The organism is Streptomyces sp. UNOC14_S4 (assembly GCF_020740835.1).
In the GTDB taxonomy this organism is placed as follows: domain Bacteria; phylum Actinomycetota; class Actinomycetes; order Streptomycetales; family Streptomycetaceae; genus Streptomyces.
The window spans coordinates 1-44519 of record NZ_JAINFC010000006.1; the positions used below are offsets into that span (position 1 = coordinate 1).

General features: G+C 67.5%; 49 protein-coding genes and 1 tRNA gene. 46 read left to right on the top strand and 4 right to left on the bottom strand.

Annotated features, from left to right (window positions below):
- Positions 1 to 1003 (bottom strand): adenosine deaminase (locus K6I34_RS01225; protein ID WP_229322107.1); only part of this gene is annotated, 1003 nt, incomplete at its 3' end.
- A 236-nt stretch (positions 1004 to 1239) separates the two neighbouring features.
- Complete coding sequence (locus K6I34_RS01230; RefSeq protein ID WP_229322108.1) at positions 1240 to 2487, bottom strand: pyridoxal phosphate-dependent aminotransferase; 1248 nt, start codon at positions 2485 to 2487, stop codon at positions 1240 to 1242.
- A gap of 208 nt (positions 2488 to 2695) precedes the next feature.
- Here K6I34_RS01230 and K6I34_RS01235 point away from each other — a divergent pair.
- The 14 genes from K6I34_RS01235 (at position 2696) to tuf (ending at position 21099) form a co-directional block, all read left to right on the top strand.
- Positions 2696 to 2768, top strand: a tRNA-Trp gene (locus K6I34_RS01235).
- A gap of 111 nt (positions 2769 to 2879) precedes the next feature.
- Positions 2880 to 3170 (top strand): preprotein translocase subunit SecE, encoded by a 291-nt coding sequence (gene secE, locus K6I34_RS01240; protein WP_229322109.1) that lies wholly within the window; start codon positions 2880 to 2882, stop codon positions 3168 to 3170.
- Between the two features lie 80 nt (positions 3171 to 3250).
- Positions 3251 to 4135, top strand: coding sequence for a transcription termination/antitermination protein NusG (gene nusG, locus K6I34_RS01245; protein WP_229322110.1), 885 nt, complete (start codon positions 3251 to 3253; stop codon positions 4133 to 4135).
- 157 nt (positions 4136 to 4292) lie between these two features.
- On the top strand, positions 4293 to 4727 hold the full coding sequence (gene rplK, locus K6I34_RS01250; protein WP_128507227.1) for a 50S ribosomal protein L11: 435 nt from the start codon (positions 4293 to 4295) through the stop codon (positions 4725 to 4727).
- A 75-nt stretch (positions 4728 to 4802) separates the two neighbouring features.
- Entirely contained in the window at positions 4803 to 5519 is a 717-nt protein-coding gene (gene rplA / locus K6I34_RS01255; protein ID WP_229322111.1) for a 50S ribosomal protein L1, read from the top strand.
- 212 nt (positions 5520 to 5731) lie between these two features.
- Positions 5732 to 6646, top strand: coding sequence for a DUF1396 domain-containing protein (locus K6I34_RS01260; protein WP_229322112.1), 915 nt, complete (start codon positions 5732 to 5734; stop codon positions 6644 to 6646).
- A gap of 390 nt (positions 6647 to 7036) precedes the next feature.
- Positions 7037 to 7567 (top strand): 50S ribosomal protein L10, encoded by a 531-nt coding sequence (gene rplJ / locus K6I34_RS01265; RefSeq protein ID WP_121801970.1) that lies wholly within the window; start codon positions 7037 to 7039, stop codon positions 7565 to 7567.
- A 134-nt stretch (positions 7568 to 7701) separates the two neighbouring features.
- Positions 7702 to 8088: a 50S ribosomal protein L7/L12 gene (gene rplL / locus K6I34_RS01270; protein WP_229322113.1), complete on the top strand. Its 387-nt coding sequence runs from the start codon at positions 7702 to 7704 to the stop codon at positions 8086 to 8088.
- A gap of 613 nt (positions 8089 to 8701) precedes the next feature.
- On the top strand, positions 8702 to 12184 hold the full coding sequence (rpoB, locus tag K6I34_RS01275; RefSeq protein ID WP_229322114.1) for a DNA-directed RNA polymerase subunit beta: 3483 nt from the start codon (positions 8702 to 8704) through the stop codon (positions 12182 to 12184).
- Positions 12185 to 12305: 121 nt separating this feature from the next.
- Positions 12306 to 16208: a DNA-directed RNA polymerase subunit beta' gene (locus tag K6I34_RS01280; protein WP_229322115.1), complete on the top strand. Its 3903-nt coding sequence runs from the start codon at positions 12306 to 12308 to the stop codon at positions 16206 to 16208.
- Positions 16209 to 16734: 526 nt separating this feature from the next.
- On the top strand, positions 16735 to 17106 hold the full coding sequence (rpsL, locus tag K6I34_RS01285; protein ID WP_003948652.1) for a 30S ribosomal protein S12: 372 nt from the start codon (positions 16735 to 16737) through the stop codon (positions 17104 to 17106).
- A 2-nt stretch (positions 17107 to 17108) separates the two neighbouring features.
- A complete protein-coding gene (gene rpsG / locus K6I34_RS01290) occupies positions 17109 to 17579 on the top strand; it encodes a 30S ribosomal protein S7 (protein WP_171082751.1) in 471 nt (156 codons plus the stop codon).
- 39 nt (positions 17580 to 17618) lie between these two features.
- Entirely contained in the window at positions 17619 to 19739 is a 2121-nt protein-coding gene (gene fusA / locus K6I34_RS01295; protein ID WP_229322116.1) for an elongation factor G, read from the top strand.
- A 166-nt stretch (positions 19740 to 19905) separates the two neighbouring features.
- On the top strand, positions 19906 to 21099 hold the full coding sequence (gene tuf / locus K6I34_RS01300) for an elongation factor Tu (protein WP_229322117.1): 1194 nt from the start codon (positions 19906 to 19908) through the stop codon (positions 21097 to 21099).
- 212 nt (positions 21100 to 21311) lie between these two features.
- On the opposite strand, the gene K6I34_RS01305 is transcribed toward tuf, so the two are convergent.
- Positions 21312 to 23420 carry a PIG-L family deacetylase gene (locus K6I34_RS01305; RefSeq protein ID WP_308293949.1) on the bottom strand — a complete coding sequence of 703 codons (2109 nt, stop codon included), beginning with the start codon at positions 23418 to 23420 and terminating at the stop codon, positions 21312 to 21314.
- 559 nt (positions 23421 to 23979) lie between these two features.
- Here K6I34_RS01305 and rpsJ point away from each other — a divergent pair.
- The 31 genes from rpsJ to truA all read left to right on the top strand — a co-directional run bounded on the left by rpsJ (position 23980) and on the right by truA (position 41266).
- Entirely contained in the window at positions 23980 to 24288 is a 309-nt protein-coding gene (gene rpsJ / locus K6I34_RS01310) for a 30S ribosomal protein S10 (protein ID WP_003948644.1), read from the top strand.
- Between the two features lie 13 nt (positions 24289 to 24301).
- Positions 24302 to 24946 carry a 50S ribosomal protein L3 gene (gene rplC, locus K6I34_RS01315; protein WP_121802071.1) on the top strand — a complete coding sequence of 215 codons (645 nt, stop codon included), beginning with the start codon at positions 24302 to 24304 and terminating at the stop codon, positions 24944 to 24946.
- Between the two features lie 8 nt (positions 24947 to 24954).
- Positions 24955 to 25605, top strand: coding sequence for a 50S ribosomal protein L4 (rplD, locus tag K6I34_RS01320; protein ID WP_229322118.1), 651 nt, complete (start codon positions 24955 to 24957; stop codon positions 25603 to 25605).
- Entirely contained in the window at positions 25605 to 25922 is a 318-nt protein-coding gene (gene rplW, locus K6I34_RS01325) for a 50S ribosomal protein L23 (RefSeq protein WP_229322119.1), read from the top strand. Before rplD ends, rplW begins: the two co-directional genes overlap by 1 nt.
- A gap of 41 nt (positions 25923 to 25963) precedes the next feature.
- Entirely contained in the window at positions 25964 to 26800 is an 837-nt protein-coding gene (gene rplB / locus K6I34_RS01330) for a 50S ribosomal protein L2 (RefSeq protein ID WP_121801995.1), read from the top strand.
- A gap of 12 nt (positions 26801 to 26812) precedes the next feature.
- Positions 26813 to 27094 carry a 30S ribosomal protein S19 gene (gene rpsS / locus K6I34_RS01335; protein ID WP_004950443.1) on the top strand — a complete coding sequence of 94 codons (282 nt, stop codon included), beginning with the start codon at positions 26813 to 26815 and terminating at the stop codon, positions 27092 to 27094.
- A 42-nt stretch (positions 27095 to 27136) separates the two neighbouring features.
- The gene (gene rplV, locus K6I34_RS01340; protein ID WP_031012097.1) at positions 27137 to 27484 is read left to right on the top strand and encodes a 50S ribosomal protein L22; all 348 of its coding nucleotides are present in this window, start codon (positions 27137 to 27139) and stop codon (positions 27482 to 27484) included.
- Positions 27484 to 28314 (top strand): 30S ribosomal protein S3, encoded by an 831-nt coding sequence (rpsC, locus tag K6I34_RS01345; protein ID WP_095580665.1) that lies wholly within the window; start codon positions 27484 to 27486, stop codon positions 28312 to 28314. Before rplV ends, rpsC begins: the two co-directional genes overlap by 1 nt.
- Before the next feature lie 5 nt (positions 28315 to 28319).
- The gene (gene rplP, locus K6I34_RS01350; protein WP_106677952.1) at positions 28320 to 28739 is read left to right on the top strand and encodes a 50S ribosomal protein L16; all 420 of its coding nucleotides are present in this window, start codon (positions 28320 to 28322) and stop codon (positions 28737 to 28739) included.
- A complete protein-coding gene (gene rpmC / locus K6I34_RS01355; RefSeq protein WP_229322120.1) occupies positions 28739 to 28963 on the top strand; it encodes a 50S ribosomal protein L29 in 225 nt (74 codons plus the stop codon). Before rplP ends, rpmC begins: the two co-directional genes overlap by 1 nt.
- Positions 28963 to 29244 carry a 30S ribosomal protein S17 gene (gene rpsQ / locus K6I34_RS01360; RefSeq protein ID WP_019888756.1) on the top strand — a complete coding sequence of 94 codons (282 nt, stop codon included), beginning with the start codon at positions 28963 to 28965 and terminating at the stop codon, positions 29242 to 29244. Before rpmC ends, rpsQ begins: the two co-directional genes overlap by 1 nt.
- 99 nt (positions 29245 to 29343) lie before the next feature.
- Positions 29344 to 29712: a 50S ribosomal protein L14 gene (gene rplN, locus K6I34_RS01365; protein WP_099199421.1), complete on the top strand. Its 369-nt coding sequence runs from the start codon at positions 29344 to 29346 to the stop codon at positions 29710 to 29712.
- Positions 29713 to 29714: 2 nt separating this feature from the next.
- Positions 29715 to 30038 carry a 50S ribosomal protein L24 gene (rplX, locus tag K6I34_RS01370; protein WP_086567290.1) on the top strand — a complete coding sequence of 108 codons (324 nt, stop codon included), beginning with the start codon at positions 29715 to 29717 and terminating at the stop codon, positions 30036 to 30038.
- Positions 30035 to 30589 carry a 50S ribosomal protein L5 gene (gene rplE, locus K6I34_RS01375; protein WP_373313215.1) on the top strand — a complete coding sequence of 185 codons (555 nt, stop codon included), beginning with the start codon at positions 30035 to 30037 and terminating at the stop codon, positions 30587 to 30589. The genes rplX and rplE overlap by 4 nt, the downstream gene beginning before the upstream one ends.
- A gap of 2 nt (positions 30590 to 30591) precedes the next feature.
- The gene (locus K6I34_RS01380) at positions 30592 to 30777 is read left to right on the top strand and encodes a type Z 30S ribosomal protein S14 (RefSeq protein WP_003956452.1); all 186 of its coding nucleotides are present in this window, start codon (positions 30592 to 30594) and stop codon (positions 30775 to 30777) included.
- Positions 30778 to 30986: 209 nt separating this feature from the next.
- Positions 30987 to 31385 (top strand): 30S ribosomal protein S8, encoded by a 399-nt coding sequence (gene rpsH, locus K6I34_RS01385; protein ID WP_229322121.1) that lies wholly within the window; start codon positions 30987 to 30989, stop codon positions 31383 to 31385.
- A gap of 22 nt (positions 31386 to 31407) precedes the next feature.
- Entirely contained in the window at positions 31408 to 31947 is a 540-nt protein-coding gene (gene rplF / locus K6I34_RS01390; protein WP_229322122.1) for a 50S ribosomal protein L6, read from the top strand.
- Positions 31948 to 31950: 3 nt separating this feature from the next.
- Positions 31951 to 32334 carry a 50S ribosomal protein L18 gene (gene rplR / locus K6I34_RS01395; RefSeq protein ID WP_229322123.1) on the top strand — a complete coding sequence of 128 codons (384 nt, stop codon included), beginning with the start codon at positions 31951 to 31953 and terminating at the stop codon, positions 32332 to 32334.
- 46 nt (positions 32335 to 32380) lie between these two features.
- Complete coding sequence (rpsE, locus tag K6I34_RS01400; protein WP_190066381.1) at positions 32381 to 32983, top strand: 30S ribosomal protein S5; 603 nt, start codon at positions 32381 to 32383, stop codon at positions 32981 to 32983.
- Positions 32983 to 33165 carry a 50S ribosomal protein L30 gene (gene rpmD / locus K6I34_RS01405; RefSeq protein ID WP_087927574.1) on the top strand — a complete coding sequence of 61 codons (183 nt, stop codon included), beginning with the start codon at positions 32983 to 32985 and terminating at the stop codon, positions 33163 to 33165. Before rpsE ends, rpmD begins: the two co-directional genes overlap by 1 nt.
- A gap of 1 nt (position 33166) precedes the next feature.
- Entirely contained in the window at positions 33167 to 33622 is a 456-nt protein-coding gene (gene rplO, locus K6I34_RS01410) for a 50S ribosomal protein L15 (protein ID WP_229322124.1), read from the top strand.
- 212 nt (positions 33623 to 33834) lie between these two features.
- The gene (gene secY, locus K6I34_RS01415; RefSeq protein WP_229322125.1) at positions 33835 to 35148 is read left to right on the top strand and encodes a preprotein translocase subunit SecY; all 1314 of its coding nucleotides are present in this window, start codon (positions 33835 to 33837) and stop codon (positions 35146 to 35148) included.
- Entirely contained in the window at positions 35148 to 35804 is a 657-nt protein-coding gene (locus K6I34_RS01420) for an adenylate kinase (protein WP_229322126.1), read from the top strand. Before secY ends, K6I34_RS01420 begins: the two co-directional genes overlap by 1 nt.
- A 97-nt stretch (positions 35805 to 35901) precedes the next feature.
- A complete protein-coding gene (map, locus tag K6I34_RS01425; protein WP_229322127.1) occupies positions 35902 to 36738 on the top strand; it encodes a type I methionyl aminopeptidase in 837 nt (278 codons plus the stop codon).
- Positions 36739 to 37040: 302 nt separating this feature from the next.
- Positions 37041 to 37262, top strand: a complete 222-nt coding sequence (gene infA / locus K6I34_RS01430) for a translation initiation factor IF-1 (RefSeq protein WP_003956442.1) — start codon at positions 37041 to 37043, stop codon at positions 37260 to 37262.
- 68 nt (positions 37263 to 37330) lie between these two features.
- On the top strand, positions 37331 to 37444 hold the full coding sequence (gene rpmJ / locus K6I34_RS01435; protein ID WP_003956441.1) for a 50S ribosomal protein L36: 114 nt from the start codon (positions 37331 to 37333) through the stop codon (positions 37442 to 37444).
- A 203-nt stretch (positions 37445 to 37647) separates the two neighbouring features.
- A complete protein-coding gene (gene rpsM, locus K6I34_RS01440; protein WP_229322128.1) occupies positions 37648 to 38028 on the top strand; it encodes a 30S ribosomal protein S13 in 381 nt (126 codons plus the stop codon).
- A 102-nt stretch (positions 38029 to 38130) separates the two neighbouring features.
- Positions 38131 to 38535 carry a 30S ribosomal protein S11 gene (gene rpsK, locus K6I34_RS01445; protein WP_003956432.1) on the top strand — a complete coding sequence of 135 codons (405 nt, stop codon included), beginning with the start codon at positions 38131 to 38133 and terminating at the stop codon, positions 38533 to 38535.
- A gap of 145 nt (positions 38536 to 38680) precedes the next feature.
- Positions 38681 to 39703: a DNA-directed RNA polymerase subunit alpha gene (locus K6I34_RS01450; protein ID WP_004946635.1), complete on the top strand. Its 1023-nt coding sequence runs from the start codon at positions 38681 to 38683 to the stop codon at positions 39701 to 39703.
- Between the two features lie 165 nt (positions 39704 to 39868).
- A complete protein-coding gene (gene rplQ / locus K6I34_RS01455) occupies positions 39869 to 40333 on the top strand; it encodes a 50S ribosomal protein L17 (protein WP_229322129.1) in 465 nt (154 codons plus the stop codon).
- 78 nt (positions 40334 to 40411) lie between these two features.
- Positions 40412 to 41266 (top strand): tRNA pseudouridine(38-40) synthase TruA, encoded by an 855-nt coding sequence (truA, locus tag K6I34_RS01460; protein WP_229322130.1) that lies wholly within the window; start codon positions 40412 to 40414, stop codon positions 41264 to 41266.
- A 7-nt stretch (positions 41267 to 41273) separates the two neighbouring features.
- Here truA and K6I34_RS01465 read toward each other — a convergent pair whose 3' ends face one another.
- Positions 41274 to 43409, bottom strand: coding sequence for a glycosyltransferase (locus tag K6I34_RS01465; RefSeq protein ID WP_229322131.1), 2136 nt, complete (start codon positions 43407 to 43409; stop codon positions 41274 to 41276).
- Between the two features lie 277 nt (positions 43410 to 43686).
- Between K6I34_RS01465 and K6I34_RS01470 the strand changes: the two genes are divergently transcribed.
- The gene (locus tag K6I34_RS01470; RefSeq protein ID WP_229322132.1) at positions 43687 to 44517 is read left to right on the top strand and encodes a hypothetical protein; all 831 of its coding nucleotides are present in this window, start codon (positions 43687 to 43689) and stop codon (positions 44515 to 44517) included.
- Positions 44518 to 44519 lie beyond the last annotated feature (2 nt).

Genomic DNA, 44519 nt, shown 5'->3' on the forward strand with positions numbered 1-44519 from the left:
CCTCCACCCCCGCCAGCAAACCCGCCCGCACGGACTCCGGCGCGCGCGACGCCCGGATCGACTGCCGCGCCAGCTCCGCCAGCTCCGCATCCGTGAAGCCGTGATGCTCGCGCGCCAGCGCGTACTGCGCCGCGAGGCGGGAGCCGAAGAGGAGCGGGTCGTCGGCGCCCAGCGCTATGGGGACGCCCGCTTCGAAGAGCGTGCGCAGCGGCACGTCGGACGGCTTCTCGTAGACGCCCAGGGCCACGTTCGAGGACGGGCACACCTCGCAGGTCACCTGCCGTTCCGCGAGCTTGCGCAGCAGCTTCGCGTCCTCCGCCGCGCGGACGCCGTGCCCGACGCGGGCCGCGCGCAGGTCGTCCAGGCAGTCGCGGACGCTGCTGGGGCCGGAGAGCTCGCCGCCGTGCGGTACGGCGGCGAGGCCACCCTCCCGGGCGATGTCGAAGGCGCGGTCGAAGTCCCGGGCGAGCCCGCGCCGCTCGTCGTTGGAGAGGCCGAAGCCGACGACGCCCCGGTCCGCGTAGCGCACGGCGAGCCGGGCCAGGGTGCGGGCGTCCAGGGGGTGCTTCATGCGGTTGGCGGCGACGACGACCCGCATGCCCAGCCCGGTGTCCCGGGAGGCCGTCTCCACGGCGTCCAGGATGATCTCCAGGGCGGGGATGAGACCGCCCAGCCGGGGCGCGTACGACGTCGGGTCGACCTGGATCTCCAGCCAGCCGGAGCCGTCGCGGACGTCCTCCTCGGCGGCCTCGCGCACGAGTCGCCGGATGTCCTCGGGGGAGCGCAGGCAGGAGCGGGCGATGTCGTAGAGCCGCTGGAAGCGGAACCAGCCGCGCTCGTCCGTGGCCCGCAACTGGGGGGGCTCCCCGCCGCTCAGCGCGTCGGGCAGGTGGACCCCGTACTTGTCGGCGAGCTCCAGCAGGGTCGACGGCCGCATGGACCCGGTGAAGTGCAGATGCAGATGGGCCTTCGGCAGCCGCTGGATGTCACGAACCGTCTCCACGAACTCTCCGTTACCGATAGACTTCGCTCCGTGCCGCGAGGTGCCGGGCAGGGCTTGTCCGTCATGAAAGCTGTTGCGACAGCCAAATGAGAAGCCCCCTAGGGGGAGGAGTCACTGGCAGATCCTGCCGCAGGGATCTCCATGCAGGCAGCCGAATTCCCTCGATGGGGGCTCGCCTGAACGCACAAGCGGGCCCCCGGCCGCAGCCGGGAGCCCGCTTGTGGTAGCGCGCCGTCTCAGTCCCGCGCTTCGGCCAGCAGCTTCTGGACGCGCGAGATGCCCTCGACCAGGTCCTCGTCGCCCAGCGCGTACGACAGGCGCAGGTAGCCCGGCGTGCCGAAGGCCTCGCCCGGGACGACCGCGACCTCGACCTCGTCGAGGATCAGGGCGGCCAGCTCGACGGAGGTCGCCGGCCGCCGGCCGCGGATCTCCTTGCCGAGCAGCTCCTTGACCGACGGGTAGGCGTAGAACGCGCCCTCCGGCTCCGGGCAGAACACGCCGTCGATCTCGTTGAGCATGCGCACGATCGTGCGACGGCGGCGGTCGAAGGCGACCTTCATCTCCTCGACGGCCTCCAGGCTGCCGGAGACGGCGGCCAGCGCGGCGGCCTGCGCGACGTTGGAGACGTTGGACGTGGCGTGCGACTGGAGGTTGGTCGCGGCCTTCACGACGTCCTTCGGGCCGATGATCCAGCCCACGCGCCAGCCCGTCATGGCGTACGTCTTGGCGACGCCGTTGACGACGATGCACTTGTCGCGCAGCTCCGGCACGACGACCGGCAGCGAGGAGAACTCCGCGTCGCCGTAGACCAGGTGCTCGTAGATCTCGTCGGTCAGCACCCACAGGCCGTGCTCGGCGGCCCAGCGGCCGATCTCCTCGACCTGCTCACGGCTGTAGACCGCGCCGGTGGGGTTCGAGGGGGAGACGAAGAGCAGGACCTTGGTCCGCTCGGTGCGGGCCGCCTCCAGCTGCTCGACGGAGACGCGGTAGTTCGTCGTCTCGTCCGCGACGACCTCCACCGGCACGCCGCCCGCGAGGCGGATCGACTCCGGGTAGGTGGTCCAGTACGGGGCGGGCACGATGACCTCGTCGCCCGGGTCGAGGATCGCGGCGAACGCCTCGTAGATCGCCTGCTTGCCGCCGTTGGTCACCAGCACCTGGGAGGCGTCGACCTCGTAGCCGGAGTCGCGCAGCGTCTTGGCGGCGATCGCGGTCTTCAGCTCGGGGAGGCCGCCGGCGGGCGTGTAGCGGTGGAAGCGCGGGTTGCGGCACGCCTCGACCGCGGCCTCGACGATGTAGCCGGGCGTGGGGAAGTCCGGCTCGCCCGCGCCGAAGCCGATCACCGGGCGCCCGGCGGCCTTGAGGGCCTTGGCCTTGGCGTCCACGGCGAGCGTGGCGGACTCGGAGATCGAACCGATCCGGGCGGACACCCGGCGCTCGGTGGGGGACTGGACGGGGGGCTCGGAAGGAGTCGCAGCGGTCATGCAGGCATCGTCCCAGACACGGGACGAACGGGGCACATGAGTTGCGTACGGCGGCTGTTCCGGGCGGGGTGCGGACGGGGCGCGGGTGGCGCTGTTCGACGTCGGCCCGCGGAGCACGTACACTCAACCGTCGTTGGCCCTCGACGGCGCAACCGGCACACGCACTCCGTGCGTACGGCCGGATGCGGTAGGTTGGGGGGAACCACAAAGGGTCGTAGCTCAATTGGTAGAGCACTGGTCTCCAAAACCAGCGGTTGGGGGTTCAAGTCCCTTCGGCCCTGCTACACGCATCGTTTCCAGGGTGCGTGCATATGCGTACGTACTGAAATGCACAGCCGTGCGGCTCACCCGGGCGCGGCACGGCTCACGACCCGGATTCAGGTGAGGACGTAGTGACGGAAGCCCTTGGCTCCACCGCGACGCCTGAGAGCGGTCGTCCCGAGGACGAGGTGGCGCGTCAGAAGGGCCGCCGCGGCGGGAAGCGCGGGAAGAAGGGCCCTCTGGGCCGCCTCGCGCTCTTCTACCGTCAGATCGTCGCCGAGCTCCGCAAGGTCGTCTGGCCCACTCGTGGCCAGCTCTCCACGTACACCACCGTGGTGATCGCCTTTGTCGTCGTCGTCATCGGCCTGGTCACCGTGATTGACTATGGGTTCTCCCAAGCCGTCAAGTACGTCTTCGGCTGAACCCGCGCGTAAGGCGGCTCCCCTGGGGAGTCCGCCTCTATCGCACGTTCCACCCCTTGAAGCCAGGAAGAAGCAGCCACGTGTCTGACCCGAACCTGAACGACGCCGCCGACTCCGTCGAGGCGACTGAGGCCGACGTGGACGCGGCTGTTTCCGCCGAGGTCGAGGGCGACGACACCGCGCAGGAGATCGTCGAGAACGCCGACGGCATCGACGAGCTCGACGCCGAGGACGCCACCGCTGGCGAGCCCGCCGAGCAGGCCGCGCTCCACGTCGAGGGCGACGCCGAGTCCGAGGCCGCCGCCGCGGTCGAGGCCGACGAGGTGCCCGCCGAGGAGCCGGCCGCGATCGACCCGGTCGCCGCGCTCCGCGAGGAGCTCCGTGGTCTGCCGGGCGAGTGGTACGTCATCCACACCTACGCGGGTTACGAGAACCGCGTGAAGACCAACCTCGAGCAGCGCGCCGTCTCGCTCAACGTCGAGGACTACATCTTCCAGGCCGAGGTGCCGCAGGAAGAGGTCGTCCAGATCAAGAACGGCGACCGCAAGACCATCAAGCAGAACAAGCTCCCCGGCTACGTGCTGGTGCGCATGGACCTGACGAACGAGTCCTGGGGCGTCGTCCGCAACACCCCGGGTGTCACCGGCTTCGTCGGCAACGCCTACGACCCGTACCCGCTGACCCTGGACGAGATCGTCAAGATGCTCGCCCCGGAGGCCGAGGAGAAGGCCGCCCGCGAGGCCGCCGAGGCCGAGGGCAAGCCCGCCCCGCAGCGCAAGGTCGAGGTCCAGGTGCTGGACTTCGAGGTGGGCGACTCGGTCACCGTCACCGACGGCCCGTTCGCGACGCTCCAGGCGACGATCAACGAGATCAACGCCGACTCGAAGAAGGTCAAGGGCCTCGTCGAGATCTTCGGTCGCGAGACCCCGGTCGAGCTGAGCTTCGACCAGATCCAGAAGAACTAGTCCCGCACTGGTTCCAGAACCACCCGAGAGGCCAGACCGGAACCCGGTCTGGCCTCTCGGTTTTTGGCTGCGGCACGTTACCCGTTATCGTGGTGCGGTATGCCTGCGCGCACTGTGCGCTTGGCAAAAACACTCTCACTAGGACCCGGAGAGAGCAATGCCTCCCAAGAAGAAGAAGGTCACGGGGCTTATCAAGCTCCAGATCAGCGCCGGTGCCGCGAACCCGGCTCCGCCGGTCGGCCCCGCGCTGGGTCAGCACGGCGTCAACATCATGGAGTTCTGCAAGGCCTACAACGCCGCGACCGAGTCGCAGCGTGGCATGGTCGTGCCGGTGGAGATCACGGTCTACGAGGACCGTTCCTTCACCTTCGTGACCAAGACTCCGCCGGCCGCGAAGCTGATCCTCAAGGCTGCGGGCGTGGAGAAGGGCTCCGGCGAGCCGCACAAGACCAAGGTCGCCAAGATCACCGAGGCGCAGGTCCGCGAGATCGCCACCACCAAGATGCCCGACCTGAACGCCAACGACCTGGACGCCGCGTCGAAGATCATCGCCGGCACCGCCCGTTCCATGGGCATCACGGTCGAGGGCTGACACTCCCCTCGCAGTACCCGTGGGAGGGCCGGCGCTGGCCCGCACCACGAACTCCATAACCACTGAGGAGCACCAGTGAAGCGCAGCAAGACTCTCCGCGCTGCGGACGCCAAGCTCGAGGCGGAGCGCCTGTACGCCCCGCTCGAGGCCGTCCGTCTCGCCAAGGAGACCTCCAGCACCAAGTTCGACGGCACCGTCGAGGTCGCCATGCGTCTGGGCGTCGACCCGCGCAAGGCCGACCAGATGGTCCGTGGCACCGTGAACCTTCCGCACGGCACCGGTAAGACCGCCCGGGTCCTGGTCTTCGCGACCGGCGACCGTGCCGAGGCCGCGCGTGCCGCGGGCGCCGACATCGTCGGTGCCGACGAGCTGATCGACGAGGTCGCGAAGGGCCGTCTGGACTTCGACTCCGTCGTCGCCACCCCGGACCTCATGGGCAAGGTCGGCCGCCTCGGCCGCGTCCTCGGCCCCCGTGGTCTGATGCCGAACCCGAAGACCGGCACGGTCACCCCGGACGTGGCGAAGGCTGTCACGGAGATCAAGGGCGGCAAGATCGAGTTCCGCGTCGACAAGCACTCGAACCTGCACTTCATCATCGGCAAGGTCTCCTTCGACGAGACCAAGCTGGTGGAGAACTACGCCGCGGCGCTCGAGGAGATCACGCGTCTCAAGCCGTCGGCCGCCAAGGGCCGCTACATCAAGAAGACCACCGTCACCACGACGATGGGCCCCGGCATCCCGGTCGACCCGAACCGCACCCGCAACCTCCTCGTCGAGGACGAGACGGTCTGAATCTGACCGCTCGGAGCGCGTAGCGCGTCGATCCAAGGGCCGGGCCCCGCACCTCTCAGGAGGCGCGGGGCCCGGCCTTTTCGTGTGCTCCCGCAATTGATGTGCTTATTCGATGGGGGAGCGTCAGTGCGAAGGTCTACGATCCTGATGATCGCCATGTCATGACCACATATGGCGGCTGATGTCGTATTTCCAGGATCTTGGGGGAGACCATGCGTTCGACCTACCGCTCCACGGCGGGTGCCCTGCTCTCCGTGGCGCTGCTGTGCGGCACCGCGGCCTGCTCCGGCGGCGGTGAGAGCAAGGCGGGCCCGGCGGCGAAGGGCAGTGCCTCCCAGGCGCCCCAGAAGGCCGCCGACGCGACGGCCGCGGCCGCGGTCAAGCGCGCCGCGCGCAAGAGCGAGGAGATCACCTCGCTGTCGTACAGCATGAGCGGCAAGATGCCCGGGACCGGGGACGTCGACGGAACGGCCGCCATCCGCATGAACCCGCAGGCCATGCAGATGAAGATGAAGATCAAGGGCGCCACGGCCGAGGGCAGCGGCCAGATGGAGATGCGCGTCGTCGACGGCGCCCTCTACATGCGGGGGTCCGACGAGACCATGGGCGGCGACGCCAAGTGGATCAAGTTCGACATGGGCGCCATGCAGGCCGCGGGCGGGGCGGACGGCAAGGGGAAGGTCGGCAGCCAGCCGAGCAATCCGGCGGACGAGGCCAGCGGCATGGGCTCCGCCAAGGACGTCACCAAGGTGGGCGAGGAGACGATCGACGGGGTGAAGACCACCCACTACACCGGCACCGTCACCCTCGGCCAGCTGCGCCAGGAACTCCAGAGCAAGCCCGCCGACGTGCGGGAACGCCAGGAGAAGAACCTCGCGGAGTACGAGAAGATGGGCGCCGACAAGATCCAGATCGACATGTGGGTCGACGGCGAGGACCACGGCAAGCAGGTCCGCACCCGCTCCGCCACGCGCAAGGGCCAGCTCGACATGACCATGAAGTTCCTCGACGTGAACAAGCCGGTCACCGTCGAGACCCCGCCCGCCTCCGAGGTCACGGACCTGGCCGAACTGGCCAAGAAGATGAAGGACCTCCAGGACGCAAAGGGCCCGGGCAGCGCCGCCTAGCCCCGTAAGGGCCGTGCCCCGAAGGGGCGCGGGGAACTGCGCGACCGGCCCAGTACGGCCCGCAGACGCCTGCCGGGCTTAAGAGGCACCCCGGTAGGCGCACCCCAACCACGCACGGAACCCCGATTTGCTTTCCGCCGGACGCGTCCCGTACCTTGTTCCGGAAGCCAAAGACCGCTGGTCGTTGCTGTGCCTTCATCCTGAAGGCGTGGTGGCCGAAGGATCCGCTAGCTGCGGGCGACCTGCGCAGGTGATTCAGGAGTCGACTCCCGTGAGGGCCTTGAGGTCCGAGCGGTCGAGGTACGCCCCGAGCGCCTGCGCCGGGGCGTTTCGTTTTGCCCAGGTCCCTTCGCGTAGCGGTCCGAATCACCCGGAAGGAGGCCGAGGCTCATGGCGACGTCCGCCAAGGCCGCCGCGGTTGCCGAGCTCACGGACAAGTTCCGCAGCTCCAACGCCGCTGTGCTGACCGAGTACCGCGGTCTCACCGTGGCGCAGCTCAAGACGCTGCGCCGTTCGCTCGGTGAGAACGCGCAGTACGCCGTGGTGAAGAACACGCTGACCCAGATCGCCGCCCGTGAGGCCGGGATCACGCTGGAGGACGGGCTTTTCGCCGGTCCGACGGCCGTTGCCTTCGTCACCGGTGACCCGGTGGAGTCGGCGAAGGGTCTTCGTGACTTCGCCAAGGAGAACCCGAATCTCATCATCAAGGGCGGTGTCCTTGATGGCAAGGCGCTGTCCGCCGATGAGATCAAGAAGCTTGCGGACCTCGAGTCCCGCGAGGTTCTGCTCAGCAAGCTGGCCGGTGCCATGAAGGGCAAGCAGTCCCAGGCTGCCTCGCTCTTCCAGGCGCTGCCGACGAAGCTCGTCCGCACCGCGGACGCGCTGCGCGCCAAGCTCGCCGAGCAGGGCGGTGCCGAGTAATTCGGCTCGCGCATTGACCGGAGCCATCCGGCACCGGTCGTAGCGGGCCGTATTCGAAAGAACTGCCGTTGAGGCAGACGCCCGCCGACATGTACATCCCGGCACCTGCCGATTTAGTGGAAGGACCCGCCATCATGGCGAAGCTGACCCAGGACGAGCTGCTCGCGCAGTTCGAGGAGATGACCCTCATCGAGCTCGCGGGCTTCGTGGCCGCGTTCGAGGAGAAGTTCGACGTCACCGCCGCCGCCGCCGCGCCGGTCATGGTCGCCGGTGCCGCTGGTGGCGCCGCCGCCGCCGAGGTCGAGGAGAAGGACGAGTTCGACGTCATCCTCACCGCCGCCGGTGACAAGAAGATCCAGGTCATCAAGGTCGTCCGTGAGCTGACCTCCCTCGGCCTGAAGGAGGCCAAGGACCTGGTCGACGGCACCCCGAAGCCGGTCCTGGAGAAGGTTGCCAAGGACGCCGCGGAGAAGGCCGCCGAGGCCCTCAAGGGCGCCGGCGCCTCCGTCGAGGTCAAGTGACCCACGGAGTCGTACGACTCCTCCCCACGTGACCGGGCACTCCCCGGGAACGTGTAAGTTTCAAGGGCGATCACCCATGCGGGTGGTCGCCCTTGGGCGTTCCCGCGACGGTTGCCTTGCCCTGGCGGCGGGGACGAGTATGGTGATCTTCGTTGTCCGTCGGGAGGTTCCCGGTGGGCGCCCCGGGGCAGCGCGCCGCAAGGGGTGCCGACGGCCCGTACCGGCGCCACGGGAGGCGTCCGGGGGCCGAGGGGCCTTGACGAACGGCACGTCGCGCGCAATTCTCAGGACGCGTCGCCACATCGATCCGCAGTACGAGGCATGGATCGCAGGCGAAGAGGGAAGCCTTGCTCCAGGCATGAGGAACAACAGGATCCCGGAGGGAGAGATTGGTATCGCACCGGTCTCCGGAAATCCGCTCTGGACATCAGTGGGCCAAGTGGCTACACTGACCCTTTGCGCTGCCTGTTAGCTGCTCCCTGCCCGTCACCAGGGGCATGCCCACTGTCGAGCACCCTCGATGGAAACCCGCTGAGCTGGGATTTCTCTCGTATGCACGCCAAGTGGGGCCGGTACGCGCGTAGTGAGTCCGAGCCCTCGGAAGGACCCCCTCTTGGCCGCCTCGCGCAACGCCTCGACTGCCAATACGAACACCGGCGCCAGCACCGCCCCGCTGCGCATCTCTTTTGCGAAGATCAAGGAGCCCCTCGAGGTTCCGAACCTCCTTGCGCTGCAGACCGAGAGCTTCGATTGGCTGCTCGGCAATGCCGCCTGGAAGGCTCGCGTCGAGGCTGCGCTGGAAAGCGGTCAGGACGTCCCCACCAAGTCCGGTCTGGAGGAGATCTTCGAAGAGATCTCCCCGATCGAGGACTTCTCCGGGTCGATGTCCCTGACCTTCCGCGATCACCGCTTCGAGCCGCCGAAGAACTCGATCGACGAGTGCAAGGAGCGCGACTTCACGTACGCGGCCCCGCTCTTCGTCACGGCCGAGTTCACCAACAACGAGACCGGTGAGATCAAGTCCCAGACGGTCTTCATGGGCGACTTCCCGCTCATGACGCCCAAGGGCACCTTCTGCATCAACGGCACCGAGCGTGTCGTCGTCTCGCAGCTGGTCCGCTCGCCCGGTGTCTACTTCGACTCCTCCATCGACAAGACGTCCGACAAGGACATCTTCACGGCCAAGATCATCCCGTCCCGGGGTGCCTGGCTGGAGATGGAGATCGACAAGCGCGACATGGTCGGTGTGCGCATCGACCGCAAGCGCAAGCAGTCCGTGACCGTCCTGCTCAAGGCTCTCGGTTGGACGACCGAGCAGATCCTCGAGGAGTTCGGCGAGTACGAGTCGATGCGCGCCACCCTGGAGAAGGACCACACCCAGGGCCAGGACGACGCGCTGCTGGACATCTACCGCAAGCTGCGTCCGGGCGAGCCGCCGACCCGTGAGGCCGCGCAGACGCTGCTCGAGAACCTCTACTTCAACCCGAAGCGCTACGACCTCGCCAAGGTCGGCCGCTACAAGGTCAACAAGAAGCTGGGCGCCGACGCCCCGCTCGACGCCGGTGTGCTGACCGTCGACGATGTCATCGCGACGATCAAGTACCTGGTGAAGCTGCACGCCGGTGAGCAGGACACGCTCGGCGAGAACGGCACCTCGATCGTCGTCGAGACCGACGACATCGACCACTTCGGCAACCGTCGTCTGCGCAACGTCGGCGAGCTCATCCAGAACCAGGTCCGCACGGGTCTGGCTCGTATGGAGCGCGTCGTGCGCGAGCGCATGACCACCCAGGACGTCGAGGCGATCACGCCGCAGACCCTGATCAACATCCGGCCGGTCGTCGCCTCCATCAAGGAGTTCTTCGGCACCAGCCAGCTGTCCCAGTTCATGGACCAGACGAACCCGCTGTCGGGCCTGACCCACAAGCGCCGTCTGTCCGCGCTGGGCCCCGGTGGTCTCTCCCGTGAGCGGGCCGGCTTCGAGGTCCGAGACGTCCACCCGTCGCACTACGGCCGCATGTGCCCGATCGAGACGCCCGAAGGCCCGAACATCGGTCTGATCGGTTCGCTCGCCTCGTACGGCCGCGTCAACGCGTTCGGTTTCGTCGAGACCCCGTACCGCAAGGTCGTCGACGGCCAGGTCACCGACGAGGTGAACTACCTGACTGCCGACGAGGAAGACCGCTTCGTCATCGCGCAGGCGAACGCCCCCCTCACCGAGGACCTGCGCTACGCCGAGTCCCGCGTCCTGGTCCGTCGCCGCGGCGGCGAGGTCGACTACGTCGACCCGTCCGAGGTCGACTACATGGACGTCTCGCCGCGCCAGATGGTGTCGGTCGCGACCGCCATGATCCCGTTCCTCGAGCACGACGACGCCAACCGCGCGCTCATGGGATCGAACATGATGCGCCAGGCCGTTCCGCTGATCAAGGCGGAGGCCCCGCTGGTCGGCACCGGCATGGAGTACCGCTGCGCGGTCGACGCCGGTGACGTCATCAAGGCGGAGAAGGACGGTGTCGTCCAGGAGGTCTCCGCCGACTACGTGACGGTGGCCAACGACGACGGCACGTACAACACGTACCGCGTCGCCAAGTTCTCCCGCTCCAACCAGGGCACGTCCTTCAACCAGAAGGTCGTCGTCGACGAGGGCGCCCGCGTCATCGCCGGCCAGGTGCTCGCCGACGGTCCGTCCACGGACGAGGGCGAGATGGCCCTGGGCAAGAACCTGCTCGTGGCGTTCATGCCGTGGGAGGGTCACAACTACGAGGACGCGATCATCCTGTCGCAGCGCCTCGTCCAGGACGACGTCCTCTCCTCGATCCACATCGAGGAGCACGAGGTCGACGCCCGTGACACCAAGCTGGGCCCCGAGGAGATCACCCGGGACATCCCGAACGTCTCCGAGGAGGTCCTCGCCGACCTCGACGAGCGCGGCATCATCCGCATCGGTGCCGAGGTCGTCGCCGGCGACATCCTGGTCGGCAAGGTCACCCCGAAGGGTGAGACCGAGCTGACCCCGGAGGAGCGCCTGCTCCGCGCGATCTTCGGTGAGAAGGCCCGTGAGGTCCGTGACACCTCGCTGAAGGTCCCGCACGGCGAGATCGGCAAGGTCATCGGCGTCCGCGTCTTCGACCGCGAGGAGGGCGACGAGCTGCCCCCGGGCGTGAACCAGCTGGTCCGCGTCTACGTCGCGCAGAAGCGCAAGATCACCGACGGTGACAAGCTCGCCGGCCGCCACGGCAACAAGGGTGTCATCTCCAAGATCCTTCCGGTCGAGGACATGCCGTTCCTCGAGGACGGCACCCCGGTCGACATCATCCTCAACCCGCTCGGTGTCCCGTCCCGAATGAACCCGGGACAGGTCCTCGAGATCCACCTCGGCTGGCTCGCCAGCCGCGGCTGGAAGGTCGAGGGCGACGAGGAGTGGATGAAGCGACTCCAGGCCATCGGCGCCGACGACGTCGCGCCGGGCACCAACGTCGCGACCCCGGTCTTCGACGGCGCCCGCGAGGACGAGATCGCCGGTCTCTTCGAGTCCACGATCCCGAACCGCGACGGCGAGCGCATGGTGCTCCCCTCCGGCAAGGCCCGGATGTTCGACGGCCGCTCCGGCGAGCCGTTCCCGGACCCGATCTCGGTCGGGTACATGTACATCCTCAAGCTCCACCACCTGGTCGACGACAAGCTGCACGCCCGGTCGACCGGTCCGTACTCGATGATCACCCAGCAGCCGCTGGGTGGTAAGGCTCAGTTCGGTGGCCAGCGCTTCGGTGAGATGGAGGTGTGGGCCCTCGAGGCCTACGGCGCCGCGTACGCCCTCCAGGAGCTGCTGACCATCAAGTCCGACGACGTCACCGGCCGCGTGAAGGTCTACGAGGCCATCGTCAAGGGCGAGAACATCCCCGAGCCCGGCATTCCCGAGTCCTTCAAGGTGCTCATCAAGGAAATGCAGTCCCTGTGCCTCAACGTGGAGGTGCTGTCCTCGGACGGCATGTCCATCGAGATGCGCGACACCGACGAGGACGTCTTCCGCGCTGCGGAAGAGCTCGGTATCGACCTGTCCCGGCGCGAGCCGAGCAGCGTCGAAGAGGTCTGACGGGTCTGACGGGGGGCTCACCACGAGCCCCCCGTCGTCCCCGGACCCCTCAGACCACTGATGTAGAGCCCATAAATCGCTAACGCGAGGGGCACGACCCTGAAAGAGGGATTGACGAACAGTGCTCGACGTCAACTTCTTCGACGAGCTGCGGATCGGCCTGGCGACCGCGGACGACATCCGGACCTGGTCCCACGGCGAGGTCAAGAAGCCGGAGACCATCAACTACCGCACCCTGAAGCCGGAAAAGGACGGACTCTTCTGCGAGAAGATCTTCGGCCCCACCCGGGACTGGGAGTGCTACTGCGGCAAGTACAAGCGTGTCCGCTTCAAGGGCATCATCTGTGAGCGCTGTGGCGTCGAGGTCACGCGCGCCAAGGTGCGCCGCGAGCGGATGGGCCACATCGAGCTCGCCGCCCCCGTCACCCACATCTGGTACTTCAAGGGCGTTCCGTCGCGGCTGGGCTACCTGCTCGACCTCGCCCCGAAGGACCTCGAGAAGGTCATCTACTTCGCCGCCTACATGATCACGTGGGTGGACGAGGAGCGCCGCACGCGCGACCTGCCCTCGCTGGAGGCCCACGTCTCCGTCGAGCGCCAGCAGATCGAGCAGCGCCGTGACTCCGACCTGGAGGCCCGCGCCAAGAAGCTCGAGGCCGACCTGGCCGAGCTGGAGGCCGAGGGCGCCAAGGCCGACGTGCGCCGCAAGGTGCGCGAGGGCGCCGAGCGCGAGATGAAGCAGCTGCGCGACCGCGCCCAGCGCGAGATCGACCGCCTCGACGAGGTCTGGAGCCGCTTCAAGAACCTCAAGGTCCAGGACCTCGAGGGCGACGAGCTGCTCTACCGCGAGCTGCGCGACCGCTTCGGCACCTACTTCATGGGTGCGATGGGCGCCGCGGCGCTGCAGAAGCGCCTGGAGTCCTTCGACCTGGAGGAGGAGGCCGAGCGCCTCCGCGAGATCATCCGCACCGGCAAGGGCCAGAAGAAGACCCGTGCGCTCAAGCGCCTCAAGGTCGTCTCCGCCTTCCTGCAGACCCGCAACAGCCCCAGCGGCATGGTGCTGGACTGCATCCCGGTGATCCCGCCGGACCTGCGTCCGATGGTGCAGCTGGACGGTGGCCGCTTCGCGACCTCCGACCTGAACGACCTGTACCGCCGCGTCATCAACCGCAACAACCGCCTCAAGCGACTCCTTGACCTCGGTGCCCCCGAGATCATCGTGAACAACGAGAAGCGCATGCTTCAGGAGGCCGTCGACGCGCTCTTCGACAACGGCCGTCGTGGTCGCCCGGTCACGGGCCCCGGCAACCGTCCGCTGAAGTCGCTGTCCGACATGCTCAAGGGCAAGCAGGGTCGCTTCCGTCAGAACCTGCTCGGCAAGCGAGTCGACTACTCGGCGCGTTCCGTCATCGTCGTCGGTCCGCAGCTGAAGCTGCACCAGTGCGGTCTGCCCAAGGCCATGGCGCTGGAGCTCTTCAAGCCGTTCGTGATGAAGCGCCTGGTCGACCTGAACCACGCGCAGAACATCAAGTCGGCCAAGCGCATGGTCGAGCGCGGCCGCACCGTGGTGTACGACGTCCTCGAAGAGGTCATCGCCGAGCACCCGGTGCTGCTGAACCGTGCGCCCACGCTGCACCGCCTCGGCATCCAGGCCTTCGAGCCGCAGCTGGTCGAGGGCAAGGCCATCCAGATCCACCCGCTCGTCTGCACCGCGTTCAACGCGGACTTCGACGGTGACCAGATGGCCGTCCACCTGCCGCTCTCCGCGGAGGCGCAGGCCGAGGCCCGCATCCTGATGCTGTCCTCGAACAACATCCTCAAGCCGGCCGACGGCCGTCCGGTCACCATGCCGACCCAGGACATGGTGCTCGGTCTGTTCTTCCTCACCACCGACGAGGAGGAGCGCAAGGTCATCGGTGAGGGCCGGGCCTTCGGTTCGGTCGCCGAGGCGATCATGGCGTTCGACGCCCGTGAGCTCTCGCTCCAGGCGAAGGTCGACATCCGCTTCCCGATCGGCACCGTCCCGCCGCGCGGCTGGACGCCGCCGGTCGACGAGGAGGACGCCGAGACGACCTGGCAGCAGGGCGACTCGTTCCGTCTGCGCACCACCCTGGGCCGCGCGCTCTTCAACGAGCTGCTGCCCGAGGACTACCCGTTCGTCGACTACTCGGTGGGCAAGAAGCAGCTCGGCGAGATCGTCAACGACCTCGCGGAGCGCTACCCCAAGGTCATCGTGGCGGCGACGCTCGACAACCTGAAGGCGGCCGGCTTCCACTGGGGTACCCGTTCCGGTGTCACCGTCGCCGTCTCCGACATCGTCGTGCCGGAGGCGAAGAAGGCCATCGTCGCGGGCTACGAGGCCCAGGACGAGAAGGTCCAGAAGCAGTACGAGCGCGGTCTGATCACCAAGGACGAGCGCACGCAGGAGCTCATCGCGATCTGGACCAAGGCGACCAACGAGGTCGCCGAGGCGATGAACGAGAACTTCCCCAAGACGAACCCCATCTTCATGATGGTTGACTCGGGTGCCCGAGGAAACATGATGCAGATGAGGCAGATCGCCGGTATGCGTGGTCTGGTGTCGAACGCGAAGAACGAGACCATCCCGCGACCCATTAAGGCGTCGTTCCGTGAGGGTCTCACCGTGCTGGAGTACTTCATCTCCACCCACGGTGCCCGTAAGGGTCTCGCGGACACCGCCCTCCGTACCGCCGACTCGGGTTACCTGACCCGTCGTCTCGTGGACGTCTCGCAGGACGTGATCATCCGCGAGGAGGACTGCGGCACCGAGCGCGGCCTCAAGCTGGCGATCGCGACCAGGGGCGCCGACGGTGTCCTGCGCAAGACCGACGACGTCGAGACGAGCGTCTACGCCCGCATGCTGGCCGAGGACGTCGTCATCGACGGCAAGGTCATCGCGCCGGCCAACGTCGACCTCGGTGACGTGCTCATCGGGCAGCTCGTCGCGCACGGTGTGGAGACGGTCAAGACCCGCTCGGTCCTGACCTGTGAGTCCGCGGTGGGCACCTGTGCCTTCTGCTACGGCCGCTCCCTGGCCACCGGCAAGCTGGTCGACATCGGTGAGGCCGTCGGCATCATCGCGGCCCAGTCCATCGGTGAGCCCGGTACCCAGCTGACGATGCGTACCTTCCACACCGGTGGTGTGGCCGGTGACGACATCACCCAGGGTCTGCCCCGTGTCGTCGAGCTCTTCGAGGCCCGTACGCCCAAGGGTGTCGCCCCGATCTCGGAGGCGGCCGGCCGCGTCCGTATCGAGGAGACCGAGAAGACCAAGAAGATCGTCGTCACCCCGGACGACGGCGCCGAGGAGACGGCGTTCCCGATCTCCAAGCGTGCCCGTCTGCTGGTGTCCGAGGGCGAGCACGTCGAGGTGGGCCAGAAGCTCACCGTGGGTGCCACTAACCCGCACGACGTGCTGCGCATCCTGGGTCAGCGTGCCGTCCAGGTCCACCTGGTCGGCGAGGTCCAGAAGGTCTACAACTCGCAGGGTGTGTCGATCCACGACAAGCACATCGAGATCATCATCCGGCAGATGCTCCGCCGCGTGACGATCATCGAGTCCGGCGACGCCGAGCTGCTGCCGGGCGAGCTCGTGGAGCGCTCGCGCTTCGAGTCCGAGAACCGTCGTGTGGTCACTGAGGGCGGTCACCCCGCCTCCGGCCGTCCGCAGCTGATGGGTATCACCAAGGCCTCGCTGGCGACGGAGTCCTGGCTGTCGGCCGCCTCCTTCCAGGAGACGACCCGAGTCCTGACGGATGCGGCGATCAACGCCAAGTCCGACAGCCTCATCGGCCTCAAGGAGAACGTCATCATCGGTAAGCTCATCCCGGCCGGTACGGGTCTGTCCCGCTACCGCAACATCCGGGTCGAGCCCACCGAGGAGGCCAAGGCCGCGATGTACTCGGCCGTCGGTTACGACGACATCGACTACTCGCCCTTCGGCACCGGCTCCGGCCAGGCGGTCCCGCTGGAGGACTACGACTACGGTCCGTACAACCAGTAAGCCGTACAGCCGTACAGCTCAGCAGGGCGGTCACCCTTCACGGGGTGGCCGCCCTGCGGCGTTTCCGGGCCTCGTGCGCGCGGGCGTGGGGGAGCCGCGTATGTCACAGCTCGGTGTCTCTTACAGGCTGCCCTGCGGCCCTGTCCGGCCCTCCCGTGCAGGGGGTTTCCGGGGCGAAGACCTGGGAGAACGCCCCGCGGTCGGCCGTTGGCGGGCCCGGATGCCGTGCTTGTGCGACCCTGTTATGGGACATATGCCACAGATCAGGGCGTGTCCCGCGTGTGCATTTGTTTTGACCGCAGCCCATGCGCTAGGTAGGCTCTGACCTTGTGCCTGGGGTGTCCCCGGGCTCTCGTGCGTGCCGTCAGACCGTTCGAGAGGCCCGGACCGGCGCAATCCGTGACACCGAAACCCGTGGATCTCCGCCTCCGGCGAGAGCTGCGGGTTCGACACTCCCGACCGCGTGGGTCGGTGATGAGTTCCAGGTTAGTTTTATCGTGATCGGCACACAGAAACCGGAGAAACGGTGCCTACGATCCAGCAGCTGGTCCGAAAGGGCCGGCAGGACAAGGTCGAGAAGAACAAGACGCCCGCACTCGAGGGTTCGCCCCAGCGCCGTGGCGTCTGCACGCGTGTTTTCACGACCACCCCGAAGAAGCCGAACTCGGCGCTCCGTAAGGTCGCGCGTGTGCGTCTGACCTCCGGCATCGAGGTCACCGCTTACATTCCGGGTGAGGGCCACAACCTGCAGGAGCACTCCATCGTGCTCGTCCGCGGTGGCCGTGTGAAGGACCTGCCGGGTGTTCGCTACAAGATCATCCGTGGTTCCCTCGACACGCAGGGCGTCAAGAACCGTAAGCAGGCTCGCAGCCGCTACGGCGCCAAGAAGGAGAAGTAAGAATGCCTCGTAAGGGCCCCGCCCCGAAGCGCCCGGTCATCATCGACCCGGTTTACGGCTCCCCTCTGGTGACGTCGCTGATCAACAAGATCCTCCTGCACGGCAAGCGCTCCACCGCCGAGCGCATCGTGTACGGCGCCATGGAGGGTCTGCGCGAGAAGACCGGCAACGACCCGGTCATCACCCTCAAGCGCGCTCTCGAGAACGTCAAGCCCGCTCTCGAGGTCAAGTCCCGCCGTGTCGGTGGCGCGACCTACCAGGTCCCGGTCGAGGTCAAGCCCGGCCGCGCCTCCACCCTGGCGCTGCGCTGGCTGGTCGGCTACTCCCGCGCCCGTCGCGAGAAGACCATGACCGAGCGCCTCATGAACGAGCTGCTGGACGCCTCGAACGGTCTCGGCGCCTCGGTCAAGAAGCGCGAGGACACGCACAAGATGGCCGAGTCCAACAAGGCCTTCGCGCACTACCGCTGGTAGTCGCAAACCCCATCGAGAACCGAGAGAAGACTGAGCCATATGGCCACCACTTCGCTTGACCTGGCCAAGGTCCGCAACATCGGGATCATGGCCCACATCGACGCGGGCAAGACGACCACCACCGAGCGCATCCTCTTCTACACCGGTGTTTCGTACAAGATCGGTGAGGTCCACGACGGCGCTGCCACGATGGACTGGATGGAGCAGGAGCAGGAGCGCGGCATCACGATCACGTCTGCCGCGACGACCTGCCACTGGCCGCTCGAGGACGTCGATCACACGATCAACATCATCGACACCCCGGGTCACGTCGACTTCACCGTCGAGGTGGAGCGCTCCCTGCGCGTGCTCGACGGTGCCGTGACGGTGTTCGACGGTGTCGCCGGTGTCGAGCCGCAGTCCGAGACGGTGTGGCGTCAGGCCGACCGTTACGGCGTGCCGCGCATCTGCTTCGTCAACAAGCTGGACCGTACCGGTGCCGAGTTCCACCGCTGCGTCGACATGATCGTCGACCGCCTGGGCGCGGTTCCGCTGGTCATGCAGCTGCCGATCGGTGCCGAGGCCAACTTCCAGGGCGTCATCGACCTCGTTCGTATGAAGGCTCTGGTGTGGTCCGCCGAGGCCGCCAAGGGCGAGATGTACGACGTCGTCGACATCCCGGACACCCACGCCGAGGCCGCCGAGGAATGGCGGAACAAGCTCGTCGAGGCCGTGGCCGAGAACGACGACCAGGTCATGGAGCTTTTCCTGGAGGGCACCGAGCCCACCGAGGAGCAGCTCTACGCCGCGATCCGTCGCATCACGCTGAAGTCGGGCAACCCCGACGAGGTCACCGTCACCCCGGTGTTCTGTGGCACCGCGTTCAAGAACAAGGGCGTCCAGCCCCTGCTCGACGCGGTCGTCCGCTACCTGCCGTCGCCGGTCGACATCGAGGCCGTCGAGGGCCACGCGGTCAACAACCCGGACGAGGTCGTGAAGCGCAAGCCGTCGGACGAGGAGCCCCTCGCCGCGCTGGCCTTCAAGATCATGAGCGACCCGCACCTCGGCAAGCTCACCTTCGTGCGCGTCTACTCGGGCCGCCTGGAGTCCGGCACTCAGGTGCAGAACTCCGTCAAGGGCAAGAAGGAGCGCATCGGCAAGATCTACCGCATGCACGCCAACAAGCGTGAGGAGATCGAGTCGGTGGGCGCCGGTGACATCGTCGCCGTCATGGGCCTGAAGCAGACCACCACCGGTGAGACGCTGTGCGACGCGGGCAACCCGGTCATCCTGGAGTCCATGGAGTTCCCCGCTCCGGTCATCCAGGTCGCCATCGAGCCCAAGTCCAAGGGCGACCAGGAGAAGCTGGGTGTCGCCATCCAGCGCCTGGCCGAGGAGGACCCCTCCTTCCAGGTCCACACGGACGAGGAGACGGGCCAGACCATCATCGCGGGTATGGGCGAGCTGCACCTCGAGGTGCTGGTCGACCGTATGAAGCGTGAGTTCAAGGTCGAGGCCAACGTCGGCAAGCCGCAGGTCGCGTACCGCGAGACGATCCGCAAGGCCGTCGAGCGTATCGACTACACGCACAAGAAGCAGACTGGTGGTTCCGGCCAGTTCGCCAAGGTGCAGATCGCGATCGAGCCCCTCGAGGGCGACGGCTACGAGTTCGTCAACTCGGTCACCGGTGGCCGCATCCCGCGGGAGTACATCCCGTCCGTGGACGCGGGTTGCCAGGAGGCCATGGAGTTCGGCGTGCTGGCGGGCTACCCGCTGACCGGCGTCAAGGTGACGCTGCTCGACGGTGCCTTCCACGACGTCGACTCCTCCGAGCTCGCGTTCAAGATCGCCGGTTCCATGGCGTTCAAGGAGGGTGCTCGCAAGGCGTCGCCGGCTCTGCTCGAGCCGATGATGGCCGTCGAGGTCACCACCCCCGAGGACTACATGGGTGACGTGATCGGCGACATCAACTCCCGCCGTGGCCAGATCCAGGCCATGGAGGACCGGTCCGGCGCCAAGGTCGTCAAGGGCCTGGTGCCGCTGTCGGAGATGTTCGGCTACGTCGGCGACCTCCGCAGCAAGACCTCGGGTCGCGCAAGCTACTCGATGCAGTTCGACTCCTACGCCGAGGTTCCGCGGAACGTCGCCGAGGAGATCATCGCGAAGGCCAAGGGCGAGTAACCCACTCCCGTCTCGACGGGCGTGACACACGCCGTAGGCTTGACACCGACTGTCGGGGCATTCCGCTACAAACCGTGACGGAACGCCCCGGCGGGCGGCTTCCCAGCAAAGATCCCTGGCGCCGACCGAATCTAGGCGTACAGAACCACTCCACAGGAGGACCCCAGTGGCGAAGGCGAAGTTCGAGCGGACTAAGCCGCACGTCAACATCGGCACCATCGGTCACGTCGACCACGGTAAGACCACTCTTACCGCGGCGATCACCAAGGTGCTGCACGACGCGTACCCGGACCTGAACCCCTTCACGCCGTTCGACGAGATCGACAAGGCGCCCGAGGAGCGTCAGCGCGGTATCACGATCTCGATCGCTCACGTCGAGTACCAGACCGAGTCGCGTCACTACGCCCACGTTGACTGCCCGGGTCACGCGGACTACATCAAGAACATGATCACCGGTGCCGCCCAGATGGACGGCGCGATCCTCGTGGTCGCCGCGACCGACGGTCCGATGCCGCAGACCAAGGAGCACGTGCTCCTGGCCCGCCAGTCCGGCGTTCCGTACATCGTTGTCGCCCTGAACAAGGCCGACATGGTGGACGACGAGGAGATCCTGGAGCTCGTCGAGCTCGAGGTCCGTGAGCTCCTCAACGAGTACGAGTTCGACGGCGACAACGCTCCGGTTGTCCAGGTCTCGGCGCTCAAGGCGCTCGAGGGCGACAAGGAGTGGGGCGAGAAGCTCCTCGGCCTCATGAAGGCCGTGGACGAGAACATCCCGCAGCCCGAGCGTGACGTCGACAAGCCGTTCCTGATGCCGATCGAGGACGTCTTCACGATCACCGGTCGTGGCACCGTCGTCACCGGTCGTATCGAGCGCGGTGTCCTCAAGGTCAACGAGACCGTCGACATCATCGGCATCAAGACCGAGAAGACCTCCACCACGGTCACCGGTATCGAGATGTTCCGCAAGCTGCTCGACGAGGGCCAGGCCGGTGAGAACGTCGGTCTGCTGCTCCGCGGCATCAAGCGCGAGGACGTCGAGCGCGGCCAGTGCATCATCAAGCCGGGTTCGGTCACCCCGCACACCGAGTTCGAGGCCACGGCCTACATCCTCTCCAAGGACGAGGGTGGCCGTCACACCCCGTTCTTCAACAACTACCGTCCGCAGTTCTACTTCCGTACGACTGACGTGACCGGTGTTGTGACCCTCAAGGAGGGCACGGAGATGGTCATGCCCGGCGACAACGCCGAGATGACCGTTTCCCTGATCCAGCCCGTCGCCATGGAGGAGGGCCTGCGCTTCACCATCCGTGAGGGCGGCCGCACCGTCGGCGCCGGCCAGGTCACCAAGATCAACAAGTAAGTTCTCTTGCTTGCAGGTCTGACCTAGACGGTCGGAAAAGGCCCGCACTTCCGAAAGGAAGTGCGGGCCTTTTCATGTTCACTCGTAAAGGTGAAAGCGGAGGGGCTGGCCGCGCCCCGTAAGGGGCGCGGGGAACTGCGCGACCAGCCAAAGACAACCCGCAGTCGCCGACGAACAATCCGTGGCACCCCGGAAGGCGCCCGGAAGAAAAATCAGGGCCGCCAGACCCAAGGCGCCGCATCGGGCGCAACCCCGACGACACACAGCTGATGACCGGCATCCGTCAGCACGGCCGCCGTCCCCACGGCGCGATACGAGTCGGGGGACACCTGCGGCGATGCGTCGCCGGATGACGCATCCACGACCTGCACCTTCCCGTCGATGGCCCGCCCCAGCACCATGACCGTGTCATTGCCACCCCGCACCGCCAAGGTGTGCGCGTCCAGCGGCCCGTACCCGTCGAAACTCTTCAGCTCGGACGTGTCCACATCGTCCGAGCCCGGCTTGAAGCGGTACACGGACGGCGCCGCGGCCTCCGGGGTGCGGTAGACGACCGCCAGCCTGCCGTCCGGCCCCAGCGTCGCGCCGGGGAGCCCGCCGGGCTGCGGCAGGCCCTTCAGCGGCATGGCGCGGACCGGGTCGCCCGGCTTCTCCTGGCTCCAGTGGTGCACCGTGTCACGGCCGGTGCCGAAGACGTGCACACGCTTGTCCCCGTCCAGGGTCACGGTCAGGCCGTCCTGGATCTCCTGGCCGTGGAGGCTCTGCCACTTGCCCCACTTGCCGTCGGGCTCGCGGACGCGGCTGGAGACGCCCTTGCCCGCGTTGCGGACGAAGAGGTGCACCCGGCCGTCCGGGGTGGCGATCGCCGCGGGCATGCCGACGCGGCGGCCGCGGTCCGGCTTGTGCTCGGGGTTGCCGAGCTTCTGCCAGTCCTTGAAGGCGCCGTCCGGCGTCTTCTGCTCCAGCACCACGATCTCGCGGGTGTCCGGCTCCCCCTGGCCCGCCAGCGCGGAGAACCGCAGGCCGAAGAGGAGGCCGCGCCCGGCCGCGTCCCTGACCGAGGCCAGCGCGGGGGCCAGCGGGCCGCCGCCGAGGTTCTGCGGCTCGCCCCAGCGGCCGCTCCCGGCGGAGGTCTCCTGCCAGCGCACCGCCTGCAGGCCGAGCACGCCGTACGCCTCCAGGCGCCCGCCCTTGTCGGTGCCGGGGGCCGCGGTGGCGCCCTCGTAGCGGTAGTGGGTGGAGCGGATCCAGCCCTTGCGGTTCTTCATCGGGCGGTCGCCGCCCTGGCCGTAGTCACCGCAGCCCGCGGCGTTGTCGCAGCTCCACTTGGGGTCGCCGCCGTACGCCTCGACCAGGCGGTGCTTGGCCTCGACGACCTCCGGCGGCAGGTTGTGCGGCCAGCGCTGGTTGTAGTAGCCGCGGAAGGACGTGGTCACGAAGCGTGGCGGGTGCCCGTCCCGCTGGGTGGCGTCGGCCACCCACTGCGACATCGCCTTCCAGGTGAAGAGCGCGGTCGGCGTGTGGTCGCGGTGGTCGGAGCAGGCCCCGTAGTCGTTGTCCTTGGGGTGCGTCGCGTCGTGCACCTGGTAGTCGGGGTCCGGGTCCATGGTGTGGACCACGGTGGGCCGGAACCGGTCCATGATCCCGGCCAGGGTGTCCACCAGGGTGCCGTGCGTGTACGCGCACACGGTGGTGCAGGGGGAGTCCTTGGCGACCATGCTCTGCATCTCGGCGTCCGGGCGCTCCCACAGCAGGGGCAGGCGCATGTCGTGCTTCGAGAGCATGGCGATGTTGAGGAAGACCAGCTGGGCGCGGCGGTCGCCGTTGGCCAGCTCGTTGGTCTCGGCCTTGATGCCGCCGCCAAGGTCCAGGACGGACTTCTTCCAGCCCGTGAACTTGTCCAGGCCGAGCATCTGCGCGTACGCCTGGCGGAGCCCCTGGTGCCGGGCCGAGGAGTAGGCCGCCTTGTCGGGCTTGGCCTTGGGCATGCCGTCGATCCAGTTCTGGCCGACGGCCTCGCCCGCCGTGACATAGACCGAGACGACCGGCACCCCGGCGTCCACCAGGTGCTGGGCGTCGGGGTTCATGAAGAACAGGTCGTCGTCGGGGTGCGCCATGACCTGGAGCAGCAGCGGGTTCTTCACACCGGCGAAGGACTGCGTGGCGTGCGGGTCCACGGCCCGGATCGGCCTGGGGGAGGCCTTGGCCGCCTTGCCCCCGCCCCCGCTGTCACTGCAGCCCGCGGCGAGCGCCACCGTGCCGGCGGCGAGGCCGGCGAGCGCGGTCCGGCGGGATATCACCATGCGATGTGAGATGTCCAACTGGCTGACTCCGTCCGTTGTGCGGCAGTCCCGGTGGCGTCCTCGCGCACCTCGCGGTGTCCTGCGCCACCGGCTGCCCCGGCGTGCAGAAGGACGGCAGGTGGACGGCACGGGTTGCCCACGGTCACGGCAAACCCCGGCAAAGGTCATAGTGTCCCGTATGTCGGCGGGGTGGTTTGACAACTGAGCCGCTGGGAGTACGGTTCTTGGCTTCGATTGGCGCCCCTTAGGGCCCGTATGGCACACTGTTCAGGTTGCTCGGTATGAGTGTCGATGCTGTGCGCCTCCCGCCGGGAGGACTGGAAGCGAGTCCCGCAGTACTCGTCACCTCTTTTCAGGGGTGGAAGTACGGGAATCTTCCGGGAAGTGTCAGCGGGGCCCCTACCAGGCACTCGATGGGTGTCCTTCTCCCACGAACCCCTTCGCCAGGGAATTCCTCCGGGGAATTTTCTTAGAAGGGGCGCGACACGCCCGACCGCGTGGGTCGGAGAAGGACGGCGCTCAGGCGCGAGCCCACCGAGTTCCAGAGCGTTACGAGAGACAGGACTACGAAGTAGCCATGGCGGGACAGAAGATCCGCATCCGGCTCAAGGCCTACGACCACGAGGTCATCGACTCCTCGGCGAAGAAGATCGTCGAGACGGTGACCCGTACTGGTGCGTCGGTCGCGGGCCCGGTGCCGCTGCCCACTGAGAAGAACGTGTACTGCGTCATCAAGTCGCCGCACAAGTACAAGGACTCGCGCGAGCACTTCGAGATGCGCACGCACAAGCGCCTCATCGACATCCTCGACCCCACGCCGAAGACGGTCGACTCGCTCATGCGTCTCGACCTGCCGGCTGGCGTCGACATCGAGATCAAGCTCTGAGGTGACGCGCGAGATGGCTAAGAACATCAAGGGCATCCTGGGCGAGAAGCTCGGCATGACGCAGGTCTGGGACGAGAACAACCGGGTTGTCCCGGTGACCGTCGTCAAGGCCACCCCGAACGTCGTGACCCAGGTCCGTACGAACGACAGCGACGGCTACGAGTCGGTCCAGATCGCCTTCGGCGAGATCGACCCGCGCAAGGTGAACAAGCCCCTCAAGGGCCACTTCGCCAAGGCCGACGTGACCCCCCGCCGTCACCTCGTCGAGATCCGTACCGCTGACGCCAGCGAGTACACGCTCGGCCAGGAGATCACCGCTGCCGTGTTCGAGTCCGGCGTCAAGGTTGACGTCACGGGCAAGAGCAAGGGCAAGGGCTTCGCCGGTGTCATGAAGCGCCACAACTTCCGTGGCCTCGGCGCCGGGCACGGCACCCAGCGCAAGCACCGCTCCCCCGGTTCCATCGGTGGCTGCGCCACCCCGGGCCGTGTGTTCAAGGGCCTCCGCATGGCGGGCCGTATGGGCAACGAGCGGGTCACCACCCAGAACCTGACCGTCCACGCCGTTGACGCGGAGAAGGGCCTGCTCCTGATCAAGGGCGCGGTTCCTGGTCCGAACGGCGGCCTCGTCCTGGTCCGTACCGCGGCCAAGGGGGCCTGAGGTAACCGATGAGCACCATTGACATCCTTTCGCCGGCAGGCGACAAGGCCGGGACCGTCGAGCTCCCCGCGGAGATCTTCGACGCGAAGGTCAGCGTTCCGCTGATCCACCAGGTCGTCGTCGCGCAGCTGGCCGCTGCCCGTCAGGGCACGCACAAGACCAAGACCCGTGGCGAGGTCCGCGGCGGTGGCAAGAAGCCGTACCGCCAGAAGGGCACCGGCCGCGCCCGTCAGGGTTCGACCCGCGCGCCGCAGTTCGCCGGTGGTGGCGTCGTGCACGGTCCCGTGCCGCGCGACTACTCGCAGCGCACGCCCAAGAAGATGAAGGCCGCCGCCCTGCGCGGTGCCCTCACCGACCGGGCGCGTCACTCCCGCATCCACGTCGTCTCCGGCGTGGTCGAGGGCACGGCGTCCACCAAGGCCGCCAAGGTCCTGTTCGGCAAGATCTCGGAGCGCAAGAACCTGCTCCTGGTCGCCGACCGGTCCGACGAGGCCGCGTGGCTGTCCGCCCGCAACCTGCCCCAGGTTCACATCCTGGAGCCGGGCCAGCTGAACACGTACGACGTGCTCGTCTCCGACGACGTGGTCTTCACCCAGGCCGCTTTCGAGTCCTTCGTGTCTGGCCCCAAGGCCGTTGAGACCGAAGGGAGCGCCGCCTGATGAGCGACGTCACCAGCAAGACCTTCACGGACCACCGTGACCTGCTGATCAAGCCGGTCGTGTCCGAGAAGAGCTACGCGCTGCTGGACGAGAACAAGTACACGTTCATCGTCGACCCGCGCGCCAACAAGACCCAGATCAAGCAGGCCGTCGAGGCGGTCTTCTCGGTCAAGGTCACCGGGGTCAACACGATCAACCGTCAGGGTAAGCGCAAGCGGACCAAGACCGGTTTCGGCAAGCGTGCCAACACCAAGCGCGCCATCGTGACCCTCTCCGAGGGCGACCGTATCGACATCTTCGGCGGTCCGACCGCCTAAGGGCGGTCTGGATCGTCCGAATATCGGACGAGGACTGAGAAATGGGTATCCGCAAGTACAAGCCGACGACTCCGGGCCGTCGTGGCTCCAGCGTCGCCGACTTTGTCGAGATCACGCGGTCCACGCCGGAGAAGTCGCTGGTCCGCCCTCTGCACAGCAAGGGCGGCCGTAACAACGCCGGTCGTGTGACCGTCCGCCACCAGGGCGGTGGCCACAAGCGCGCCTACCGTGTGATCGACTTCCGTCGTCACGACAAGGACGGCGTGCCGGCCAAGGTCGCTCACATCGAGTACGACCCGAACCGCACCGCGCGCATCGCGCTCCTGCACTACGCAGACGGCGAGAAGCGCTACATCATCGCTCCCCGTGGCCTGAACCAGGGCGACCGGATCGAGAACGGCCCCACGGCCGACATCAAGCCGGGCAACAACCTGGCGCTGCGCAACATCCCGGTCGGTACCACGATCCACGCGATCGAGCTCCGTCCGGGCGGCGGCGCCAAGTTCGCCCGCTCCGCCGGTGCCTCTGTGCAGCTGCTCGCGAAGGAGGGCCAGATGGCCCACCTGCGCATGCCGTCCGGTGAGATCCGCCTGGTCGACGTCCGCTGCCGCGCCACTGTGGGCGAGGTCGGCAACGCCGAGCAGTCGAACATCAACTGGGGCAAGGCCGGCCGCATGCGCTGGAAGGGCGTCCGCCCGACCGTCCGCGGTGTCGCGATGAACCCGGTTGACCACCCGCACGGTGGTGGTGAGGGCAAGACCTCCGGTGGTCGCCACCCGGTCTCCCCCTGGGGTCAGAAGGAGGGTCGTACTCGTTCTCCCAAGAAGGCGAGCAACAAGTACATCGTCCGCCGCCGCAAGACGAACAAGAAGCGCTAGGAGCGGGTTTAGATGCCGCGTAGTCTCAAGAAGGGACCCTTCGTCGACGGCCACCTCATCAAGAAGGTGGACGCTCAGAACGAGGCTGGTACCAAGAACGTCATCAAGACCTGGTCCCGTCGCTCCATGATCGTGCCGGCCATGCTCGGCCACACGCTCGCGGTGCACAACGGCAAGACGCACGTCCCGGTGTTCGTCACCGAGTCGATGGTCGGCCACAAGCTCGGCGAGTTCTCGCCGACCCGCACCTTCCGCGGCCACGTCAAGGACGACCGCAAGTCGAAGCGCCGCTAAGGCGGGGTGTGAACGACTATGACTGACACCGAAGGGACAACCATGGAAGCCAGGGCCCAGGCGCGGTACATCCGCGTCACGCCCATGAAGGCCCGCCGCGTGGTGGACCTCATCCGTGGCATGGACGCCACGGAGGCTCAGGCGGTCCTGCGTTTCGCCCCGCAGGCCGCGAGCGTGCCGGTGGGCAAGGTGCTGGACAGCGCCATTGCCAACGCCGCGCACAACTACGACCACACGGACGCTTCGTCGCTGTACATCAGCGAGGCGTTCGTGGACGAGGGCCCGACCCTGAAGCGGTTCCGTCCGCGCGCCCAGGGCCGTGCCTACCGGATCCGCAAGCGGACCAGCCACATCACCGTGGTCGTCAGCAGCAAGGAAGGAACCCGGTAATGGGCCAGAAGGTTAACCCGCACGGGTTCCGACTCGGCATCACCACGGACTTCAAGTCCCGCTGGTACGCCGACAAGCTGTACAAGGACTACGTCAAGGAAGACGTTGCCATTCGTCGCATGATGACGAAGGGCATGGAGCGCGCCGGCATCTCCAAGGTCGAGATCGAGCGCACCCGCGACCGCGTCCGCGTTGACATCCACACCGCCCGCCCGGGCATCGTCATCGGCCGCCGTGGCGCCGAGGCCGACCGCATCCGTGGCGAGCTGGAGAAGCTGACCGGCAAGCAGGTCCAGCTGAACATCCTCGAGGTCAAGAACCCCGAGGTCGACGCTCAGCTGGTGGCCCAGGCCGTCGCCGAGCAGCTGTCCTCCCGCGTCTCCTTCCGTCGCGCCATGCGCAAGAGCATGCAGTCGACGATGAAGGCCGGCGCCAAGGGCATCAAGATCCAGTGCGGTGGCCGTCTCGGCGGCGCCGAGATGTCCCGCTCGGAGTTCTACCGCGAGGGCCGTGTGCCCCTGCACACGCTCCGCGCGAACGTCGACTACGGCTTCTTCGAGGCCAAGACCACCTTCGGCCGCATCGGCGTGAAGGTCTGGATCTACAAGGGCGACGTCAAGAACATCGCCGAGGTCCGCGCCGAGAACGCCGCCGCGCGTGCGGGCAACCGCCCGTCCCGCGGTGGCGCTCAGGACCGCCCGGCCCGTGGTGGCCGTGGTGGCGAGCGCGGTGGCCGCGGCCGCAAGCCGCAGCAGAACGCCGCTGCCGAGGCCCCCAAGGCCGAGGCCGCTGCCGCTGCTCCGGCCGAGTCCACCGGAACGGAGGCCTGACCGACATGCTGATCCCTCGCAGGGTCAAGCACCGCAAGCAGCACCACCCCAAGCGGAACGGCATGGCCAAGGGTGGCACCGAGCTCGCGTTCGGTGAGTACGGCATCCAGGCCCTGACCCCGGCCTATGTGACGAACCGTCAGATCGAGTCCGCTCGTATCGCCATGACGCGTCACATCAAGCGTGGCGGCAAGGTGTGGATCAACATCTACCCGGACCGCCCGCTCACGAAGAAGCCCGCCGAGACCCGCATGGGTTCCGGTAAGGGTTCCCCGGAGTGGTGGATCGCGAACGTCAAGCCCGGTCGGGTGATGTTCGAGCTGTCTTTCCCGAACGAGAAGGTTGCTCGTGAGGCGCTGACCCGCGCCGCTCACAAGCTCCCGATGAAGTGCCGCATTGTTCGGCGCGAGGCAGGTGAGTCGTGATGGCCGCTGGTACCAAGGCGACCGAGCTGCGTGAGCTGAACAACGAGGACCTCGTTGCCAAGCTGCGTGAGGCCAAGGAAGAGCTGTTCAACCTCCGCTTCCAGGCGGCGACCGGGCAGCTCGAGAACCACGGTCGGCTCAAGTCCGTCCGTAAGGACATCGCCCGGATCTACACCCTGATGCGGGAGCGCGAGCTCGGCATCGAGACGGTGGAGAACGCCTGATGAGCGAGAAGAATGTGACTGAGACGAACGAGCGCGGTTTCCGCAAGACCCGTGAGGGTCTCGTCGTCAGCGACAAGATGGACAAGACCGTCGTCGTCGCCGTCGAGGACCGCGTCAAGCACGCGCTGTACGGCAAGGTCATCCGCCGTACGAACAAGCTCAAGGCGCACGACGAGCAGAACGCCGCCGGTGTCGGCGACCGCGTCCTCCTGATGGAGACCCGGCCGCTGTCCGCCACGAAGCGCTGGCGCGTCGTCGAGATCCTCGAGAAGGCCAAGTAATTACCTGAGGGGTAACCCTCAGGTCAGTTCCGCCAGGCTCGGTGGGGGCCTCAGCGATGAGGCCCCCACCGGGAACCGGCAGACGATCAGGAGATAGACGTGATCCAGCAGGAGTCGCGACTTCGCGTCGCCGACAACACTGGTGCCAAGGAGATCCTTTGCATCCGTGTTCTCGGTGGCTCGGGTCGCCGCTACGCGGGCATCGGTGACGTCATCGTCGCCACCGTCAAGGACGCGATCCCCGGTGGCAACGTGAAGAAGGGTGACGTCGTCAAGGCGGTCATCGTTCGCACCGTCAAGGAGCGCCGCCGTCCGGACGGCTCGTACATCCGCTTCGACGAGAACGCCGCTGTCGTTCTGAAGAACGACGGCGACCCCCGTGGCACCCGTATCTTCGGCCCCGTGGGCCGAGAGCTGCGCGAGAAGAAGTTCATGAAGATCGTCTCGCTCGCGCCGGAGGTGCTGTAAGCATGAAGATCAAGAAGGGCGACCTGGTCCAGGTCATCACCGGTAAGGACAAGGGCAAGCAGGGCAAGGTCATCGTGGCCATGCCCAGCGAGAACCGCGTCCTCGTCGAGGGTGTCAACCGGGTCAAGAAGCACACGAAGGCCGGCCAGACCGCTCGCGGTTCCCAGACCGGCGGCATCGTGACCACCGAGGCCCCGATCCACGTGAGCAACGTTCAGCTCATCGTGGAGAAGGACGGCAAGAAGGTCGTCACGCGCGTCGGTTACCGCTTCGACGAGAACGGCAACAAGATCCGCGTTGCCAAGCGGACGGGTGAGGACATCTGATGGCTACCACTCCGCGTCTCAAGACGAAGTACCGCGAGGAGATCTCGGGCAAGCTGCGTGAGGAGTTCTCCTACGAGAACGTCATGCAGGTCCCGGGCCTGACCAAGATCGTGGTCAACATGGGTGTGGGCGACGCCGCCCGCGACTCCAAGCTGATCGAGGGCGCCATCCGCGACCTCACCACGATCACCGGTCAGAAGCCGGCCGTCACCAAGGCCCGCAAGTCCATCGCGCAGTTCAAGCTGCGTGAGGGCCAGCCGATCGGCGCCCACGTCACCCTGCGTGGCGACCGCATGTGGGAGTTCCTGGACCGCACCCTGTCGCTCGCGCTGCCGCGCATCCGCGACTTCCGTGGTCTGTCCCCGAAGCAGTTCGACGGTCGGGGCAACTACACCTTCGGTCTCACGGAGCAGGTCATGTTCCACGAGATCGACCAGGACAAGATCGACCGCGTCCGGGGCATGGACATCACCGTGGTGACCACGGCGAAGAACGACGATGAGGGCCGCGCCCTGCTTCGTCACCTCGGCTTCCCCTTCAAGGAGAACTGACCGTGGCGAAGAAGGCTCTGATCGCTAAGGCCGCCCGCAAGCCCAAGTTCGGTGTGCGTGCGTACACCCGCTGCCAGCGCTGCGGCCGCCCGCACTCCGTCTACCGCAAGTTCGGCCTGTGCCGCGTGTGCCTTCGTGAGATGGCTCACCGTGGCGAGCTGCCGGGCGTGACCAAGAGCTCCTGGTAATCCCTTAATTGGGATTTCAGGGCTCTCGGTAAGCAGCTGACCGGCGGGCGCCCGTCCCACCCCTCCCGTAGAGTGGAAGGGTTGGGCGCCCGCCGCTCATGACCGTCTTACTACGCCGAAGGTCCCCGCGCCGCACCCGTCCCGACTCATGTTCGGGGAGAGGGATGGCGCAGATAGGAAACCCCGGCGAGAGAGGCCGAAGGCCAAACATGACCATGACCGATCCGATCGCAGACATGCTGACCCGTCTGCGGAACGCGAACTCGGCGTACCACGACTCCGTGGCCATGCCTGCCAGCAAGATCAAGGCGCACATCGCCGAGATCCTGCAGCAGGAGGGCTACATCGCCGGCTGGAAGGTCGAGGACGCCGAGGTCGGCAAGTCCCTCGTCATCGACCTGAAGTTCGGTCCGAACCGTGAGCGCTCCATCGCGGGCATCAAGCGGATTTCGAAGCCGGGCCTGCGGGTCTACGCAAAGTCCACCAACCTGCCGAAGGTCCTCGGCGGCCTGGGCGTGGCGATCATCTCCACGTCCCACGGTCTCCTGACCGGCCAGCAGGCGCAGAAGAAGGGCGTGGGTGGGGAAGTCCTCGCCTACGTCTGGTAATCGGGAACAGGAGGAATAGCCAATGTCGCGTATCGGCAAGCTGCCCATCCAGGTTCCCGCTGGTGTGGACGTCACCATCGATGGCCGTACGGTGCACGTGAAGGGCCCCAAGGGTTCCCTCACCCACGCCGTCGCCGCGCCCATCGAGATCGTCAAGGGCGAGGACGGCACCCTTCAGGTGACCCGTCCCAACGACGAGCGTCAGAACAAGGCCCTGCACGGCCTGTCCCGCACGCTGGTGGCGAACATGATCACCGGCGTGACCCAGGGTTACGAGAAGAAGCTCGAGATCAGCGGTGTCGGTTACCGCGTCCAGGCGAAGGGCTCCAACCTGGAGTTCGCCCTGGGCTACAGCCACCCCATCCTGATCGAGGCGCCCGAGGGCATCACCTTCAAGGTGGAGGCTCCGACCAAGTTCTCGGTCGAGGGCATCGACAAGCAGAAGGTCGGCGAGGTCGCCGCGAAGATCCGCAAGCTGCGGAAGCCCGACCCGTACAAGGCCAAGGGTGTCAAGTACGCGGGTGAGGTCATCCGCCGCAAGGTCGGAAAGGCGGGTAAGTAAGCCATGGCATACGGTGTGAAGATTGCCAAGGGCGACGCGTACAAGCGCGCCGCCAAGGCCCGCCGTCACATCCGCATCCGGAAGAACCTTTCGGGTACGGCGGAGCGCCCGCGTCTCGTCGTGACGCGTTCCAACCGCGGTATCACCGCCCAGGTCATCGACGACCTCAAGGGTCACACCCTGGCGTCGGCGTCCCACCTGGACGCGTCGGTCCGTGGTGGCGAGGGCGACAAGAGCGCCCAGGCCAAGAAGGTCGGTGCCCTGGTCGCCGAGCGCGCCAAGGCCGCCGGTGTCGAGGCCGTCGTGTTCGACCGCGGTGGCAACCAGTACGCCGGGCGCATTGCCGCTCTGGCGGACGCCGCCCGCGAAGCCGGGCTGAAGTTCTAAGCCCCGGTTCCGGAGCTAGCGGACGTAACAGAGAGAGGTAATTCCAATGGCTGGACCCCAGCGCCGCGGAAGCGGTGCCGGTGGCGGCGAGCGGCGGGACCGGAAGGGTCGCGACGGTGGCGCTGCCGCCGAGAAGACCGCGTACGTTGAGCGCGTAGTCGCGATCAACCGCGTCGCCAAGGTTGTCAAGGGTGGTCGCCGCTTCAGCTTCACCGCGCTGGTCGTGGTGGGCGACGGTGACGGCACGGTCGGTGTCGGTTACGGCAAGGCCAAGGAAGTTCCGGCTGCCATCGCCAAGGGCGTGGAAGAGGCCAAGAAGAACTTCTTCAAGGTCCCCCGTATCCAGGGCACCGTCCCGCACCCGATCACGGGTGAGAAGGCGGCTGGCGTCGTCCTGCTCAAGCCCGCGTCCCCCGGTACCGGTGTTATCGCCGGTGGCCCGGTGCGCGCGGTGCTCGAGTGCGCCGGCATCCACGACATCCTGTCGAAGTCGCTCGGTTCTTCGAACCCGATCAACATCGTGCACGCCACGGTGGAGGCCCTCAAGGGACTGCAGCGTCCCGAGGAGATCGCCGCCCGTCGTGGCCTGCCGCTGGAGGACGTGGCCCCCGCCGCTCTGCTGCGGGCGCGTGCAGGGGCGGGTGCGTAATGGCTCGTCTCAAGGTCACGCAGGTCAAGTCCTACATCGGCAGCAAGCAGAACCACCGCGACACCCTGCGTTCGCTCGGGCTCAAGCGCCTGAACGACGTGGTTGTCAAGGAGGACCGCCCCGAGATCCGCGGCATGGTGCAGACCGTCCGCCACCTCGTGACGGTCGAGGAGGTCGACTGACATGGCGGAGCAGAACCCGCTGAAGGTCCACAACCTCCGTCCCGCCCCGGGCGCCAAGACCGCCAAGACCCGTGTCGGTCGTGGTGAGGCGTCGAAGGGTAAGACGGCCGGTCGTGGTACCAAGGGCACGAAGGCCCGTTACCAGGTTCCGGAGCGCTTCGAGGGTGGGCAGATGCCCCTCCACATGCGCCTCCCGAAGCTGAAGGGCTTCAAGAACCCCTTCCGCACCGAGTTCCAGGTCGTGAACCTGGACAAGCTGGCCGCGCTCTACCCGCAGGGTGGCGAGGTCACGGTGGCCGACCTGGTCGCCAAGGGCGCGGTGCGCAAGAACCAGCTCGTCAAGGTCCTGGGCCAGGGCGAGGTCTCCGTGGCGCTGCAGGTGACGGTCGACGCCGTCTCCGCCTCCGCCAAGGAGAAGATCGCCGCTGCCGGCGGCACCGTCACCGAGCTCGTCTGAGCTCGTTGAACTGACAACCGGGGATGTCCCATAAGGGGCATCCCCGGTTGGTCGTTCCAAGGGAGGCACGGTCGCCGGTAAGGTGGCGTGCACTGTTAACCTCCGCGCGGGCCGTCATGAACCACGGGCGTGCGGATTTTGACTGATACGAATTCGTCGATCCTCAAGACCGTCTCCTCTCACGTGGCTGCGTGGGAGGCGCAGGAGGCACCGTGCTCACCGCGTTCGCCCGAGCGTTCAAGACGCCCGACCTGCGCAAGAAGCTGCTGTTCACGCTGGGCATCATGGTGCTCTTCAGGCTCGGTGCGCACGTGCCGGTGCCGGGCGTCAGTTATGCCAACGTCCAGACGTGTATGGACCAGGCCAAGAGCGGCCAGGGCCTGTTCGGCCTCGTGAACATGTTCAGCGGTGGCGCGCTGCTGCAGATCACGATCTTCGCGCTCGGGATCATGCCCTACATCACGGCGAGCATCATCCTGCAGTTGCTCACTGTCGTCATCCCACGGCTGGAAGCCCTCAAGAAGGAGGGCCAGAGCGGCCAGGCGAAGATCACGCAGTACACGCGTTATCTGACCGTCGCCCTGGCCATCCTGCAGGGCACCGGCCTCGTCGCCACCGCGAGCAACGGCGCGCTCTTCAGCGGCTGTGCGGTCGGCAACCAGATCGTTCCGGACAAGGCCATCTTCACGACGGCCACCATGGTCATCACCATGACCGCGGGCACCTGCCTGATCATGTGGCTCGGTGAGCTGATCACCGACCGCGGCATCGGTAACGGCATGTCGATCCTGATGTTCACCTCCATCGCCGCGGGCTTCCCCAGCGGCCTGTGGGGCATCAAGCTCGCGGGCAAGCTGATGGGCGGCTGGCTGGAGTTCGCCCTCGTCATCATCTGCGGCCTGGCGATGGTCGCGCTGGTCGTCTTCGTCGAGCAGGCGCAGCGCCGCATCCCGGTGCAGTACGCGAAGCGCATGATCGGCCGCCGGTCCTACGGCGGGACGTCCACGTACATCCCGCTCAAGGTGAACCAGGCCGGTGTGATTCCGGTCATTTTCGCCTCGTCGCTGCTGTACATCCCGGCGCTGCTGGTGCAGTTCACCGGTTCCAAGGCGGACTGGGCGACCTGGATCAACTCCAACCTGGTCAAGGGTGACCACCCGATTTACATGGTCACCTACTTCCTGCTGATCGTTTTCTTCGCCTTCTTCTATGTGGCCATCTCCTTCAACCCCGAAGAAGTTGCCGACAACATGAAGAAGTATGGTGGGTTCATCCCGGGCATTCGGGCCGGTCGTCCCACCGCGGAGTATCTGAGCTACGTGCTGAACCGCATCACGTGGCCCGGCTCTCTCTACCTGGGCCTGATCGCCCTGGTGCCCACGGTGGCACTGGTCACACTCAACGCGAACCAGAACTTCCCGTTCGGGGGAACCAGCATCCTGATCATCGTGGGTGTCGGTCTGGAGACTGTGAAGCAGATCGAGAGCCAGCTTCAGCAGCGCAACTACGAAGGGTTCCTCCGCTGATGCGAATCGTCCTCGTCGGTCCTCCCGGCGCCGGCAAGGGTACGCAGGCCGCGTACCTCGCCAAGAACCTTGCGATCCCGCACATCTCGACGGGTGACCTCTTCCGGGCGAACATCAGCCAGGGCACGGCCCTGGGCCAGAAGGCCCAGGAGTACATGCGTGCCGGTCAGCTGGTGCCGGACTCGGTGACCATCAGCATGGCCGAGGACCGGATGGACCAGGAGGACGCCGCGGGCGGCTTCCTGCTGGACGGCTTCCCGCGCAACGTCGGCCAGGCGGAGGCGCTGGACGCGTACCTCAAGGGCAAGGAGCTCGCGCTCGACGCGGTCCTGGACCTGGAGGTCCCGGAGGACGAGGTCGTGAAGCGGATCGCCGGCCGGCGCATCTGCCGCAACGACAGCAGCCACGTCTTCCACGCGGTCTACAACGCGCCGAAGACCGAGGGTGTCTGCGACGCCTGCGGCGGCGAGCTGTACCAGCGTGACGACGACCGCGAGGACACCGTCCGCAAGCGCCTCGAGGTCTACCACACCGAGACCGAGCCGATCATCGACTACTACAAGGCCCAGGGCCTCGTGGTGACGATCCCCGCGCTCGGCAAGGTCGACGAGGTCACGGAGCGCGCGATGGCCGCTCTGACCCGCGACGCCGCCTGATCCTCAAGGTCTGCCACGGCCGCGATGCCCTCCGGGGTATCGCGGCCGTAGTGTTTGTCCGAGTACTTTTCGTTTGCGGCACCGAGAGAGGCACCCCATGGTGGAGATCAAGACTCCCGAGCAGATCGCGAAGATGCGAGAGGCGGGTCTGGTCGTCGCCGCCATTCACGCGGCCACCCGGGAGGCGGCCGTGCCGGGTGCGACGACGAAGGACCTGGACGAGGTGGCCCGCAAGGTGCTCAAGGAGCACGGCGCGAAGTCGAACTTCCTGGGGTATGGCGGTTTCCCCGCGACGATCTGCACCTCGGCGAACGAGGTCGTCGTGCACGGCATCCCGGACACGAAGACGGTGCTCAAGGACGGCGACATCATCTCCATCGACGCGGGCGCGATCGTGGACGGCTGGCACGGTGACGCGGCCTTCACGGCCTTTGTGGGCACCGGTCACGCTCCGGAGCTGGTCGAGCTCTCCCGGGTGACCGAGGAGTCGCTGTGGGCCGGTATCGCGGCGATGAAGAAGGGCGGCCGCCTGGTGGACATCTCCAAGGCCATCGAGGGCTACATCCGCCGCCAGCCGCGTCCGGCCTCGGGGAAGTACGGGATCATCGAGGACTACGGCGGCCACGGCATCGGCTCCGAGATGCACATGGACCCGCACCTGCTGAACTACGTCTCCCGCAAGCGCGGCAAGGGCATCAAGATCGTTCCGGGTGTCTGCCTGGCGATCGAGCCGATGGTGAGCCTCGGTACGGCCCGTACGCACGTCCTGGAGGACGACTGGACGGTCCTGACGGACGACATGTCCTGGTCCTCCCACTGGGAGCACTCCGTGGCGATGACGGAGGAGGGGCCGCTGGTGCTCACCGCCGTGGACGGCGGCAAGGCGAAGCTGGCGGAGCTGGGCGTGGTGGCCGCCCCGGACCCGCTGGGCTGACGTCGCGGGGTGGCCGTGCCCCGTCAGGGGCGCGGGGAACTGCGCGATCGGCCCCCACCGGTCTGGGGCCGCGCGTGGAGCGCAAGTGGCACCCCGGTGGGCGCACCCGCCCGGACGGGCTAAAGGTCGTACGCCAGTACGCCGAATAAGGATCACCGCAGCCGGGCAGTCACCCCTGGATTAGTCTTTCGGGTTGCCCTGACGTAGACTGACGCGTCGGCTCTCGTGTATCCGCATGCCCGCTTTCGCGCGGCACGCTCCGCACGGGAGTTGATCAAGGTAGCCGATTCGAAAGGCGAAGCGTGGCCAAGAAGCAAGGTGCCATCGAGATCGAGGGCACCGTGATCGAGTCTCTGCCGAACGCCATGTTCAAGGTGGAGCTCCAGAACGGTCACAAGGTCCTCGCGCACATCAGCGGCAAGATGCGGATGCACTACATCCGTATCCTCCCGGATGACCGGGTCGTCGTGGAGCTCTCTCCCTACGACCTGACGCGTGGCCGGATCGTCTACCGCTACAAGTAGATCTTGTCGACGCCCCGGGCCGAGAGGCGCAGGGGCGACGGCACCTGACCCGGAGAACCTACAGTCCCATGAAGGTCAAGCCGAGCGTCAAGAAGATCTGCGACAAGTGCAAGGTGATCCGCCGCCACGGCCGGGTCATGGTCATCTGCGACAACCTGCGCCACAAGCAGCGCCAGGGCTGACGCAGAACCTGCACTCACGCAGTTTCTTCGCGCGACGCGAGCAATAACGTACATACGCAGGACCCGTCCCTCTCTGTGATGGAGGGCGACACCCCCGGCTCGGAGGCCGGGGACCCAGTCCGTACCAACCCTTCCCATGCGAAGGGGACGGCGGGTGGGAGTGGTCCTGTGGAAGACCTCCGACGATCAACTGGAGCCATTTCATGGCACGCGTTTCCGGTGTCGACATCCCGCGTGAAAAGCGCGTGGAGGTCGCCCTCACCTACGTCTTCGGCATTGGCCGTACCCAGTCGAAGACCATCCTCGCCTCGACCGGCGTGAACCCGGACACCCGCGTTCGCGACCTGCCCGAGGAGGACCTGGTCAAGATCCGCGAGTACGTGGACGCCAACCTGCGCACCGAGGGTGACCTCCGTCGCGAGATCCAGGCCGACATCCGCCGCAAGGTCGAGATCGGCTGCTACCAGGGTCTGCGTCACCGCCGCGGCCTGCCGGTCCACGGTCAGCGCACCAGCACGAACGCTCGTACCCGCAAGGGCCCGCGTCGCGCCATCGCCGGCAAGAAGAAGCCGGGCAAGAAGTAGTCCTCAGCGGACGCTGCGGTCTCCCGGGGACACGCCCCCGGGTCCGCATTCCAGCGGTCTTCGCTGTAGGACCGACCACCTCCCTCCATTCAGGAGTAAGACATGCCCCCCAAGGGTCGTCAGGGCGCAGCCAAGAAGGTGCGCCGCAAGGAAAAGAAGAACGTCGCTCACGGCCACGCGCACATCAAGAGCACGTTCAACAACACCATCGTCTCGATCACGGACCCGTCCGGCAACGTGATCTCCTGGGCCTCCGCCGGCCACGTCGGCTTCAAGGGCTCCCGCAAGTCGACTCCGTTCGCCGCGCAGATGGCCGCCGAGTCGGCTGCCCGTCGCGCCCAGGAGCACGGCATGCGCAAGGTCGACGTGTTCGTCAAGGGCCCGGGTTCCGGTCGTGAGACCGCCATCCGTTCGCTCCAGGCGACCGGTCTCGAGGTCGGCTCCATCCAGGACGTCACCCCGACCCCGCACAACGGCTGCCGTCCGCCGAAGCGCCGCCGCGTCTGATCCAACGGGTCTCCGACCCGCTTGGCATCATCGCGCCGCTTCGCACGGCACACGGGCGATACAGCTCCTCGGGGCCGTATCGCCCGTACCCTTGTAGTACTCAGGACATCAAATAGTGGGTGTCCATGACTGAAGGATTCCTCGCATGCTGATCGCTCAGCGCCCCTCGCTGACCGAAGAGGTTGTCGACGAGTTCCGCTCCCGGTTCGTCATCGAGCCGCTGGAGCCGGGCTTCGGCTACACCCTCGGCAACTCCCTGCGTCGTACGCTCCTCTCCTCGATCCCGGGTGCGGCTGTCACGTCCATCCGCATCGACGGTGTCCTGCACGAGTTCACCACCGTGCCGGGCGTCAAGGAGGACGTCACCGACCTCATCCTGAACATCAAGCAGCTGGTCGTCTCCTCGGAGCACGACGAGCCGGTCGTGATGTACCTGCGCAAGCAGGGCCCGGGTCTGGTCACCGCCGCGGACATCGCCCCGCCGGCCGGTGTCGAGGTGCACAACCCCGACCTGGTCCTGGCGACGCTGAACGCCAAGGGCAAGCTGGAGATGGAGCTGACCGTCGAGCGCGGTCGCGGCTACGTCTCCGCCGTCCAGAACAAGCAGGTGGGCCAGGAGATCGGCCGTATCCCGGTCGACTCCATCTACTCGCCGGTCCTCAAGGTGACCTACAAGGTCGAGGCCACCCGAGTCGAGCAGCGCACCGACTTCGACAAGCTGATCGTCGACGTCGAGACCAAGCAGGCCATGCGCCCGCGCGACGCCATGGCGTCCGCCGGCAAGACCCTGGTCGAGCTGTTCGGTCTGGCCCGCGAGCTCAACATCGACGCCGAGGGCATCGACATGGGCCCGTCCCCGACGGACGCCGCCCTGGCCGCCGACCTCGCGCTGCCGATCGAGGAGCTGGAGCTCACCGTCCGCTCCTACAACTGCCTCAAGCGCGAGGGCATCCACTCCGTGGGTGAGCTCGTCGCCCGCTCCGAGGCCGACCTGCTCGACATCCGCAACTTCGGTGCGAAGTCGATCGACGAGGTCAAGGCGAAGCTGGCCGGCATGGGCCTGGCCCTCAAGGACAGCCCGCCCGGATTCGACCCGACCGCTGCCGCGGACGCCTTTGGCGCCGACGACGACGCGGATGCGGGTTTCGTGGAGACCGAGCAGTACTGATCGGTCTTCGGCTGCGGGCCGGCTTCGGCTGGTCGCGCAGTTCCCCGCGCCCCTTCGGGGGCGCGGGTTTCCGGGGCTAGCCCCGGATCTCCGACAGGCGACCGTCTGCTCGGATACTGACTCCGGTACCTGATACGGCCGGGGCAGACACCTAGGAGAAATACCATGCCGCGTCCCACCAAGGGTGCCCGTCTCGGCGGCTCTGCCGCGCACGAGAAGCTGCTCCTGGCGAACCTCGCCAAGTCGCTCTTCGAGCACGGCCGCATCACGACGACCGAGGCCAAGGCCCGCCGCCTGCGTCCGGTCGCCGAGCGCCTGATCACCAAGGCGAAGAAGGGCGACATCCACAACCGTCGCCAGGTGCTGCAGACGATCACGGACAAGGGCGTCGTGCACGTCCTCTTTACCGAGATCGCTCCGCGCTTCGCCGAGCGTCCGGGTGGTTACACCCGTATCACCAAGATCGGCAACCGTCGTGGCGACAACGCCCCGATGGCCGTGATCGAGCTCGTCGAGGGCGAGATCGCCAAGAAGGCGACCGTCGCCGAGGCCGAGGCCGCCGCCAAGCGCGCGGTCAAGGAGGCCGAGGCCGCTGCCGAGGCTCCGGCCGAGGAGTCGAAGGACGCCTGACGCGTCTGACGTGTCAGTGACGGGCCCGCCCCTTTGAAGGGGGCGGGCCCGTCCCGCATTTCTGAGAGGAAACACTCGGTGAGTGACGAAGTGGAGCCCGGCTTCGTCCGGGTGCGGCTGGATCTGTCGTACGACGGCAAGGAGTTCTCCGGCTGGGCCAAGCAGCGCTCGGGCCTGCGCACCGTGCAGGGCGAGATCGAGTCCGCGCTGCGCACGGTGACCCGGTCGTCCGAGACCTATGAGCTGACGGTCGCGGGCCGTACGGACTCCGGGGTGCACGCCCGGGGCCAGGTCGCGCACGTCGACCTGCCCGCCGAACTGTGGGCCGAGCACGAGGAGAAGCTGCTCCGGCGGCTGGCCGGCCGGCTGTCGCACGACGTGCGGGTGTGGAAGGTCGCCGAGGCGCCGTCCGGTTTCAACGCGCGCTTCTCCGCGATCTGGCGGCGGTACGCCTATCGGGTGACCGACCACGTGGGCGGGGTGGACCCGCTGCTGCGCGGTCATGTCCTGTGGCACGACTGGCCGTTGGACGTCGACGCGATGAACTCCGCGTCCCAGGAGCTGATCGGCGAGCACGACTTCGCCGCGTACTGCAAGAAGCGCGAGGGCGCGACGACCATCCGTACGCTCCAGCGGCTGAGTTGGGAGCGGGACGCGTCGGGCGTCATCACGGCGACGGTGAAGGCGGACGCCTTCTGCCACAACATGGTGCGTTCGCTGGTGGGCGCGCTGCTGTTCGTCGGTGACGGGCACCGGCCGGTGGACTGGCCGGGCAAGGTGCTGCGCGCGGGCGTCCGCGACTCCGCGGTGCACGTCGTGCGCCCGCACGGGCTGACGCTCGAAGAGGTCGGCTACCCCGCCGACTCCGAGCTCGCCGCCCGCAACCGGGAGGCGCGCAACAAGCGCACGCTCCCCGGCTGCGGCGGGTGCTGACTGACTGTCAGGCCCCTTCGGGGGCCGGGCAGCTGACGGCCAGGTCGCTGTTGACCGTGAAGTAGGGGCGGATGCCCCCGACCACCGGGTAGATGTCGGTCTTGTTGCGGTCGACGATGTCACCGACGAGGCGGGCGACCTTCACCGGCTTCGCGTCGGGGGCGAGGCGCAGGGCCAGGTCCCAGATGGTGTTCTCGTCGCCGCCGCGGGCCGCGATCAGGTCCTCGTACGACAGGGAGATCCGGAAGGTGTCCTTGTCGATGACGGTGACCTCGGCCGTGACCGGCTTCGCCGCCTCGATGCGCGGGGTCGCGACGAGGGTGGGCGTGCCGCCGGGGGTGAACTCCGTGCCGTGCAGGGTGCCTTCGACCGTCAGCGCGTTGTTGCCCTGGCGCACCGCGCGGGCCTCGGCGTGCGCGTCGCGGTACCAGGCGCGCAGCGCGAGGAAGCCGTCGACGGTGGGGTAGGGCACCCACCAGGTGAACGGGGCGCCGTCCAGCGGCTCCAGCTCGACCAGGCCGCGGCCCTCGGCGAGGTGCGAGACCACGCGGCGGCGGGCGCCGTCGTCGCCGCGGACGACGTGCAGGTCCCAACGGCCTTCGCCCAGACGGAGTTCGCGCCGGTCGAGCACCGCGGTGTACGGGCCCTTGCCGTCGGCCGCCGCCTTGAGGGGCACGCTGATCGGCTTGCCCTCCTTGCGGCGGGTGACGGTCAGGGAGAGCCGCTCGCCGGAGAGGCCCTTGCGGTCGACGGAGACGACGATGTTGCCGTCGGCGTCGACGCGGCAGGAGGCCGTGCAGCGCAGCGGCTTGCGGACGATCTCCTTGATCGCGGCCTTGACCGCCGGGGTGGCGGGCTTGGCCACCGAGCGGCGCAGCGGGCGGATGAGCCTGCCCGCGGTGCGGCGCAGCTTCCGCACCAGCGGTACGGGCGCGGGCTTGCGGGGCGCGGGGGCCGGGGCGGTACCGGTGGCGGCCTTGGCCGTGGCCGGGGCGCGGCCGATGTCGCCGCCGAGGCTCTCGATGAGGTCCTCGTAGCGGCGGGCGATGGCGTCCGGCTGGTAGCGCTCGGCGGAGACCAGGGCGTTCTTGCCCATGGTGCGCCGCAGTTCGTCGTCCTCGATCAGCTTGAGGAGGCCCTTGGCGATGGCGTCGCTGTCGAGGTTGGTGACGAGGAGGCCGTCGTGGCCGTCGGTGATGATCTCGCCGGGGCCGTGCGGGCAGTCGGTGGCGACGACGGGGACGCCGCAGTTCATGGCCTCGACGATCGTCATGCCGAACGACTCCTCGCGGGAGGTGACGGCGGCGATGGAGCCCTTGGCCCACTCGGTCTCGATGGGGGAGTGGGGGCCCATGAGGCGGATGTGCTCGCCCAGGCCGAGCTTGTCGATCTGCTCGCGGAGCTTGGCCTGCTGGGGGCCGCGGCCGTAGATCCGCAGCTTCCAGTCGGGGCGGGCGGCCGCGACGGTGGCCCAGGCCTTGACCAGCAGGTCGTAGCGCTTGACGGGGATGAGGCGGCCGGCGGCGACGACGAGCTTGGCGCTGCCGTCGGAGGGCTCGACCTCGGACGGCGGGACGCCGTTGGGCAGCGCGATCAGCTTGGTCTTCACACCGGGGAACTGCTCCCGGTGGGTGGCGGCGTCGGCCTCGGAGACGGCGGTGTGCGCGTCGAGCTTCGGGATCGCGAGGTCCTGGGCGGCGCGGATGTTCGGCTCGTGCGTGCCGTAGATCCGGTGCTCCTGGCCGATCTTGAGGTACGCGTCGGTGCCGAACTCCGCCAGATACATCACCAGGCCGGGGCGGGTGGCGATGACGACGTCGGCGTCGGTGCGGGCGAGGTGCTCGGCCACGCGCTTGTCGGTGAGCGCGCTGAAGTGCGCGCCCTTGGCCTCGACGGGCGGGATCAGCGCGCTGTCCTGCTGGAGCAGGGCGTTGTCCCGGTCGGCGCCGGTCTCGGCGCGCGTGTCGATCAGGTGGACCAGCTTGACCTTGCGGTTCAGAGGGAGCTTCGGCGTGCCGCCGGTCCGGTGGATCGACACGATCTCCACGTCATGACGTGTGGCGAGCGCGCTCGCGACGTTGAACGTGGAGCGGATCGTGCCGCCGATGCCATAGGCGTTCTGCAAAAGGAAAGAGATCTTCATGGCGGTGTCTGCGGCGCGGCACGTTGCGGGTGCCGCGTTCCGTCCTTCCCCCTGGCCTGGGTTGTCCGGGTCGTCCCCTGCGTGCGGACCGCGTGGCCGTGAGGTGGTCACGTGCGGTCCGGTCCGTCGGTAAAGACCGTTGGGCGGGGTTTCGGTTGTCTGCGAAGCCTACATTGTGGCTTCAGTCACAGGCTGTGCGTCAAGCGTCACTTGATCCTTTCGCGGGGCCGGGCGTGGCGCGCGGACGGCGGCGCGCGGGCGCTGGGACGCTGGGGCGGTGAAGGCGATGGCGGCGTTCTCCACGTTCGTATCCACGGTGACGGCATTGACGACGGTCGCGGTTCTGGGGCTCACGGCGGGCTGCGGCGAGGTCGGCGCGGGCGGGGCGTCCCGTCCCGCCAGGGGCGAGGGCAAGAACGAGCTCGACGCCGTGCGGGTGCTGGGCTCGGCCCGGCTGGTCCACGCGGAGCTGGGCGCGCACGAGGTGCCGGGCTTCCGTGTCGAACGGGCCGCCGCGGGCGCGGCGGGCAACGGCAGACCGCGTACGGAACGGGTGGCCTGCCGCGCGCTGGCCGAGGCCCTGGGCTCCGAGCCCAGGCCCGCGCCGTACGCGACGGTGGTCACCACCTTCGCCCGGCTCGGGAAGGGCGGTGAGCGGGCGGGCTTCGAGGGCCTGATGGGCATGATCCGCCTCTCTTCGTACGAGGGCGACGGCGCCGGGGCGACGGTGCGGGGGCTGCGGGACGCGGCGTCGTCCTGCGCGGATGGCTTCCGCATGCGGACGGGGGAGGGCGTGCCGCAGGAGTTCTCGGCGGTCCGTGTCCTGCCCGCCGGCGTCCCGTCGGGCCTCGGCGACGAGGCGGTCGCGCTCCGCCTGGAGAACGCGGCGGAGCGGGCGCCGAGCCTGATCACTGCCGTGCGGTCGGGGCGGACCCTGGCGATGTTCTTCGCGACGAGCCTGTCCGATCCGGAGGGGGTGGAGGTGCCGGCGGCGGTTCTGCGGGCGCAGATGGCGAAGCTTTCCGCTCCGCGGGTTGCTTCGCCTGTGCCTCCGTCTGCGTCTGTGCCTGCGGAGAGTGGTGAGGCGGAGGATGCGGCGGGGGCTTGACC

Excerpts from the sequence above, each read along its gene's own strand:
- K6I34_RS01230 (WP_229322108.1), bottom strand. The coding sequence starts at position 2,487 with ATGACCGCTGCGACTCCTTCCGAGCCCCCCGTCCAGTCCCCCACCGAG.
- rplK (WP_128507227.1), top strand. The coding sequence starts at position 4,293 with ATGCCTCCCAAGAAGAAGAAGGTCACGGGGCTTATCAAGCTCCAGATC.
- K6I34_RS01260 (WP_229322112.1), top strand. The coding sequence starts at position 5,732 with ATGCGTTCGACCTACCGCTCCACGGCGGGTGCCCTGCTCTCCGTGGCG.
- rplJ (WP_121801970.1), top strand. The coding sequence starts at position 7,037 with ATGGCGACGTCCGCCAAGGCCGCCGCGGTTGCCGAGCTCACGGACAAG.
- rplL (WP_229322113.1), top strand. The coding sequence starts at position 7,702 with ATGGCGAAGCTGACCCAGGACGAGCTGCTCGCGCAGTTCGAGGAGATG.
- rpsG (WP_171082751.1), top strand. The coding sequence starts at position 17,109 with ATGCCTCGTAAGGGCCCCGCCCCGAAGCGCCCGGTCATCATCGACCCG.
- fusA (WP_229322116.1), top strand. The coding sequence starts at position 17,619 with ATGGCCACCACTTCGCTTGACCTGGCCAAGGTCCGCAACATCGGGATC.
- rpsJ (WP_003948644.1), top strand. The coding sequence starts at position 23,980 with ATGGCGGGACAGAAGATCCGCATCCGGCTCAAGGCCTACGACCACGAG.
- rplC (WP_121802071.1), top strand. The coding sequence starts at position 24,302 with ATGGCTAAGAACATCAAGGGCATCCTGGGCGAGAAGCTCGGCATGACG.
- rplD (WP_229322118.1), top strand. The coding sequence starts at position 24,955 with ATGAGCACCATTGACATCCTTTCGCCGGCAGGCGACAAGGCCGGGACC.
- rplW (WP_229322119.1), top strand. The coding sequence starts at position 25,605 with ATGAGCGACGTCACCAGCAAGACCTTCACGGACCACCGTGACCTGCTG.
- rplB (WP_121801995.1), top strand. The coding sequence starts at position 25,964 with ATGGGTATCCGCAAGTACAAGCCGACGACTCCGGGCCGTCGTGGCTCC.
- rpsS (WP_004950443.1), top strand. The coding sequence starts at position 26,813 with ATGCCGCGTAGTCTCAAGAAGGGACCCTTCGTCGACGGCCACCTCATC.
- rplV (WP_031012097.1), top strand. The coding sequence starts at position 27,137 with ATGGAAGCCAGGGCCCAGGCGCGGTACATCCGCGTCACGCCCATGAAG.
- rpsC (WP_095580665.1), top strand. The coding sequence starts at position 27,484 with ATGGGCCAGAAGGTTAACCCGCACGGGTTCCGACTCGGCATCACCACG.
- rplP (WP_106677952.1), top strand. The coding sequence starts at position 28,320 with ATGCTGATCCCTCGCAGGGTCAAGCACCGCAAGCAGCACCACCCCAAG.
- rpmC (WP_229322120.1), top strand. The coding sequence starts at position 28,739 with ATGGCCGCTGGTACCAAGGCGACCGAGCTGCGTGAGCTGAACAACGAG.
- rpsQ (WP_019888756.1), top strand. The coding sequence starts at position 28,963 with ATGAGCGAGAAGAATGTGACTGAGACGAACGAGCGCGGTTTCCGCAAG.
- rplX (WP_086567290.1), top strand. The coding sequence starts at position 29,715 with ATGAAGATCAAGAAGGGCGACCTGGTCCAGGTCATCACCGGTAAGGAC.
- rpsH (WP_229322121.1), top strand. The coding sequence starts at position 30,987 with ATGACCATGACCGATCCGATCGCAGACATGCTGACCCGTCTGCGGAAC.
- rplF (WP_229322122.1), top strand. The coding sequence starts at position 31,408 with ATGTCGCGTATCGGCAAGCTGCCCATCCAGGTTCCCGCTGGTGTGGAC.
- rplR (WP_229322123.1), top strand. The coding sequence starts at position 31,951 with ATGGCATACGGTGTGAAGATTGCCAAGGGCGACGCGTACAAGCGCGCC.
- rpsE (WP_190066381.1), top strand. The coding sequence starts at position 32,381 with ATGGCTGGACCCCAGCGCCGCGGAAGCGGTGCCGGTGGCGGCGAGCGG.
- rpmD (WP_087927574.1), top strand. The coding sequence starts at position 32,983 with ATGGCTCGTCTCAAGGTCACGCAGGTCAAGTCCTACATCGGCAGCAAG.
- rplO (WP_229322124.1), top strand. The coding sequence starts at position 33,167 with ATGGCGGAGCAGAACCCGCTGAAGGTCCACAACCTCCGTCCCGCCCCG.
- K6I34_RS01420 (WP_229322126.1), top strand. The coding sequence starts at position 35,148 with ATGCGAATCGTCCTCGTCGGTCCTCCCGGCGCCGGCAAGGGTACGCAG.
- map (WP_229322127.1), top strand. The coding sequence starts at position 35,902 with ATGGTGGAGATCAAGACTCCCGAGCAGATCGCGAAGATGCGAGAGGCG.
- rpmJ (WP_003956441.1), top strand. The coding sequence starts at position 37,331 with ATGAAGGTCAAGCCGAGCGTCAAGAAGATCTGCGACAAGTGCAAGGTG.
- rpsM (WP_229322128.1), top strand. The coding sequence starts at position 37,648 with ATGGCACGCGTTTCCGGTGTCGACATCCCGCGTGAAAAGCGCGTGGAG.
- rpsK (WP_003956432.1), top strand. The coding sequence starts at position 38,131 with ATGCCCCCCAAGGGTCGTCAGGGCGCAGCCAAGAAGGTGCGCCGCAAG.
- K6I34_RS01450 (WP_004946635.1), top strand. The coding sequence starts at position 38,681 with ATGCTGATCGCTCAGCGCCCCTCGCTGACCGAAGAGGTTGTCGACGAG.
- rplQ (WP_229322129.1), top strand. The coding sequence starts at position 39,869 with ATGCCGCGTCCCACCAAGGGTGCCCGTCTCGGCGGCTCTGCCGCGCAC.
- K6I34_RS01465 (WP_229322131.1), bottom strand. The coding sequence starts at position 43,409 with ATGAAGATCTCTTTCCTTTTGCAGAACGCCTATGGCATCGGCGGCACG.